The organism is Candidatus Polarisedimenticolaceae bacterium (genome assembly GCA_036275915.1).
Lineage (GTDB): Bacteria > Acidobacteriota > Polarisedimenticolia > Polarisedimenticolales > DASRJG01 > DASRJG01.
Map to the genome: position 1 here is coordinate 1 of DASUCV010000020.1, position 57,671 is coordinate 57,671.

The 57,671-nt window shown below is 65.6% G+C and carries 43 protein-coding genes and 1 pseudogene (1 of these 44 running past the window's edge); 25 read left to right on the forward strand and 19 right to left on the reverse strand.

Features of this window, described 5'->3' with window-relative positions; genetic code table 11:
• On the forward strand, positions 1-923 hold a 923-nt coding region (locus VFV19_16080), incomplete at its 5' end, for a hypothetical protein (GenBank protein ID HEX4825821.1).
• A gap of 106 nt (positions 924-1,029) precedes the next feature.
• On the opposite strand, the gene VFV19_16085 is transcribed toward VFV19_16080, so the two are convergent.
• Positions 1,030-4,248, reverse strand: a complete 3,219-nt coding sequence (locus tag VFV19_16085; protein ID HEX4825822.1) for a CHAT domain-containing tetratricopeptide repeat protein — start codon at positions 4,246-4,248, stop codon at positions 1,030-1,032.
• 452 nt (positions 4,249-4,700) lie between these two features.
• Between VFV19_16085 and VFV19_16090 the strand changes: the two genes are divergently transcribed.
• On the forward strand, positions 4,701-6,407 hold the full coding sequence (locus VFV19_16090) for a hypothetical protein (protein ID HEX4825823.1): 1,707 nt from the start codon (positions 4,701-4,703) through the stop codon (positions 6,405-6,407).
• 73 nt (positions 6,408-6,480) lie between these two features.
• Here the strand turns inward: VFV19_16090 and VFV19_16095 are convergent, their stop codons facing one another.
• Positions 6,481-6,753: a hypothetical protein gene (locus VFV19_16095; GenBank protein ID HEX4825824.1), complete on the reverse strand. Its 273-nt coding sequence runs from the start codon at positions 6,751-6,753 to the stop codon at positions 6,481-6,483.
• An 87-nt stretch (positions 6,754-6,840) separates the two neighbouring features.
• Here VFV19_16095 and VFV19_16100 point away from each other — a divergent pair, with 87 nt between their 5' ends.
• Positions 6,841-7,395: a hypothetical protein gene (locus tag VFV19_16100; GenBank protein HEX4825825.1), complete on the forward strand. Its 555-nt coding sequence runs from the start codon at positions 6,841-6,843 to the stop codon at positions 7,393-7,395.
• Here the strand turns inward: VFV19_16100 and VFV19_16105 are convergent.
• From VFV19_16105 to VFV19_16115, 3 genes are all read right to left on the reverse strand, one after another.
• On the reverse strand, positions 7,392-7,910 hold the full coding sequence (locus VFV19_16105) for a hypothetical protein (protein ID HEX4825826.1): 519 nt from the start codon (positions 7,908-7,910) through the stop codon (positions 7,392-7,394). The genes VFV19_16100 and VFV19_16105 overlap by 4 nt on opposite strands.
• Positions 7,911-8,387: 477 nt before the next feature.
• Positions 8,388-10,607, reverse strand: a complete 2,220-nt coding sequence (locus VFV19_16110) for a caspase family protein (protein HEX4825827.1) — start codon at positions 10,605-10,607, stop codon at positions 8,388-8,390.
• Positions 10,608-10,627: 20 nt separating this feature from the next.
• Complete coding sequence (locus VFV19_16115) at positions 10,628-11,914, reverse strand: serine protease (protein ID HEX4825828.1); 1,287 nt, start codon at positions 11,912-11,914, stop codon at positions 10,628-10,630.
• 846 nt (positions 11,915-12,760) lie between these two features.
• Here VFV19_16115 and VFV19_16120 point away from each other — a divergent pair.
• Positions 12,761-13,117 (forward strand): annotated as a pseudogene (locus tag VFV19_16120) (DUF2268 domain-containing putative Zn-dependent protease).
• 86 nt (positions 13,118-13,203) lie between these two features.
• Here VFV19_16120 and VFV19_16125 read toward each other — a convergent pair.
• Positions 13,204-16,458: a DEAD/DEAH box helicase gene (locus tag VFV19_16125; GenBank protein HEX4825829.1), complete on the reverse strand. Its 3,255-nt coding sequence runs from the start codon at positions 16,456-16,458 to the stop codon at positions 13,204-13,206.
• An 8-nt stretch (positions 16,459-16,466) separates the two neighbouring features.
• Complete coding sequence (locus VFV19_16130; GenBank protein ID HEX4825830.1) at positions 16,467-17,339, reverse strand: radical SAM protein; 873 nt, start codon at positions 17,337-17,339, stop codon at positions 16,467-16,469.
• A 129-nt stretch (positions 17,340-17,468) separates the two neighbouring features.
• On the opposite strand from VFV19_16130, the gene VFV19_16135 reads away from it, so the two are divergent.
• The 3 genes from VFV19_16135 (at position 17,469) to VFV19_16145 (ending at position 23,711) form a co-directional block, all read left to right on the forward strand.
• The gene (locus VFV19_16135) at positions 17,469-19,778 is read left to right on the forward strand and encodes a S41 family peptidase (protein HEX4825831.1); all 2,310 of its coding nucleotides are present in this window, start codon (positions 17,469-17,471) and stop codon (positions 19,776-19,778) included.
• 74 nt (positions 19,779-19,852) lie between these two features.
• Positions 19,853-21,784 (forward strand): DUF2075 domain-containing protein, encoded by a 1,932-nt coding sequence (locus VFV19_16140; GenBank protein HEX4825832.1) that lies wholly within the window; start codon positions 19,853-19,855, stop codon positions 21,782-21,784.
• 4 nt (positions 21,785-21,788) lie between these two features.
• Positions 21,789-23,711 (forward strand): DNA/RNA helicase domain-containing protein, encoded by a 1,923-nt coding sequence (locus tag VFV19_16145; GenBank protein HEX4825833.1) that lies wholly within the window; start codon positions 21,789-21,791, stop codon positions 23,709-23,711.
• Between the two features lie 31 nt (positions 23,712-23,742).
• On the opposite strand, the gene VFV19_16150 is transcribed toward VFV19_16145, so the two are convergent.
• A complete protein-coding gene (locus tag VFV19_16150) occupies positions 23,743-24,690 on the reverse strand; it encodes an HNH endonuclease (GenBank protein HEX4825834.1) in 948 nt (315 codons plus the stop codon).
• 182 nt (positions 24,691-24,872) lie between these two features.
• Here VFV19_16150 and VFV19_16155 point away from each other — a divergent pair, with 182 nt between their 5' ends.
• The 3 genes from VFV19_16155 (at position 24,873) to VFV19_16165 (ending at position 28,900) form a co-directional block, all read left to right on the forward strand.
• The gene (locus VFV19_16155; GenBank protein HEX4825835.1) at positions 24,873-25,595 is read left to right on the forward strand and encodes an endonuclease/exonuclease/phosphatase family protein; all 723 of its coding nucleotides are present in this window, start codon (positions 24,873-24,875) and stop codon (positions 25,593-25,595) included.
• Positions 25,596-25,767: 172 nt separating this feature from the next.
• Complete coding sequence (locus VFV19_16160) at positions 25,768-25,992, forward strand: addiction module protein (protein ID HEX4825836.1); 225 nt, start codon at positions 25,768-25,770, stop codon at positions 25,990-25,992.
• Positions 25,993-26,116: 124 nt separating this feature from the next.
• The gene (locus VFV19_16165) at positions 26,117-28,900 is read left to right on the forward strand and encodes a protein kinase (GenBank protein HEX4825837.1); all 2,784 of its coding nucleotides are present in this window, start codon (positions 26,117-26,119) and stop codon (positions 28,898-28,900) included.
• A gap of 207 nt (positions 28,901-29,107) precedes the next feature.
• On the opposite strand, the gene VFV19_16170 is transcribed toward VFV19_16165, so the two are convergent.
• Both VFV19_16170 and VFV19_16175 read right to left on the reverse strand, forming a co-directional pair.
• Complete coding sequence (locus tag VFV19_16170; protein ID HEX4825838.1) at positions 29,108-31,342, reverse strand: MtrB/PioB family outer membrane beta-barrel protein; 2,235 nt, start codon at positions 31,340-31,342, stop codon at positions 29,108-29,110.
• A 3-nt stretch (positions 31,343-31,345) separates the two neighbouring features.
• Positions 31,346-32,197: a DmsE family decaheme c-type cytochrome gene (locus tag VFV19_16175; GenBank protein HEX4825839.1), complete on the reverse strand. Its 852-nt coding sequence runs from the start codon at positions 32,195-32,197 to the stop codon at positions 31,346-31,348.
• A gap of 350 nt (positions 32,198-32,547) precedes the next feature.
• On the opposite strand from VFV19_16175, the gene VFV19_16180 reads away from it, so the two are divergent.
• From VFV19_16180 to VFV19_16195, 4 genes are all read left to right on the forward strand, one after another.
• The gene (locus VFV19_16180; protein ID HEX4825840.1) at positions 32,548-33,678 is read left to right on the forward strand and encodes an acyl-CoA dehydrogenase family protein; all 1,131 of its coding nucleotides are present in this window, start codon (positions 32,548-32,550) and stop codon (positions 33,676-33,678) included.
• 2 nt (positions 33,679-33,680) lie between these two features.
• The gene (locus tag VFV19_16185) at positions 33,681-34,526 is read left to right on the forward strand and encodes a phosphate/phosphite/phosphonate ABC transporter substrate-binding protein (protein HEX4825841.1); all 846 of its coding nucleotides are present in this window, start codon (positions 33,681-33,683) and stop codon (positions 34,524-34,526) included.
• Positions 34,523-35,719 (forward strand): hypothetical protein, encoded by a 1,197-nt coding sequence (locus VFV19_16190; protein ID HEX4825842.1) that lies wholly within the window; start codon positions 34,523-34,525, stop codon positions 35,717-35,719. The genes VFV19_16185 and VFV19_16190 overlap by 4 nt, the downstream gene beginning before the upstream one ends.
• Before the next feature lie 98 nt (positions 35,720-35,817).
• The gene (locus tag VFV19_16195; GenBank protein ID HEX4825843.1) at positions 35,818-37,359 is read left to right on the forward strand and encodes a glycosyltransferase family 39 protein; all 1,542 of its coding nucleotides are present in this window, start codon (positions 35,818-35,820) and stop codon (positions 37,357-37,359) included.
• 1 nt (position 37,360) lies between these two features.
• On the opposite strand, the gene VFV19_16200 is transcribed toward VFV19_16195, so the two are convergent.
• Positions 37,361-37,624: a hypothetical protein gene (locus VFV19_16200; protein HEX4825844.1), complete on the reverse strand. Its 264-nt coding sequence runs from the start codon at positions 37,622-37,624 to the stop codon at positions 37,361-37,363.
• Positions 37,625-37,764: 140 nt separating this feature from the next.
• Between VFV19_16200 and VFV19_16205 the strand changes: the two genes are divergently transcribed.
• From VFV19_16205 to VFV19_16215, 3 genes are read left to right on the forward strand one after another with little or no spacing between them, the layout of a single operon-like run.
• Positions 37,765-39,348: a lipase maturation factor family protein gene (locus VFV19_16205; protein HEX4825845.1), complete on the forward strand. Its 1,584-nt coding sequence runs from the start codon at positions 37,765-37,767 to the stop codon at positions 39,346-39,348.
• Positions 39,345-39,752: a DCC1-like thiol-disulfide oxidoreductase family protein gene (locus tag VFV19_16210; protein ID HEX4825846.1), complete on the forward strand. Its 408-nt coding sequence runs from the start codon at positions 39,345-39,347 to the stop codon at positions 39,750-39,752. The genes VFV19_16205 and VFV19_16210 overlap by 4 nt, the downstream gene beginning before the upstream one ends.
• 44 nt (positions 39,753-39,796) lie before the next feature.
• On the forward strand, positions 39,797-42,448 hold the full coding sequence (locus tag VFV19_16215; protein ID HEX4825847.1) for a protein kinase: 2,652 nt from the start codon (positions 39,797-39,799) through the stop codon (positions 42,446-42,448).
• On the opposite strand, the gene VFV19_16220 is transcribed toward VFV19_16215, so the two are convergent.
• Both VFV19_16220 and VFV19_16225 read right to left on the reverse strand, forming a co-directional pair.
• The gene (locus tag VFV19_16220; GenBank protein ID HEX4825848.1) at positions 42,445-42,954 is read right to left on the reverse strand and encodes a hypothetical protein; all 510 of its coding nucleotides are present in this window, start codon (positions 42,952-42,954) and stop codon (positions 42,445-42,447) included. The two genes, VFV19_16215 and VFV19_16220, sit on opposite strands and share 4 nt — an antisense overlap.
• Before the next feature lie 2 nt (positions 42,955-42,956).
• Positions 42,957-43,175: a hypothetical protein gene (locus tag VFV19_16225; protein HEX4825849.1), complete on the reverse strand. Its 219-nt coding sequence runs from the start codon at positions 43,173-43,175 to the stop codon at positions 42,957-42,959.
• Positions 43,176-43,222: 47 nt separating this feature from the next.
• On the opposite strand from VFV19_16225, the gene VFV19_16230 reads away from it, so the two are divergent.
• Entirely contained in the window at positions 43,223-45,877 is a 2,655-nt protein-coding gene (locus VFV19_16230) for a protein kinase (GenBank protein ID HEX4825850.1), read from the forward strand.
• Here the strand turns inward: VFV19_16230 and VFV19_16235 are convergent, their stop codons facing one another.
• Positions 45,878-46,375: a cupin domain-containing protein gene (locus tag VFV19_16235; GenBank protein HEX4825851.1), complete on the reverse strand. Its 498-nt coding sequence runs from the start codon at positions 46,373-46,375 to the stop codon at positions 45,878-45,880. It lies immediately after the preceding gene.
• Between the two features lie 134 nt (positions 46,376-46,509).
• Positions 46,510-46,977, reverse strand: a complete 468-nt coding sequence (locus VFV19_16240; GenBank protein ID HEX4825852.1) for a hypothetical protein — start codon at positions 46,975-46,977, stop codon at positions 46,510-46,512.
• 256 nt (positions 46,978-47,233) lie between these two features.
• Between VFV19_16240 and VFV19_16245 the strand changes: the two genes are divergently transcribed.
• Positions 47,234-49,894, forward strand: a complete 2,661-nt coding sequence (locus tag VFV19_16245; protein ID HEX4825853.1) for a protein kinase — start codon at positions 47,234-47,236, stop codon at positions 49,892-49,894.
• A gap of 7 nt (positions 49,895-49,901) precedes the next feature.
• On the opposite strand, the gene VFV19_16250 is transcribed toward VFV19_16245, so the two are convergent.
• On the reverse strand, positions 49,902-50,381 hold the full coding sequence (locus tag VFV19_16250; GenBank protein ID HEX4825854.1) for an RES family NAD+ phosphorylase: 480 nt from the start codon (positions 50,379-50,381) through the stop codon (positions 49,902-49,904).
• Positions 50,382-50,445: 64 nt separating this feature from the next.
• On the reverse strand, positions 50,446-50,850 hold the full coding sequence (locus VFV19_16255; protein HEX4825855.1) for an antitoxin Xre/MbcA/ParS toxin-binding domain-containing protein: 405 nt from the start codon (positions 50,848-50,850) through the stop codon (positions 50,446-50,448).
• A gap of 141 nt (positions 50,851-50,991) precedes the next feature.
• Between VFV19_16255 and VFV19_16260 the strand changes: the two genes are divergently transcribed.
• Genes VFV19_16260 through VFV19_16275 form a run of 4 tightly spaced genes read left to right on the forward strand, consistent with a single transcriptional unit; the run spans position 50,992 to position 53,947 of the window.
• Positions 50,992-51,948 (forward strand): DJ-1/PfpI family protein, encoded by a 957-nt coding sequence (locus VFV19_16260; GenBank protein HEX4825856.1) that lies wholly within the window; start codon positions 50,992-50,994, stop codon positions 51,946-51,948.
• A gap of 11 nt (positions 51,949-51,959) precedes the next feature.
• Positions 51,960-53,060, forward strand: coding sequence for a DJ-1/PfpI family protein (locus VFV19_16265; GenBank protein ID HEX4825857.1), 1,101 nt, complete (start codon positions 51,960-51,962; stop codon positions 53,058-53,060).
• 31 nt (positions 53,061-53,091) lie between these two features.
• On the forward strand, positions 53,092-53,457 hold the full coding sequence (locus tag VFV19_16270; protein ID HEX4825858.1) for a helix-turn-helix transcriptional regulator: 366 nt from the start codon (positions 53,092-53,094) through the stop codon (positions 53,455-53,457).
• A complete protein-coding gene (locus VFV19_16275) occupies positions 53,435-53,947 on the forward strand; it encodes a hypothetical protein (protein HEX4825859.1) in 513 nt (170 codons plus the stop codon). Before VFV19_16270 ends, VFV19_16275 begins: the two co-directional genes overlap by 23 nt.
• Before the next feature lie 57 nt (positions 53,948-54,004).
• Here VFV19_16275 and VFV19_16280 read toward each other — a convergent pair whose 3' ends face one another.
• Positions 54,005-54,487: a hypothetical protein gene (locus tag VFV19_16280; GenBank protein ID HEX4825860.1), complete on the reverse strand. Its 483-nt coding sequence runs from the start codon at positions 54,485-54,487 to the stop codon at positions 54,005-54,007.
• A 10-nt stretch (positions 54,488-54,497) separates the two neighbouring features.
• Positions 54,498-55,790: a protein kinase gene (locus VFV19_16285; protein HEX4825861.1), complete on the reverse strand. Its 1,293-nt coding sequence runs from the start codon at positions 55,788-55,790 to the stop codon at positions 54,498-54,500.
• Between the two features lie 55 nt (positions 55,791-55,845).
• Here VFV19_16285 and VFV19_16290 point away from each other — a divergent pair, with 55 nt between their 5' ends.
• Positions 55,846-57,255 carry an amino acid permease gene (locus VFV19_16290; protein HEX4825862.1) on the forward strand — a complete coding sequence of 470 codons (1,410 nt, stop codon included), beginning with the start codon at positions 55,846-55,848 and terminating at the stop codon, positions 57,253-57,255.
• Positions 57,252-57,671 carry the start of a DUF1028 domain-containing protein gene (locus VFV19_16295; protein HEX4825863.1) on the forward strand. It continues 528 nt past the right edge of the window, so only the first 420 of its 948 coding nucleotides appear in the window; it begins with the start codon at positions 57,252-57,254; its stop codon lies beyond the right edge, outside the window. Before VFV19_16290 ends, VFV19_16295 begins: the two co-directional genes overlap by 4 nt.

Consider the following 57,671-nt stretch of genomic DNA (forward strand, 5'->3'; position numbering starts at 1 on the left):
CCTACATCCAGGATCCGTCGTTCGATCCCTGCACAGACGACACCTACATCCAGGATCCGTCGTTCGAGCCCGGCACCGACGACACCTACATCCATGACCCGTCGTTCGAGCCCGGCACTGAAGACACCTACATCCAGGATCCGTCGTTCGATCCCGGCACCGACGACACCTACATCCAGGACCCGTCGTTCGAGCCCGGTATCGACGACACCTACATCCAGGACCCGTCGCTCGAGCCCGGCACCGAAGACACCTACATCCAGGACCCGTCGCTCGATCCCGGTATCGACGACTCCTACATCCAGGACCCGTCGCTCGATCTCGGCACCGAGGACTCCTACATCCAGGACCCGTCGCTCGATCCCGGCACCGACGACTCCTACATCCAGGACCCGTCGTTCGAGCCAGGTATCGATGACAACTACCACGACGACGCGTATGACCCGACCGCTGAAGGCTCCTACTACGATTCGCATCCCTTTGTTGGAGAGGACCCCAGCGGCAACGAGCCCTCGTTCGATGAGCCGAGCTTCGACAACGGCGGCAACGAGCCTTCGTTCGATGAGCCGAGCTTTGACAGCGGCGGCGACGAGCCCTCGTTCGATGAGCCGAGCTTCGACAACGGCGGCAACGAGCCCTTGTTCGACGAGCCGAGCTTCGACGGCGGCGGCGACGAGCCCTCGTTCGAAGAGCCGAGCTTCGACAGCGGCGGCGACGAGCCCTCGTTCGAAGAGCCGAGCTTCGACAGCGGCGGCGACGAGCCCTCGTTCGAAGAGCCGAGCTTCGACGGCGGAGGTCATGACTCGGGGTCCGAGTTTGACGGTGGCAGCTTTGACAGCGGTGACTCCGGTGCTGGGGATTCCAATCCCGACGGCGCTGAGGCTTTCGACTCTGGGCCTGACTCTGACGGTGGAATCAACTAATCGGAACGAAGGTCCGACGCATGACTTCGTGTTATCGCAATCCAAGGGCGGCGAGTGGCCTTCGCTCGCCGCCCTTCTTTTTCTGCGGTCCGACACAGAACCGAGGTCACGGGCTGCCGATCAATACAAACGCGCCCCAGAATTGTGGAGAATGGTAGTTTGCCGTCGCGCGCACTTTCCGCTTCGCCTCCCACAAAGCATCCGCGAAACCAGTCGAAGTTGTGGGCCGATCTCCTGTCGGAACACTATCGAAGAGCGCCGTAATGACTTGCCGTGCGGCGGAATCGTCCACCGCCCACAGGGTCGAGACAACCCGACGCGCTCCTGCGATCAGGAATCCCCGAGAAAGTGATACAGCGCCCTCCAGGTTGATCTCTTCACCGGTATGAGTGCCGCAGGCGGCGAGAACCACGAGCTCGGCAGGAATACGCAAGGAGTAAACCTCGTGCAGTTCGAGTAGACCATCTGCCTCTGAGGCGACCGTCCCTGCCGGTAGTTTCAATACCAACGCGGCCCGTAGTCCATCGGATCCCGTCGACCCGATCGCGTGGGTAGCGAAGTGAACGAGCCTGGCGCGACCTATGTCGGCTCGCACCTCTTGCTCCGTTGCCGTATCGTCATGGAGTAGCACAAGCCGACATCCGGGCTGTCGCCTCTGGATCGCGGCGGCGATGCTCTCTTGCTCGGGAATCGAGTTGCTCAATGCGGGGAGTCGGAAGGCCTGTTCGAGCGTTCCGTCTCGTTCACCGTCGACCCCACGAGCACCATTGACATCAGTGGGCGGCCCTGGACTTGAACCGCCGACGTTAGCGATCCGATTCACGACGCCCGCGACGGAGAGAAGTTCCAAGTCGGTCGTCCCGTGCGTCTCTTTTCCGTAGAACGAGAACGAGATCGACGGTGCGATCGTGATCACCGGCCCGTCATCAAGCCAGTATTTCGTCGACTCCTCAGTCGAGTCGACGGTGACAACGAGTGCATCCATCGGAACTTGATTCAATTGCGCATCAGGGATAACCGTCACGTGTCCGGCCTTGTGGATACGCGCCCACACCGGCTCGGGAACAAGCGCCCGCCAAAGTGCGTGCAACCACTGGTCGTTTGGAAAACCGTTTCCCTCGCAGCTTGACGCCAGTCTCGCTCCTCGTGGAGACGGCACGTCGTACTTCGCGCGGAACCGGCAATCAAAAAGTCGTCCTAGCGATTTCGACGTCAACGGCCCGGACGATACCCCCAGCAGCTTGGCGGTGGATTCGTCCAGATTCAGACTGAATGCTTGCACTTCAGCACCCTGGGCCGACACAACGAACACCCGGGACGCTTCGACTCCGATTTGGAAGTACAGGATGTCGTTCGCGAACGCCTTCATGGCTTGGCGCAATTCATCCGTATTCGAGGTCAGGTGATCGATGGAGGCCATGACTTCCCGATATCGCGGATCGACCCGCCGGATCTCCCCGTTCGCGCGTCGATATTCCGAAAGTGCGATGGCGACTGCGTGCGCCGCATCATCCGAATCGTGCTCAGCCTGCAAGTCGCCGGCTAGCGCTCGTTCCATCAAGCTGCGCTCGAACGCTTGCGCCTTGCGGAGTGTTGCCTCCGCGACTCGTCGACGGTCGACCAAGTCTTGAGCGACCCCTGTCGAGGGATCGCTCAGTTGCGTCTTAGAAAACGCGACTTCCTCAACCAAAGTCCGTGCTCGTGTGCGCTCTGCCCACCTCAGAGCCTCATTCGGATGTCCGGCAGCGATCTGCCGCGTAACCATGGTGTCGAACCTGGGAGCGTACCGCGCGAGGAAGGTCGCGCGAGTGGTGTCCGCCGCGCTACTCTCCTGCCGCATCGACTCGACGGAGCCGAGCGCTGCGCTGAGCACAACCAAGGATTCCTCGCGCTCATGAGCGGCCCACAGGACGTCCGATTTCTCGAACTGTGCCTTCGCGGCCGCTTCGCGCCACTCGGAGTGAAGGTTCACCTTCGCAAGTGCGTCATCTATTGTTTTCAGCGCTTCTGGAAGCTGTCGGATTGCCAGCTGCGCTCGAGATACTTCGATCAAGCTTTCGGCGACGTCGACGCTCTTCGGCGCAATCGCCGTTCGAATCTCCAAGGCCCGCCGGAGCAACGGAAGCGCGTCCCGCGGCTGGCCCTCGTCGATGAGTACGGTCGCGAGATCGTGGAGTGCTCGAGCAGTCTCAGAATGCTCTTTCCCGAGTCCCGTTTCTCGTATGGAGAGGGCCTCGCGCAGCAGCGTCTCCGCCTCGACATACTGAGAGTCTTCGGCCAAGAAGATGGCGAGCTGCGCGAGATACACAGAGAGCTTCGGATCTGTGCTATCTGGAGCCACATACAATGAGCGGGCCTCTTCCGCACACGCTCGGTATTTCGCTTCGGCGTCTGCCCGTCGCCCTTGGAATCGAGCCAGCTCGGCCAGGTTGAAGGTGGCGGTAAGGATGCCCTCTTGGTCCTTGAGAGCTTGGCGTTCCGAAAACGACTCAATCTCGTACCTCTCGGCGTCTGCATAGCTCCCTTCGTCACGAAACGTTCCCGCCACGGAATTGAGCAACCACGCGTGCACCGGCGTGTGCTTCGGTGCAATGGCCAAGCCCTTGTTGAACTCGGCCCGGGCGGGGACCGAACCATCCGTCAAACGAGTGAGCTCGCCCGACGTCAGATATCCAACCGCCTTGTCGGTGGGACTCGCATCAGACGATTGGAGATATCGCTGCCGATCGGTGACGATTGGGCGAGCTTCATCGTAGCGGCCCATCGCCCCGAGGATCTGTGCGATTCCCTCGAGCGTCGCACCCATCGCTGCGTCACGCTCGGTCTCGGGCTGTAGTTTTCGGTGCTCCAACGAGCGCTGTCCATACTTGAGAGCTTCGTCGAAGCGATTCCAGTTGAAACAGATACTCGAGAGATTGTCGAGACTGTCTGCGACGGAGGCGTGGTCCAATGGGCGCAGCTTTTCCCATTCTTCTAGTCCATGCCTTAGCACCTCAAGAGTCGTCGCCCTGAACTCTGGTTTCTCCGAGTTGTAGAGAAGGAGTCCAAGGTGATCTATGAAACGAGCGATGGACGGCGCATCATCAGGAAAGCATCGGCGGGCGCTTGCCTCGGCATCCTGGAGCATCTGAAGGGCTGTCTCGTTCCCGTCCTTCAGTGCGGATCGGATGCGATCGGTGAGTTGCGCAGCCTCCCAGCACGCTTGATCGCGCGGCGAAGCTGCGTAGGCGCTAGTTGCACCCACCGCCCGTGAAGGTGTGTCGGGCCCATCTTTGATCTCCAGCGTCCAGACGCCGGGAGGATCCGCGAGCCAGGTGAATGTCACCGACTTCGCGAGCCATTCATCGCCTCTCTCTACGTGTCGAATCGCACCGGTTGGGTCTGTGAGTGTGATCGTCGCCGAGCCGTCGATCGTCGTCGCAACCCGGGCAGCTTGCCCGGCTTGGAGGTCACATCGCGGGTCGGAGGTTCGCCCTCCTACTCTCGGGCTTCCGCATCCGACGCACGCCACGACGAGTACTAGTGAATGAGATAAGAATTTCAACTGCGAATCCCAGCCGCGGGAACCTGAAGCACCCACCGACATGCCCGCTTCCAGTCCCGAACTCTGATGGTGACGGTCGTTGACGACTCGACTTGCTGAGAACTATGCGGTTGCCTGTCACCGATGTCAACGGTACTGTTGTTGCAGCTTACGCAATCCGCTACGACGTTGGGGGGTCTATGCGACATCGAATGATTGGGGCGACCATCGTCTTATTCTTGGCGCCATTTGTCTTGACCGCGTTTGCGGCGCCTGTCACCAAAAAACTCGATCGGCTGTTCCCGGTTGCGTCATGCCCGTTTCCAAGGCCCGATTGCGCCGAAACGTCCTTGATTTGTCCGGACTACTGCGCCACTAATCCCGCAACACCCCTTTGTACGGACGCGAACAGCAACGGCGCGTGCTGCGAGCAGCCGTATGGGGAGTCCTCACCGGAGCACTGCGGGCTCAATGTTAGTCATGAGACTTCCGACCTGCAATTCGGGGTGCCCGCTGTAGGGGGCAATTACGGCGGGCCTGTCGCGATTACAATCCGTCGCACCGGGGACACCCAGCCGAGCGCGATCCGCGAGATTTCTTATTTGGCATTTATCGCCCAATCTCCCTACCTTGACAATCAGCCGACCCAATCAAGACTCGACGACTATCTCGGCAATGGAAATTACTGCGCCGCGAGTGATTCGTCCTGCGACGACTGCAAGCGCGAGAGCCCGCAGGACTGCTATCAGGGCGATGGTCGGCCGACGGTCTTCTTTCCGGTCCGTTCGATTACCAGCGGCGAATTTGGATTCGAAGAACCGTTCAATGTGGCCCCGGACAACTCGCGACCCGAATGCTACCGATCTGATTCTGTCGGGAGACGACACGGGACGTGGGTGCTTGGCGGCGGTGCGTCAATCGCGATTGATGAATTCCCGAGTTACCCACTGCGCTTGGGTTCAAGTAGTGACAATACCGGTGCGACGGCAACGCTCGTTGTGCCATTTGTACCAAGCGGGTTGTATGAGCTCTACGGAATCTGGTTCAGCAGTACGAACGGTCAGAATGCAGTCACGTTTGAAGTCGCGACCGGAGACGACGAGCGCGTTTTCGATGAGGACGGGGACGGAGTGCCCAATGAGTGCGACAACTGCCCTTCGGTCCCCAACGGAGACTGCGACGCGTCCACCGCGGCTTGCGATATCAACGGGGACGGGATACTCAGCGCCGACGAGATAAGCAAGGGGAACCAAGCCGACACCGACGGAGATGGGAGAGGAGACGCATGCCCGGATTCGACACCTCCTACCAGTTCGGCAAGCGTGACGCCGGATCCTAATGCCGCCGGTTGGAATAACACCGATGCGGTGGTGACGATCACGGCGGTGGACGAAACCGGCGGCTCAGGAGTCGCCTCGATCTCCGTCGAGACCTCCGGTGCGCAGGTCGTCCCCCTGACGGTAACCCCCGGCGCAAGCGCGATGGTGACGACAAGCGCCGAGGGCACGACCAACGTCAAGTTCTGGGCCACCGACAATGCCGGCAACACTGAGGCACCGCAGACACTGCCGGTAATGGTGGACAAGTCGGCGCCTCAGGTTACGTGCTCCGTGAATCCATCGTTCCTCTGGCCGCCGAACCATCGACTCGTGGACGTCGTTGCAAGCGTGTCGGTCATCGATGCGCTCTCCGGGCCGGACAATTTCGTGCTCGATTCGGTTCTCGGTGACGAACCTGACAAGTCAAAGAACGGAGTGGACATCGCCAATGATATTCAAGGCTTCGTACTGCACACCGGGGACACCACCGGCAAGTTGCGTGCGGAATGCCTCGGGACGGGCGATGGCAGGACATATAAGTTGATTTATCACGGTCTCGACCACGCGGGGAACAGCAGCCAGTGCGAGGCAATCGTCGTGGTCCCCCATGACCAGCGGCGGGGAGCTTCCGGAGTCCACTAGAGGGGCGACATTGTCTCGGGAATCTGACTCGCGAATAGACCCAACTAAGTCGTCGATCCATGACTACGCGCTGTTACGGCTGATCGAGGGGCAGGACGATGCACTGCCTGCGCACTTTCCGGGGCGCAATCGGATCGTCGACAACTTTCGGCGGATCCAGGACACGATCAAGACCGTCGTCGAACGAACCGTCGAACGAAATCGCTACACGCGTTTCGTAGCAAGTCGGCTCGCGGTTCACGCCCCAGATTTTGTTGCGGAACATCCCGCCGAGTTCGAGAACGAGATCGAAGGAAAGCTGAGTGAACACGTCGAGCGCATAGGAGGTCAGGAGCGGAACAAACAAGTACTACGAAATTTTGCTCTCTGGTACCGACTCGCGAGCGTCATGGGTAGCGCGCAGAATCGGGCAATTCCAGGAGCTCTCGCCGTTGTGACGAAGGACTTTGAGGAGGTCTCTCGCTTCCTCAATCCGGAACGTCCGGAGTTTCGTCGCTTGTTGGGGGAACGTCAAGGCGTTGACCCAAGTAGCGTTGCGGAGCGTGTCGAAGACAATCTGTTGGCGCACTGGCAGGCCTATGAGGGCACGGCACCACTCGGAGCTTACATACGCACGATCGTCACAAGACGGAAGCAGGAACTGCTGCGAGGTCTTGGAGAAGGCGTCCTCGATCACGACAGCATCGAAGCTGTATTCGAATTGCCTGCGGAGGGAGAGGACCCCGTCGAGCTCCTCGATCGGCCATCCGCTCGTGAGATGGCGCTTCGGGTGAAGGCCGTGGTCTCCGCCGTCGAGAAGTTCGACGAGGTGGACAAGTTGATCTTCTTCGCGCGGATGGAAGACCCACCGCTGCCCTACAAGTTGATCCTGGACCGTTTAGGAACGATTCCAGCGAACAACATGAAGAGGGAGAGCGCTGTTCGTGCTCGTCACACCCGACTGGTCGCAGAGCTTCGACAGGCTTACGAGTCCACGCTGAGACGCTAGTCGTCGGAGGTTCGCGGAGCCGACGGGCCGATCTGAATTTTAAGGCTGTCGATTGCGGTCCCATCCGAAAGTTTGACATCGAGCGCGACGATTACGCCTTTCGCAACATCACTGGCCGAGATCGTTCCGCGAATCGGTGCGATCTTGACCAATCCGAACTCCAGTGGCGGCCCGAAGAGTGTGTTGCCATCGATCACTGCTCCTGTATCCCTTAGTACAGCTTCGACGTGCGCGCCGGGGGTTGCGAGTGAGGTCAGGAATTGCAACGCGCGGTCACTGCCACCGAGGCCGATCGATATCGTCGTGACGCGCCTGCCGTGGAGTTCGACTTGTGCCCAACCTGCCGGCTCCGTTCCGCCCTTGCCCGAATCGCCGCTGACGGCATTCACAGGCATTAGGACTGACGAAGACGACGAAGCGCCGAATCGGTACATCGTAGGAATCAGAATTGCGATCAAGAGCAAGTAGGCTGCTGCTGTCAGCCAGTTTCGCCGGATTGCCAGCACGTCGAACACAACCCAACTCGACTTGGACGAGGACGCAGGTATGACATCGACCGCAGGGGCCTCGGCGATCCAGGACCGAAGCTGACTAAGGAGCGACGAACACTCGGTACAAGTGTCCGCATGTAACTTCCATGCGTCCAAGCCCTCCGGCGCGAATGATCCCCAATCGCCCGCTAGGGCAACGAGGACTTCGGGTCGAGGATGGGCGGTCACCGCATTCGACGGGCGAGTTCGGAGTTCGTGCTTCACCAGGTCGACACGTCGGGCGAATCGGGCGCAGTTGGCGCAGTTCTCGACATGCGTCGCGGTCTCCCGTGATTGCAGATCCTCGTCGTCATCCGATTGGAGGAGCAGCCGAGCCTGAACTCTCGTACAAGCGATCGGCAAGTTCGCCTCCTTTCGCGAGACTCGGCTCGACCGAGCCGCCGAGCCCCCTCAAACTAGGGACGCGACGTCGGAACGGTCGCTGCGAGAGGATCCCTGAGATTATTCAACTTTGAACGATAGTCTCCGGGCTACCCACTCGCCCAGCTGAGATTCGTGGGCTCCCGGAGGCCGTGAAAACCGTCGGACAGCCTCGGGCTCGCCCCGACGAGGTAATTCGCAGGCTTTCTTGAAGCTCTCTTGCCCGGCCTCCAGCGCGCGCACCTCTTCCATGAGGCTCAGGAGTCGCATGGGGTTGGTGTCCGCCACAACCATGATCGAGTCCGTGCCTCCGGTACGGGAAACCAGGAACGGAATCGACATCGGCGCGGACCATCGGCTAGGGATCCGAACCGTCGCGCCGTCGCTTGACTCCAGCTCGTGAGTCGCCGAAGGATCCCATAGCTCTATTGACGGGCCCCCGCGGGCAGATGCGATATCCAACACATGCACGATGGCGACGTAGCTTCCGCGTTGTGCGTCGATCTGCAGATTCAAGTCAGCACAGTCGTCTGTCTGTCCAGGCTTGCACCGGACTCCAGTAATGACTCTCCTGCGCGAATCCAAGAGTCGGGCGTCGAGATTGAACGAGCCATCACCCCGGAGATCGAGCAGTTGCCGAACTTCCGCGCCGTGCAGCTCGGAGTAGGAAGCGATTGCAATCTTCTGCACGACGTCGCCGATTAGCTCCGGCTTCAAGTCGGAAGCGTTTGGCGGAATCGCGGAATCGAGGAGCTTCCGGCTAGTCGTTCCTCCTACAACTCCGAAGCGAAGTGAGCGCGATGATGAAGCGTCGACACTGAGTCGAAAATACCGCTCGGGATGAGGACCGAACTTCGCCATCTCATCGTCAGCGGGTCGGCCGTCCCTGAATACGATCGCTGGGTGATCTGACACAAGCCGGTTGACGAGCTGCACCGCCATGTTCGAGGGGAATCCGTCCACGTAGACGATCGGACGATCATACTCGAAGGGGATATTGCAGCGGACCGCAACTACGTCGGTCCTGTCAGCAATAGGATCTGTCGCGATACCGGTCACCTTCGTCGAGTCAGGCCATCGATATCGAACCGACTGCTGGTCACGGACGCCGACCAGTGCGAGGCGGGAGGAAAAGGCATCCCGCATTCGAGCCCGCCGTACGAGCACGTATGAGTCGAGCGGACTCACAGGCACCGACGCTGGGACCTCTATCGTCCACTGGTTTCCAATCTCGAGATGGGCGGCCATCGCAAGTCGTGGATCGACATCACGATCCGTGAAAAGGAACGGCTCGTTTTCACGCCCCGCTTGCGCGCTGAACCCGGGTTGCATCTTCCGAAAAGAGCGCTCTGCGACCTCCGATCGAACACGCTCGAAAAGGAGCGAGATCGGGGCGCCTTGATCCAATCGCTCTGCCTCGCTCCAGAGCACGTAAGAAAATAATCCGCGCGGCACGGAGTCGAACAACTGTTCGTAGGCGGTCGATCCACCCTCATCCGTACCGCCTCGATGGACGTTCGACACGGCCGACAGGACGACGTAGCGGGCATCGGAAGGCAGGATTCGCCTGCCCGGCGAGCTCGCGTCGTGTCCCGCGTGGTCCATCGCTTTCTTTTCCGCCAGCACGCGTGCCCGGTCCGGAGTGTCTCGATTGAAAGTCATGTCCGCATGGCTCGTGTAGAGTTGCGTACGCGCATCGAGTTCCGGAACGACTCGCTCCTTGAGATCGACGCCACGGCCGCGAGGAAGCGATGCCGAGTGGCACGCATCGAAGATCAACAGGACATTCCGAGCGTCCGGACTCAGTCGATCGAACCACAAGAACAGCTCGTCATCCACGATGTCCGGGATGTTCTCTGTTCGTGCGTCGTACGGCAGAAGACTTGCGTCGTTGCCACCGCCCTCATCGCCGTTAATATCTGGAGCCTCCCCGCCATGGCCGCTCCAGAAAACGACAAGCGTATCCTCCCGACGAGTCGCTTCGACGGAAGCGAGGATTGCATCACGAATGCGCTTTCGCGTTGGGAGGTGGTCTTCGGAACCGAGCGGATCGCCGCTTACAAGCACCGTGATGTCATCAAAGTGGTACTTCGATCGCAATAAGGTTTCGAGCGACCTGACATCGTGTGGCGGGCCCGCGAGAGGCTCGATGTCTCTACTCAGATATGAGCCGACCCCGATCAGGACGGCCCGCCGTATCCCCTTGTGAAATGCTGGTGTCGGCTCCTTCGGCGCGGGCCGTGATGCGCTCGCCACGATGATGGCGAAGCCGACTAAGACGATCCCCAATGCGGATCGCATGCTCCAGACCACCCCACGATTCATTTCGCGTTTGAGAGCCAATAGTCGATCGTTCCATCGCCATCCACGTCGAGGCCACGCTTGTCGATTACTCCGTCCTCGTCCTCGTCGAAGACGTAGAAATTGGGTGGCCCTGAGCCAGCGAGGTTTATCGCGAGGCCATCGGCGACGCCGTTGTGATTGGAGTCAAGAATCCAAAAGTCGACCTCATCGTCGGAGTCGACGTCAACCGCGTACGCATCGTTGATACCGTCATTATTGATGTCTACTTCTTGGAACCGAGAGTCCGGCGGCAGTTCCTTGCCAAGGAGCTTGGAGGCGTTCTTCGGTAGCGCTGGAGACTTCGGTGCTACATATGTCGGCGGATGTTTGACGATCTCGTCGATCTCGCTCACCGCAATTGCCATGTTGAGTCCTTGAACCACAGCCTGTTTCCCTCCGGACTCGGCGAACGCGACGAGCCCAATCACCTGCCCATCGCCGTTGAAGAGTGGGCCGCCTGAATTGCCCGAGCTGATAGGTGTCTGAGTCTGGATCACGCTTGCCTTCAGGTCGACCGACGGCGATTGGAAGTATCCGGACACCTCGAACTCTGGCCGGATCTGGCTCACAATTCCTTGCGAGAGACTCCATGGGTAACCGAGCGGATGTCCGATCGCAAAGACGTCGTCACCTACTCGCACTGCCTTGAGGCTTCCGAGGGGCACCGGCTGCACGTTGAGCGCAGTCGCCGGCACCCTCAGCAATGCCAAGTCCGCAGAGGGCTTGGCTGCGATGACGTGCGCCACGAATATGTCTGCGTGTTCAGCGGGTTGCATCTCGCTTGAGCGGGTCAGAATGCATGCTGTGGGCTGGTTTTCCACCACGTGATAATTCGTGGCGATGAGCCCTGACTTGTCGATGACAACGCCGGCTCCCTCACCGTCAGGCGTCATGATGCGCACCACGCTGTCTGCACGCTTCTTGTAGACGCTGACCGCACCAGGCGACTTCCCAACGCTCGGGTTCTTCGATCCGCCTTGTTGACCTCCTTGCGACAGGGCCTCCGCGCAACGGCTGTAAGTGATTGCTGAGCGCTCATCCAGGTTCTGGACGAGACGTGGGTAGCTGCTTCTTAGTGTCGGCGAAATTCCATTGATAGGGTGCCAAGTCGGCTTCTGTCCGCCGCGGCTCGCCTTGACGGTCGCAACAAGCGCAGCCGGTACGTTTGTGACCCCATTCCCATTCGAAGGCGTGGCGGCGGGAGATGAAGTGGTCGCTCTGACGAGCAACAGGCATGCGACAAGAGTGGCGACTTTAGGTTCCATGGGACCTCCGTGCGTTGCGTCGCACTAATAGTTGCGGAGAGTATGCCTCAACTGTTCACCAATCCCTCCCCTCCCGTCTTGCCGTCCTAGTGCCCCCGCTCTAGGACCCATTCGAATCGGGTGGCGAAGGGTCAGCAACCGCGCGGACCGAGGTTGAGATGACTGGACCCCCGCTGACGACGATGCCCGCGTCGCGGGGGGACGCAGCGCTCGTGTCGGTCGTTCGCGGCCCTCTGTGCAACTCAAGAGGCCGCCACGTGCCCACTTGCCTAACGAACTCCACCCCGAAACGTATGAGATCGTTGATCGCCGCCTGGGAGGACCCGAATGCGCTTCGCCTTGCCTGCCGCCCTGATCGCCGGCGCCGCGCTGCTCGCCATCGCCACGCCTGCCGAGGCGCGCTCGAAGCCCAGCCACGACCCCGACAAGGCGAAGATCGTCACCTCCGACCTTCCCAACTTCGTGCGCGCGTTCGCGCTCGCCTCGGCCCACGACGCGCCCGCGGAGAAGGAGAAGATCTTCCAGCGCGAGTACCTCGACAAGGGAACGCCCGGTCTCAAGGACTTCGTCAGAGAGCGGATCCAGTCGGCGAAGAACCTCGCCGCCGCGACGGCGAAGAGGCCGAACTACTACGCATCGCTCGAGCAGGCCGTGCCGCAGGTCGCGGCAATGGAGCCGGCAATTCGCAAGAGCCTGCGCAAGCTGAAGGACCTCTACCCCGGCGCCGTCTTCCCCGACGTGTACATCCTCATCGGCGTCATGAACTCCGGCGGCACCGTCTCGGACGCCGGCCTCCTCATCGGGCTCGACATGCACGCGAAGACGGAAGGCACCGACATGTCCGAGATGAGCGATTGGCTGAAGGCTGTCCTCGGCCCGCTCGACGCGCTCCCCGGCATCGTCGCGCACGAGCTGATGCACTACCAGCAGGGGCCGGAGGGCAAAACGCTCCTCGCGAAGGCGTGCAGCGAGGGGTTCGCGGACTTCGTCGGCGAGCTGATCTCAGGCCAGAACATCAACGCCCACCTGCGCGCCTACGGCGACGCCCACGAGGCGGAGCTGTGGCGCGAGTTCCGCGCCGAGATGAACGGCACCGACTTCTCGCACTGGCTCTATCAAGGAAGCAGCGCCACCGGCGACAGGCCTGCGGACCTCGGCTACTACGTCGGCTACCGCATCGCCGCGGCGTACTACGCGAAGTCCTCAGACAAGAAGAAGGCCGTGCGGGAGATCCTCACCGTGACGGATTACGAGAGATTGCTGCGGGAGAGTGGGTACGGGGAAGGGGCTCATCCCAACAGCAGCTCGAGATCTTCGCGCGTGAGCGTGCGCAGCACCGACTCGTCCGCGGCCAGTATCGAGTCGGCGAGCGCGCGCTTGTGTTCCTGCAGCGCGATGATCTTCTCCTCGACGGTGTCGCGAGCGACCAGCCGATACGCGATGACCGGCTTGTCCTGGCCGATGCGGTGCGCGCGGTCGATGGCCTGCGCCTCGACCGCGGGGTTCCACCACGGATCCAGAAGGAAGACGTAACCCGCCGCCGTGAGGTTCAGCCCGTACCCGCCGGCCTTCAGGCTCAGGAGGAACAGACGGCAATCGGGGTCCGTCTGGAAGCGTCGGACGGCCTCCTCGCGTGCCGCCGCCGGAGTGGCGCCGTCGAGGTAGGCCGTGCCGATGTTCAGCGCGTGGAGACGCGGCTTCACGAGCGCGAGCAGGCTCGTGAACTGGGAGAAGACGAGGGCTTTGTGTCCCTCTTCGAGCACCTCGCCGAGACGCTCGACGAGGAGATCGAGCTTCGCGCTGTCCGCGAGGTCGTTGCCGTCGATCAACCCGGGGTGGCACGCGGCCTGCCTCAGTCGCAGAAGCGCCTCGAGGACGTGAATCTTCGACGTCGCGAGCCCTTGGCGGCTGACGCGGCCGAGAATCGCCGCCCGGTAGTGCGTGCGCAGCTCGTCGTACGCCCGCCGCTGGATCGTGCCCAGCTCGCACCACAGGGTCTGCTCGGTGCGGGTGGGAAGCTCGGGCGCCACCCGCTCCTTCGTGCGGCGCAGGATGAACGGCCGCAACGCACGTGCGAGCGTTTGTTGTCCCGCGTCGGCGCCCACGGCCTCGGTCAGCGCCCGAAAAGCCGGAGAGCTGCCGAGCATGCCGGGATTCAGGAACTCGAAGATGCTCCACAGCTCACCGAGATGGTTCTCGATCGGCGTGCCGGTCAAGGCCAAGCGATGACGCCCTCGAAGCAACCGGGCGGCCTTGGCGGCCTGGCTCGACGCGTTCTTGATCGCCTGCGCTTCGTCCAGCACGATGTAGTCGAATTCGATCTTCGAGAGCGCCGCCGCATCCCGCCGCAGCGTGCCGTAGCTGGTCACGATGAGGTCATGCGTTCCGACGTTTCCTGTGTCACGGGAGATTCCCGTGTGGTCGAGCACGCGCAACTTCGGGGTGAAGCGTCTTGCTTCGGCGATCCAGTTGAAGACGACCGAGCGTGGCGCGACCACGAGCGACGTGGGCCGCGCAGCGTCTTTCCCCCTCCCGCGGGAGGCCAGGAGGGCCAGAACCTGCACCGTCTTTCCGAGGCCCATGTCATCGGCCAAGCAGCCGCCGAATCCGAACTCTCGCAGGAAGCGAAACCAGCCGAGCCCCTCGCGTTGGTACGCGCGCAGCGTGCCTTCGAACGACCGCGGCTCCGCGACGGGCCCGACGCCTTCGAAGCGCGCGAGCTTCTTCCTCGCCTTCTCGAAGATCGCGTCGGCGGAGATCTCCGGCATCTCCGCGAGGAGAGCGTCGAGGAATCCGGCCTGATGCGCTCCGAAGCGAACCGACTTCGCGTCGGCGCGCGCCATCGCCGCCAGTGGTGCGACGCGCTCCAGCCACACTTCCGGCAGCACGCCCCACGATCCGTCACCGAGCCTCACGTACCGCTCGCCCTTGCGGGCCGCCGCCAGCAGCGCCGGAAGCGGGACTTCGGTATCTCCGAAGGTCGCTCCTCCCTGAAGCTCGAACCAGTCCTGCCCCGACACGACGCGCAGCCGCTGCGACGTGGACGACCGGTAGACGTTCCCCTCCGCCTCGACCCGCCACCCCGCCTCGATCAGGGGCGCGACTACTTTCGGGAGGAACGAAGGGGGAAGGAGCCACTCGCCGTTACTCCGGGCCGGACCGTCGTCGCGGAATCCCGCACCGAGCAATCTCGTCCGGGCGGCGTCCTCGGCCACGCGATCACGCGTGACGAACACACGGCGGCCGGCCTCGAAGAGCCTCGCCCGCGCATCGTTGGCGTCGACCTCCATGCCGTCGTAGAGGAACGACAGGCGAGCCATGAGCTTTTCCTGCCCGTCGAACCGACGAGGCCTCTCGATCTTCAGCGCCGGCACCGGAGTCCCGCCGACCTCGGCAAAGCGCAAGCGTTCGGGAACGCGCACCTCCGCGCCCCGCGTGCGCTCGAAAACCGAAGCGACGAGCCGCGGCCCATCGTCGGCCCGGACGGCGATCGGACCTTCCTCCTTGATCATCGCGAGCACCGCATGACTGGCGGGATCGGCGAGGCGCGAGACCGCACCCTCGTGAAGGAAGTACCCGGAGGAAAGGACGAAATCGATCGCGTTCGCGCTCAGCTTCTCACCCGGCCGCTCGACCGTTGCGCTCAGCGTGTACCCGCCGCGTTTTCGCGCTTCCGCGACCTCGACGACCGTCCTCCATGGATCGACGAGGTCGGAACGCAGCGGCAGCGCCGCTTCGCTCTGCCCGCGCGAGACGAAGCAGCGCGCCGTCGCCGCAAGCGCCGGGACCAGGAGTTCGATGCCCTCGGCCGACAGCAACGCGGGGTTCCCGACGCGCTCGTGCACGCGCCCGCCGCCGAATCGTGATTCCCTGGTGTCGCTGCCGCGAATCAGCGCGAAGACTCTGCGGTCGGCCGGGTCCGCGAGATGCTCGGCCTCTCCGAAGCGGATGCTGAGCGGGATCTCGCGCCCCCACGTTCCATCTCTCTTCTTGTCTCGGCGTTTCAGCTCGACGACGAGCGCTCCGTACCTCGAGGCGTTGGCAAGATCGATCGTGTACCGCAGCTCGGCCTTCGCCTGGTCGAACGGCGGCGCTTGAGCGTTTCGATCGCGCGCGAGATCGAGCGCGCTCAGGCGCTGGAGCCATGCCGGGTCACGTGACTGTTCGGGCACCCGCTCCGGCCGGGACGGTGCCTCGAGCGCGTCCCGCGACGCGCCGGTCTTGACGAGCGACGGATCGGGCGCGAGGTCGATCGGGCTCGCATTCGCGCCGAACTTCTTCGACCGGTCGGCCTCGAGGATCGCCGCCCACACGTGCTTGCACGGCTCCACGTTCTTGACGAAGTACGGACATGAGCAAGAACAATGGAGGCTGGCGCCTTCCAGGGCCAGCGAGACCGCGTATTCCTCCGTGCCCCGGACGATCGCCAATGCGTGCGGGCCATCGACGAACGCGATTCGGGCCCGCGCCCGCTGAAAATAGTCGAGACCCCGCCGCCGCTGGATCTCCGAAATCCCGTTCTCCAGCCGCAGCGACAGCGACACGATCTCCTCTAGAGCCCCCGCGCCCATTCCGGCCGGATGGGGATGCGGCCGGCCAGCGCGTCATCGAGGAGCTCGAGCATCCGTGCGCCGTCACGGGGAAGTCGTCCGCCGAGCGGCAGGTAGTTCGAGGCGTGATTCGTCCGGAAGATGGCGTCGCTGGGCTGCGCCTCGGCGATGAACGTCCGTGCCTCACGGAGCAACCCTTCGATAGAAGGAAGCGCGAACTTCCCGGCGGCCTCGAGCTTCGCGATCGGCGTGCCCGGAATCACGGTGAGGGTGAGGAGCGACAGGAAGCGCGGGTCCATCGCGGTGGCGAGTCTGGCGGAGGCGGTCGCGTGCTCCTCGCTGCGCTCGGTCCCACCGGCGCCGAGGAGGAAGATCGCGGAGAGCTTCATGCCGGCCTCGCGCGCGCGGCGGGCGGCCTCGACGTGGTCGTCGAAGCCGGCCCCTTTGGCGATGCGCTTCATCGTGACGTCGTCCCCCGATTCGGGTCCGATGTAGAGCAGGCTCAAGCCGGCCTCGCGAAGGCGGGCGAGCTCCGCGGGCGACTTCTCGTTGAGGTTGATCGCCGTGGCGTACGCGCTCACGCGCCGGAGACGCGGAAAGGCGTCGCGGCACGCCGCGAGGATCGTCTCCCATGTGGCGACGTCCATCCCGAGCGCGTCGCCGTCAGCGACGAAGACCCTGTCGACCGACTCGCCGTGAACCGAGCGCGCGGCGCTGATGTCCTCGAGCGTCTCCCTCAGCTCGCGCACGCGGTACCGCTTGTCGCGGTACATGGCGCAGTAGGTGCAAGCGTTCCACGAACAGCCGATCGTGGCCTGGAGAATGAGCGAGTCCGCCTCGCTGGGCGGGCGGAAGACCGGTTCCTCGTAGCGCATGGGCGTCGAACCAGAGGGTAGCGCATCGGCCCTGAGGATCCCGTCAGATGCCGCGCCGGCTCCTCGCCTCCACGACTATCATCCCGCTCACCACGACCCCGCTACGGATCTGCGCAAGGAGCCGTGCCCATGAGCCTGATCTCCCGCACCACGCTGCTCGCTGCCACGCTCACCGCCGTCTTCACCCTCGCAACTGGGACGTCGGCAGCCGAGCCTGCCAAGGCCGCCGACTTCCCCGCCCTCGACTTCGAGCACGGCGCAGCAGGCAAGCTCCCGCCCGGCTGGCGAACGGGAGTCAACGCCCCCACCGGCGACAAGGACGCATCCGCCTTCACCGACGACAAGGTCTTCCACGGCGGCGCCCAATCGATCCGGCTCGAAAGGGACGACAAGAGCGCCGGCGACTTCAGCGCGATCAACGCCTCGGTCCCGATGAACTTCGCCGGCACGACGATCGTGCTCCGCGGCTGGCTGCGCACCGACGGCGTGGACGGCCGCGCGGGGCTCTGGATGCGCGAGGACGGCGACACCACCGCGATCGCCTTCGACAACATGCAAGCGACGCCGCTCAGCGGCACGACCCAGTGGACCGAGTACTCGATCCAGCTTCCGGTCGACGCGAGCGGCCGCACGCTCGTCTTCGGCGCGCTCCTCATCGGCAAAGGCAAGGTGTGGGTCGACGACTTCCAGCTCCTCGTCGACGGCAAGCCGGTGCAGACCGTCCCCAAGATCGAGCGCCCCAAGACGCCGCTCGAGACCGACCACGAGTTCGACGCCGGCTCGAAGATCGTGATCGACAAGCTGACGCCGCTCCAGACTGCGAGCCTGACGACGCTCGGCAAGGTGTGGGGGTTCCTGAAGTACCACCACCCCAAGGTCACCGGCGGCCAGGTGCACTGGGACTACGAGCTGTTCCGCGTGATGCCGCGCGTGCTCGTCGCCGCCGACACCGCCGCCGCGCGCCAGGCGATCGTCGACTGGATCAAGACCCTCGGCGAGATCGCGCCGTGCGACCCGTGCGCCACCGTCCCCGACGGCCTCGCCCTCCGCCCCGACATCGACTGGATCCACGACAAGGCCGCGCTCGGCGAGCCGCTGTCGGCGCTGCTCGAGCAGGTCTACCGCAGCCGGCCGGCGAACGGCGATCAGGCCTACGTCAAGATGAAACCCGAGGTCAACAATCCCGAGCTCCTCCGCGAACCGCGCTACGACACCCCCGAGCTTCCCGACGTGGGCTACCGGATCCTCGCGCTCTACCGGTGGTGGAACGTCGTCCTCTACTGGTCGCCTTACCGCGACGTCATCGGCGCCGACTGGAACGCCGTGCTCCGCGAGTTCCTCCCGCGCCTCGTCGCCGCGAACGACGTCGCCCGCTACCGCCTGGAGATGTTCGCCCTCATCGCGCGCCTGAACGACGGCCACGCCAACCTGTGGGGCCAGCTCGACGCGCGCCCGCCGGTGGGAAGCTGCTCCCTCCCCGTGCGCGTCCGCGCGATCGAAGGGAAGGCGATCGTCTCTGCCTACGCAAACGACGAGACCGGCCACGCCTCCGGCCTGAAGATCGGCGACGAGATCGTCGGCGTCGACGGCACGCCCGTCCCGCGCCTCACCGCATCATGGACGCCGTACTACTGCGCCTCGAACGACGCCGCGCGCGCCGCCGCGATGATGAACAGCCTGACCCAGGGCGCGTGTGGCCCCGTGAAGCTCACCGTCGAGCGCTCCGGCAAGACGGAGCCGATCACCGCCCAGCGCGGCAAGCCGACAAACGCCGAGCAACAGACCGGCTTCACCCACGACCTCGCCGGCCCCGCGTTCCGCAAGCTGTCGAACGACGTGGCCTACCTCAAGCTGTCGTCGTTCAAGATCGCCGACGTCCCGACCTACCTCCACGACGCCGAGGGAACCAAGGGCTGGATCATCGACATCCGCAATTACCCTTCCGAGTTCGCCGTGTTCGCCCTCGGCGGCCACTTCGTCGCGCGGCCCACCCCATTCGTCCGCTTCACGAACGGCGATCTCTCCAACCCCGGCGCCTTCGTGTGGACGAAGAACGAGGAGATCCCTCCGCTGGCGCCGCTCTACTCCGGCAAGGTCGTCATCCTCGTCGACGAGGCGTCGATCAGCCAGGCCGAGTACACCGCGATGGCGCTGCGCAGCGGCCCCAACGCCACGGTGGTCGGCAGCACGACCGACGGCGCCGACGGCAACGTCTCTCCCGTGCCTCTCCCGGGCGGATTGCAGACGCTCATCAGCGGCATCGGCGTCTTCTACCCCGACAAGAAGCCGACGCAGCGCATCGGCATCGTTTCCGACGTCATCGTGCGCCCCACCGTCGCCGGCTTCCGCGCCGGCCGCGACGAGGTCCTCGAGGCGGCGATCAAGCAGATCGTGCCGGGGATGGAGGAGAAGAAGGTGAGGGAGATGGGGAGGAGGTAGAGGCCGGTTCTCCGACCCGATGGTTATCCCGGTGCAACCGCTTGATGCTCGCTCTCGATTAGACTCTGCCCCTCATGCGCCTTTACTCCGGGCTCTCCACCGACTTCATACGTGACGCCGCGCACAATCGAATCGCCGCGAAGCTGAAGGACGCATACTTCCGGGAATTCCGTCACAACCCGCCTCCGTCCGAGGTCAACTCCTGGCAGAACTCTCTTCGGGCAATGTCACAGGTCGTCGACCTTGCGGGTTTGCATGACCACGGCGTCCTCCTCGAGTACCAGTTGCCCATGACGAGCAAGCGATTGGACTGCATGGTCTGCGGCCAGAATGGTGAGCGCCGCGATCAAGCGGTCATCGTTGAGCTCAAGCAGTGGCAGGCCTGCGGAGACGCCGGTGTCGAAAACCTCGTTACCGCGTTTGTGGGTGGGCGCGAGCGTGACGTACTGCATCCGGCAGCCCAAGTAAATCAATACGAGCGCTACCTCGAGGACAGTCATACCGCGTTCTATGAGGGGACAGCGCCGGTAGGCCTGGCGTCGTGCGCCTACCTGCACAACTACTACGCTACCGATGGTGACACGCTGTTTACCGATCGATTCGCGTCGATTCTGTCGCGCTCGCCGGTATTCACGGCCGACGACGTCGATCCGCTGCAGGAGTTCCTTCGAGTCCGCCTCTCCTCCGGCCACGGTGAGCCGGTGCTGCGACGGGTCGAACAGAGCAAGTACCGCCCAAGCAAGAAGCTTCTGGAGCATGTCGGAAAGCTCGTCAAGGGGCATCCGACCTACGTCTTGATCGATGAGCAGTTGGTGGCGTACGAACGTGTGCTGGCCACCGCGCGTGCTGGGTTCGACGCTCGAAAGAAAGAGGTCATCATCATCCGGGGCGGCCCCGGCACGGGAAAGTCGGTAATAGCGATGAACCTCCTCGGAGACCTTTCAGCGGCGGGATTGAACGCTCACTACGCCACCGGGTCGAAGGCGTTTACCGAAACACTTCGCAAGGTGATCGGTAGTCGCGGCAGTGAGCAGTTCAAGTATTTCAACAGTTACGCTAACGCCGATGTGAACGCAATCGACGTACTAATCTGCGACGAAGCGCACCGCGTTCGGGAGACGAGCAACAGCCGTTACACGAAGAAGACCGAGCGCTCGACGAAGCCACAAGTGCGCGAGCTGTTCGACGCCGCTAAGGTCAGCGTGTTCTTCGTAGATGACAAACAGAGCGTGAGGCCCGGCGAAATCGGCACGACCGATTACTTGCGAAAACAGGCGTCCGACTGCGGATGCGAAGTTCGCGAGTACACACTGGAAGCGCAGTTCCGTTGTGCCGGGTCGGATGCTTTCGTGAACTGGATCAACAATACGCTTGGAATCGAGCGGACCGCGAACGTCATCTGGGAGGGAGATGAACGGTTCGACTTTCGCCTCTTCGAGTCTCCGGGATCCCTCGACGAAGAGATCCGCCGAAAAGCAGCAACGGGAGTAACGGCGCGTTTGACCGCTGGGTTTTGCTGGCCATGGTCCACTCCCAACACCGACGGTACACTCGTAGAAGATGTTGTGATCGGAAATTTCCGGCGGCCGTGGAATGCACGACCGGATGCTGGCAAGCTCGCCCGCGGGATTCCGAACGCAAACTTGTGGGCTTACGATTCGGGGGGGATCGATCAAGTCGGCTGCGTGTACACGGCGCAGGGCTTTGAGTTCGACTTCGTCGGTGTGATCGTTGGGAACGATCTACGCTACGACCCCGACACTGGCGATTGGATCGCCGATCGCACCCAGTCGCACGACCGAAAGGTCAAAGCAGGCAAGCATCGATTCGCGGAATTCATTAAGAACACCTACCGGGTATTGCTGTCACGTGGGCTGCGCGGATGCTACGTCCACTTCATGGACAAGGAAACCGAACGATTCGTGCGGAGTCGAGTGGAATGGAAGAGTGGACCTGCTCTCAACGTCGCCGCCGAGTCAAAGAATAGCTCAGACCCGGGGACTTGATTCGATGGCATCCGATGACTCACTTTCACCACATGGGTGGCATTCTAATTTCCCGGAATTCGAGAAAGCCTCCCCACGTGTCATCAGAGCGCGGCTGAGCGAATTCATCATCGATGCCAACCCCCAGCAGGTGGGCGCTTGGGACGATTCCATCCCAAAGCTTCAGACCGAAGTCCGCGAGGTGATGACCGATGAGCCCGATGCGGACCTCTATACCGCCATCCTGGAGTACCAGTTGCCGTTGGAGTCTCGCCGGGCAGATGTCATCCTGCTCGTTCGGGGCGCGGTCGTAGTTCTTGAGTTGAAAGGCAAGACGAGCGCTAGTCAAGCGGATATTGATCAAGCGGCGGCGTACTCACGAGATCTCAGCAATTATCACCGCGCGTGCTCGGGACGCGCTGTTCACGCTGTTGTCGTACCCACGGCAGCACGCGGCGAACTCGGCGTTCGTTCAGGCGTGCACATTGTCGGACCTGATGCTCTTGACAGGCTCGTCCGCAGACTCCAGCCACCGTGGCCGCGCGACATTGTGGAGGCTCAGGCATTTCTGGGCTATGACGCATATCGGCCGCTTCCGACGCTCGTGCGAGCGGCGCGAGAACTGTTTGCCTCCGGCGCACTTCGTCGCATCGAGCGAGCAAGCGCGAACACTGCGCCGGCCATTGACGAGGTGACTCGGATCATCCGCGAGGCTGCGGCGACACGCAGCAGACGCCTTGTCTTGGTAACTGGCGTACCGGGTTCCGGGAAAACGCTCGTGGGACTGCGAATTGTCCATGCGCATTTCCTCGATGATCTCGCGATCGCGCGCGCGGGTGAACGACCCTCGGCACCGGCGGTATTCCTTTCCGGAAACGGGCCACTGGTCGAGGTATTGCAATACGAGCTTCGCGGCGCCGGTGGCGGTGGGAAAACATTCGTGCGAGGCGTGAAGGACTACGTGAAGCAGTACTCTCGTGGAACGAGCAGGATTCCACCAGAACACGTCCTTGTTTTTGACGAAGCCCAACGAGCTTGGGATCGAGAGCGCGTAGAGGAAAAGCATGAGCAGGGAGGCGCGGCCGGCAGGTCCGAGCCAGAGCATTTCATTGAGTTCGCCTCACGTATTCCGGATTGGTGTGTTGTTGTCGGGCTCATTGGAAGCGGTCAGGAAATCAATGTGGGTGAGGAAGGCGGATTGATTCAGTGGAGACAGGCTATCGAAGGTGCGCCAAACCCGTGCGAATGGCAGGTTCACGGCCCCGGCGACGCATTGAACGACTTTGGTGGCTCAGCCATTCGCAGTGAGACGAACTCCGGACTCCGGCTTAATGTTGGAGTTCGCTATCACCTCGCCAAAGACGTCGACGCGCTAGTCGAGTGTGTCCTTGCGGGCGATTCCGCTGGTGCAAACGCGTTGGCGCTGAGGCTTGACGGCACTTACAGCCCAAGAATTACCCGGAACTTGAGTATCGCGCGAAAGTACCTCCGAGATCGATATGCGAACGATTCCGAAGCGCGATTCGGACTTGTTGCGTCGGCTCGCGACAAGGATCTCGTCGGATTCGGTATCCCTAATGATTTCGCGTCGACAAGAATCCGTTACGGTCCTTGGTACTCGGATGGCGATGACGGTCCGTATTCTTGCCGTCACTTTCGTGAGCTCGTTACGGAGTTCGGAGCGCAGGGATTGGAGCTCGACGCCACATTACTTGCTTGGGGAACAGACCTCATTCGCGTCGACGGAGAGTGGTCGACGAAGAGAGCACGAGGTTACAAACGGGGCGTGCACGTCCGCAACCCGCATCAGCTTCGTCTGAACGCCTACCGAGTCCTTCTCACTCGCGGGCGTGACGGTACGGTCATTTTTGTCCCACCTCTTCTCGAGTTGGACGACACCGCGGATTTCCTCTCCGCGTGCGGATTCGTCTCGCTCGAAAATCGGTAAGGACACAAGTGAGCTGCAAAGAAGCTTGCACTCATCCCAGGTACCGTTCCCGATTGTGCCAGTGTAGGTATTGCGAGTTCGGCCTCTCCGCCAGCGCCATCGGCAGCCACAGCTCCCGCCCTTGCAGCGCGTAGTAGTCGCGCCCGTTCTCGAAGTCTTCCTTGAGCCGACGGCTGACCTCGAACTTGTACTCGGGCGTCACCGTTACGTACCCGCGATCGAAGAGCGCGTGGAGGTCGCGACGCAAGAGCAGCCCGTTGTCGACGCGATGCTCGCCGCCTTGCCCGTATGGACGAATGTGTGCCGCCTCGAGCGCGGGTAACGTGCGCTCCTTCGTCACGGCGCAGCGTCGCTCGAACGCATCGGTGACGATGACGCGGAAGGAGCCCTGGCCGAGGCGCGGCGTCATGATCGTGGGCTTGCCGAACCTCGCCGCCGGTTCGGCGATCGACGCAGCCGGCGCGGCGGCCGTTCCTGTCATCCGCGCGGTGCGCCGCGCGAGCCGCTGCTGCACGTCATCCCACAGGCGGCGGCCGACGACGTCCGACGTGTCGTATCCCTTCCCTTGGACGATGTTGGGGTGCCAGTCGGCCGGCTGCGGGATCCAGTCCTCGCGGTCGAAGAAGAACGGCTCTTCGAGGATGATGCAGCCGATTTTGTAGTCGTCGTGCGGCTGCGGCTTCTGCTTGCGGTACTTCTCGATGCGCCGCCGCATCTCCTCGAGCGTCGTGGCTCCGTTCTTCTCGCCGAAGGCGTCCCATGCCAGGCTGACGGGGTAGAGGCTCGCGTGTGCGAAGAAGCCGCCGCCCACGATGACGTTGCGCGGCGCGTGGAGCTTGAAGAGGAAGAGCCCGCCGGGTTGGAGGGCGCGGAACACCGTGTTGCCGCCCGGCTGCCAGAAGTTCGCCTCGTCGAGCCCGGGCGTGCTCGACAGCAACTCGTGCCAGTCTCCGTCGGTGACGGCGACGAAGAGATCCATTGGGATCGGCTACCCCCCGCCTTGAGTACGGCGGAGTTTAGCAGGGGTTGTGGGTAGGAAACCTGTGGAATTGTAGGCGTGGCGCGCGTTAGGGGCCTGCTTAGGTCGCCTTCTGAAGTCTCCAAGTTGAGGTGTATATAGCGACCATGCTGAGCGGCCTCTACCCACCTCGGGCATAGCTGATGCGGTTGCTCCTCTGGAACCTCAACCATCGAGTCTCCAAGAAGGTCATCCCGCCTCTGACGGTTTCGGCGATCACAGCCGCGAGACCGGATGTCCTCGTGTTGACCGAGTATGTCGAAGGCCCGTCGCACGAGTGGTTCGTCCGCGAGCTCGACGATGCGGGGCTGTCGCACGTTCTGATTTCGGCGGAGTTCGAGGGCAACAACCGCGTGCTCATCGCCGCACGGCGACCCCTGTTTCCGGGGCCGCTCCAAGCGCCTCCGCTGGACTCGTCTTCGCCCCCGAACTCGCTCCACGTCGTGGTGCCGGAGCTGGAGCTGAATGTCCTCGGCATTCGGATGCCGGCGTTCGAAGGCCGGGGCGCGGGGCGCCTCCGGAACGCGTGGTGGGACTGGATGGCCGAGGCAGCGGCGACGATCCGCGAGGGCCAAGCCGTACTGGCGGGCGACCTCAACACGGACCCTGAGCGGCGCGGGCCTTCCGGTGGCATTCGCTTGCAGCGCCTGGTAGCAAGCGGATGGCGACGCGCACTTCCTCTCGACGGGCACAGCTGGTGGGACCTCCGCGGTCGCGGCTATCGGTTGGACCACGTCTTCGTTACCCCGACTCTCGAGCTGATCGGTGCCGAATACGTCACCCGATTCGGGGATCACCAGCTCGTCGGGAGGAAGAACGGGTTCTCGTCAGACCATGCTGCGCTCCTTGTCGACGTTCAGAGTTGATCGCGGTCGTTGGGCGATCCCTGGATTCGGTTGCCGATAGTTAACCCACTCGAGTGCGTCAGGACAACCCTCCACCGCATGGAGGCGGTAGCTTCTCCTCGAGGTCCCAAGCCTCAGGGGTCCGGGAATGCAAACCAAGCGACACGCAGAGAGGCGCAGATACAATTTGTCCATGAGTCGCGAATTCGATGAGCTGCTTCGGGAGGCGCTGAGTCTTCCAGCGGACGAGCGGTCTGCTCTTGCCGGCGCGCTCATCGACAGCCTTGATACGACAACCGATCCGGATGCCGAGGTCGCGTGGATCATGGAGATCGCGCGTCGCAACCGGGAGATCGATGAGGGCACAGTCCTACCGATTCCGTGGGCCGAGGCCAGGCGGCGCCTCGTCGGTCAGTAATGCAGCGCCGAGCGGTTCGGATTGCTCCAGCGGCGCTGGAGGATGCCGGGGCTGCGTTTGCGTGGTGGGCGGCGACGCGCGGAATTCGGTAGCTGTCCCCTTATTCCGGTAAACTCCGTCCGCTTTGACCCTCTCTCCTGGTAAGGACCTCTCCCACTACCGCCTCGTCGAGCGAATCGGCGAGGGCGGGATGGGCGTCGTCTGGCGAGCGACTGACACGACGCTCGGGCGCGACGTCGCGATCAAGGTGCTGCCGGCGGAGTTCGCGAGCGATCCCGAGCGCATGGCGCGGTTCGAGCGCGAGGCGCGCCTGCTCGCGTCGCTCAACCATCCGGGGATCGCGGCGGTGTACGGCGTGGGCTCGGCGGAGGGCGTGCGCTTCCTCGCGATGGAGCTGGTTGAGGGAGAGGACCTCGCCGAGCGCCTGTCGCAGGGGCCGATGCCGGTGGTCGAGGCGCTCGAGACGGCGCGGCAGATCGCCGAGGCGCTCGAGGTCGCGCACGAGAAGGGGATCATCCACCGCGACCTCAAGCCGGCGAACGTGAAGCTCACGCCGGACGGCCAGGTCAAGGTGCTCGACTTCGGCTTGGCGAAGGCGACGGTGGCGGAGGGGCGCGGGTCGGGCCCGACTTCGACGCCGACGATCCTCCCGACGATGACGAGCGCCGGCACGGCGATGGGGATGATCCTCGGCACCGCGGCGTACATGAGCCCGGAGCAGGCGCGCGGGAAGGCGGTGGATCGGCGCGCCGACATCTGGGCGCTGGGTTGCGTGCTTTACGAATGCCTGACGGGCAAGCGCGCGTTCGACGGCGAGACCGCCTCGGACACGATCGCGAAGGTGCTCGAGCGCGAGCCGTCGTTTGCGGCGCTACCGGCGGCGACGCCGGCGCGCGTGCGCGAGCTGCTCCAGCGCTGCCTCACCAAGGATCCGAAGCTGCGCCTGCGCGACATGGGCGACGCTCGGATCGTGCTCGACGAGGCGCTGGCGTCACGCACGCCGTCGGGAAGCTTGCCGGTCGCGGTCGATGCGCCGGTCGCCGCGACGGCCGGCGGGCGACGCGCGTCGCCCGTCATCCTCGCGGTGGTCGGCGTCGCGGGGCTGGTGATCGGTGCGGTGGCATGGGCGCTGGTGGCGGCGCGTCCGGCGGTTGCTCCCGCGCGCGGGACCGAGTGCGTCACGGTCACGATGCCGCCGGAGCTGTCGGTGCCCGGCCTTGGCGCGTTCTCCATCACGCCCGACGGCAAGACGATCGTCGTACGCGCGCAGCCGAAGAACGCCGACGGGTCGAGCGCGGGTCCGCCGCGCATTTACGCGCGCCGCCTCGATCAATATGAGTTCAAGGAGCTTCCGGGCACCGAAGGCGCGCAGGGGTTCCTGACCCCGCGGAGCGGCTCTTTCTTGTTTTTCGCGCCGGTCTCGGCGGGAGCCCCGCAGTTCCGGGGGTTCCGAGCGCCGGTGGATGGAAGCGCACCGCCCACCTCGTTCGTCGACAACGACACGTCGTGGACCTGGACGGTGGAGAGCCGCGACGGCGATCTCCTCGCCGTGAAGCAGTTCACCGATTTCGTGCGATGCCCACCCGGCGGACCGCCTTCCTCGCCGATCAAGATCGATTCGGGGCGGCAAGGGGTCGTCCGGTACGAGCTGTGGAACACGCTTCCCGGAAATGGGGGCGTCCTGACGAACATCGTGGTGTATGACGCCAAGGGTTGGCATTACAGCTTCGGCGTCCTCGACCCGAAGACCGGCAAGCTCACGACGCTCGAAGAGGACGGCGGCAACCCCGTCTATTCCACCGCCGGATATCTGGTCTTCTCGCGCGGCAGCACGCTCATGGCGATGCCGTTCGACGCGCAGTCCGCGAAGCCGCGTGGACCGGCGGTCGCCGTCTGGAGCGGCGTGAGCACGTCGTTCACGTTCCAGCCGGGGTATTTCGAGATTTCGGACGATGGGACTTTGGTTTACCGCCCGGGGCAAACCGGCGGCATCCGGCAGATGGCCTATGTCGACGCTTCCGGCCGGGTCGACCGGTGGCACGGCGAGCCGCGCGGGATCGACATCGGTCCCGAGCCATCGCCGGACGGCCGTCGCTTCGCCTGCTCGATCGTGAACGGCCGGGGCATCGACGAGATCTTCGTCTCGGATCTCGATCGCCCGGGGTTCCGGCGGGTCAGCGACGATCCGAACGCCGATTGCTCGTCGGCGCAATGGTCTCCCGACGGCCGGCGTCTCGCGTACGCGCGCGGTGGCAAGGACGGAAAGGACGGCGTCTACGTCGTGAGTGCTGACGGCGGCGACGCGCGCCGCGTGTATGCGACCGTGAACCAGGCGGAAAGAGCAGTGGCGTACTCGTGGCTCCCCGACGGCTCGGCGCTCTTCATCGCGAGAAACTCGCCGGGCAAGGGGGAGCTGATCCTGGTGCCGGTCGCCGGCGACGAAAAGGACGCGGCGCGCGTCAAGGTGCTTGCGACGAACGAGCTCTTCATCGATCAGCCCCGCGTCTCACCTGAGGGCCGGCGTCTGGCGTACATGAGCGCCGAGTCGGGGATGCGCCAGGTCTACGTCGCCGAGCTGCGGCCGGATCGGACGCTGGGACACGCCTTGCCGCTACAGACGTCGGGCGGCCGCGAGCCCCGCTGGTCGAGGGACGGCAAGTGGCTGTTCGTCCGCGACGAGCGCGACCGCGTGATGAAGGTCGCCGTCGGGCCGGCACCGGACATCACCGTCTCATCCCCCGAGATCGCGGTCGACCTGGTGGCCGCGGGCGTGACGCTATGGTCGGTCCTCCCCGACGGCCGCTTCTTCGTCGGCCTCAAGAGCGATGACGAGGGCGACCTGACGAAGCTGAGCGTGGTCCTCAATTGGACCGACGAGATGAAGCGGAAGCTGGGCGCGGCGCACTGATCCCAGAGGGGACAGCTTCCGAAACTCTTTTGCGCGGCGAGTGATTCCGGAAAAGCACGACGAGGTGGCTGGCGCTTTTCTGTGTGGCCAGCCTCGCGTTCCACCGATGGTACGAAACGTACCGTGGGTGGTACGCGGGACCGCGTTTCTGAAAAAAGGACCTGCTCCGCCGGCGCCGTTGTCTTCGACTGTCGACTGTTAACTTTCTTAGAACCAGTAATGCATCACGACGCGCGCCCACGTGAAGTCGTAGGCGGGGACGCGCGCGCCGAGGTAGACGCTCTCGGTAGCGCCGCCGTCGACCGCGCCCATCCAGGGCTGCATGATGTCGCGCTGGAAATTCGCCTCGTCCCAGTTCTCGTAGGTGACGAGGAACGAGAGGTCGAGGTGCTTGCGCAGCTTCCATGTCGCGTCGGCGGTGAACGTCTCGAGCTTCGATGACGTGTTTGGGAACGGGGTGCCGTTGCCGTTCGCGTTGCCGCCGGGGGCGAAGAACGCGGGCTGCTTGCCGACGGCGTCGTTCACCGCCGCGTGCGCGCTGAGGCGCCACTTCGCGCCGACGTTCGCGAGCACGCCGAGGCTGTAGTTCCTCGTCTTGTCGTCGGGCGTGGTCGACCAATCGTCGGCCGGGGCGGCGGCAGCGTACCGCGCGTCGAGATTCCACTTGTAGCGGTCCTCGCCGTAGTCGCCGGTCACCGTGACGCCCTTCCCGCAATCGACGGCGAAGTCGAGGGTCCAGCTGTCGCTCTGGGCCGACGTCACGCCGAAGGTCGAGTCGGGGTACGCATCTTCGAGGGAGAAGAGCTGCAACCCGAGCTGAAGCCGGTCGATCGGCGTGATGCTCGCCATGATCTGGAACTTGTCGCGGTCGCGGTTGGCCTGGTCGAAGGTGCGCGTGCCGACCGGATCGTTGGTCGAGAGGTTGTAGCTGTCGTACCGGCGCTCGCCGTGCGAGTAGCTCAGGCGGATGTCGCCGATCGCGCCCGGCGTCCACGCCGCGAAGATGTCGAAGATGTCCTCGTTGGTGTGGTCGGCGTCGCGGAAGGTGTAGTCCCAGCTCTCGCGCCGCCCGCCGACCCCGACCGACAGTCGCGGGTTCGGCTTGAACGTCGCGTCGGCACCGTAGGTCCTCTGCTCGTAGCCGAACGGCTCGGAGACTGCGTCCGTGTCCAGGCCGACGTCGGCGCTGACCCAGTTGGGGAGGACGTACGTCGGCGTGTTGTTGTCGTACTTGTAGTCGTGCGCGAACGCCTCGAACGAGAACCATCGGAGCGGGTGTCCGGTGACGCGCGCGTCCCAGCGCGTGAGGTCGATCTTTCCGTCGTACGCCGAGGCCGCGGTCGTGCCGTCCTTGAGGACGACGAACGGCGCGGGCGGGACGATCGCGCTGTTGAGCGTGAACGGCAGGAAGTCCGAGTCGTTCTTGTTCTCGCCGACCGCGAACTCGAGGCTCGCGCGCCCCCAGTCGGCGAAGCGCCAGCCGGCGTGGAGGTTCACCCACGCCTGCCGCGAGTCGGGCGGCGCCGACAGCAGGAACCGCGACGACGCCAGGTTGTTCGGCGCCGCCGGGTTCGGGACCGTCGGCGTGCCGTCGGTCGCGCGCAGCGGGTTGTCGACGATGTACGCGTCGTAAACCGTCGTGCCGAGCGACGCGCTCGACAGGTCGTTCGTGAACTGGGACCACTCGACCGAGCCCCCGACGTCGAATCGCTTCTTCGCGTAGTCGACGCCGAGGCTCGCGACGCGGCTCGTGAAGTCGGTCGGCGCGGCGAATTCGGTGACGTCGGTGCCGACGCTGAAGTTCGTCGCAAGGGTCTGGTCGTGCGTGCCGTTGCGCTGCTCCTGGCTGAAGGCGGCGGTCGTGGTGAGGCCGGCGACCGGCGTGTTCCACGTGACGTCGGCGAAAGCGCGATCGCGGCGGTACCGGATGTCGATCGGCTGCGCTGCGGCGAGGCTGTTCTGGAGATTCGTCCCGATGCCCGCCACCGGGTTCGCCGTCTCGTTGGCCTGACGGATCGTGACGGGGAAGAGCATCGTCCCGCCGCCGCCGTTCGCGAAGAGCGTGGCGGCGGTGTTCGAGTACCAGACCGGGATCTGGTCGTAGCCGACGTGGATCCGGAGACTCTTCGCGTTGCTCGCCGAGAAGAGCACGCGCTGATCTTGCTGGAGAAGGTCCGTCGCGAAGAGGTCGAAGCGCCAGTCATGCGTGGTCGCGAAGAAGTTGAACTGGTCGAGGAAGAAGCCGTTCGGGATCTCGCGGTACTGCTGCGCCTTCGACGAATCGTCGAGGCCGTCGGCCGTGCCGAGACCGATCGCCACGTCGCCGGAGGTTGTCCCCTCGGCCGGCGGCGGAGGCGCCGGCGGAGGTGTGTCGGCGCTCCACGAGCGACCGATCGCCGCCAGGACGACCGCGATGCCGGCGAGCCACGAGGTGCGTCGCATCCGCTACCTCATGAGCGCGGAGCCGTTGGGGCTCTGCGACCCGTGGATCTGCGTGTGGCAGTTGACGCACGACTTGTTGAAGACGAAGCGCGACTTCCCGTCGCGCGGCTGGCCGGGATGGCTCGTGCCCAGGTGGCAGCTCTGGCAGAGGCGCGGCGGCGTCGCGACCAGGAGGTTGTCGTGGAGCGAGCCGTGCGGGTCGTGGCAGTTGAGGCAGTCCTCGCGCACCGGCGGGTGCTCGAAGAGGACCGGGCCGCGCTTCTCCATGTGGCAGCGGTAACAATTGTCGTTGACCGACGCGTCGACGAGCAGCGCCTTCGTCGTCGTTCCGTGCGGGTTGTGGCAGTCGCTGCACTGCATCTTGCTTTCTCGCAGCGGCATGTGGCTCGACATCATCGTCTGGATGCGCTGCATCTTGTGGCAGGCGAAGCAGACGTCGGCTTGCACCGGGAACTTCAGGAGCGACGCGTTCTTGCCGTCCTTGTTATGGATCGCGTGGCACGAGAGGCACGAGAGATCGTTCTGCTGGTGGATCGAGCCCGGCCAGTCGCGGACGTGTTGTTGATCGTGGCAGCCGAGGCACGTTTTCGCCGCGGCGGCCGGGGCGAGCTTCGCAGGGTTGACGATCTTCGTCGCGTCGCCGCCGGCTTCGACGTGCGCGCTCCCCGGACCGTGACATCCCTCGCAATCGGCGACGCCGGGATGATCGGCGTAGTGGCGGAGCGACGCGCCCTCGGCCTCGTGGCAGCTCACGCAGACGTCGGCGCCGACCGCGTGGGGCGCTGAGGTCTCGGCGGCGCGTACGGCGGCCGCGGTGAAGAGCAGGCTCGCGAACAAGAAGGCGCTTCGACGCACGGGGACGTCCTCGGCGCCGGATCATAAGTGGTTCCGTCGGTTGGGATTGAGAAATTCTTTGTCAATTAAGAAGGATGTGTTCGGTGCGGTTGTATGTCCGGCCGTAGATTGGCCAGGTTGAACAATCAGAATCTTCCTACCGGCCTGCCGGTCCCGCGCGTCACCAAGGTGCGGGTAGCCGTCCCCCTCCACTCCCCTTATGATGGCCGGCATGGTCACGCACTTCAGCACCTGACGGACGACAAGGCCTGAGGGACTCAGGCCCCATCGCCCAGCGGCCGGCCGCAGACGCTGATCGCCCGATCCGGGTGAGCGCCTGAAGCTGGGCGCTCGGCATCGGAGCTGGCGACATGTTCAAGCTCGATTCGGCAATCCAGGACAAGCTCGAGACGATCGCGACGGGTGTGGCCGCCGCGCAGGCGGAGGCGGTCGACCGCGAAGGCGCGTTTCCGAAGGCCACGATGGACGCGCTGGCGTCGGCGGGCCTCTATGGACTGATCAGCGATCGCGAAGTCGGCGGGCTGGGACAAGGCCCGGGCGCCGCGGCGGCCGCGGTCTCGCGCATGGCGCGCACGTGCGGGTCGACGGGGATGGTCCTGGCGATGCACTACGCCGGAAGTGCGGTGATCGAGAAGCATGGGCCGCAGGACGTCCGGCGCGACATCGCGAAGGGGAAGCACCTCAGCACGCTCGCGTTCTCGGAGGCAGGTTCCCGCAGCCACTTCTGGGCGCCGGTCTCCACCGCGAAGCCTAACGGCAAGGGCGTGATCCTCGATGCCGAGAAGAGCTGGGTGACCTCTGCGGGTGCGGCGACCGCGTACGTCTGGTCGAGCAAGCCGGTCGCGGCGGAGGGCGCCAGCACGATCTGGCTCGTCCCGTCGGGGAGCGCGGGCCTCGAGACGCCGGCACGGTTCGACGGGCTCGGCCTGCGCGGCAACGACTCGCGCCCCGTGAGCGCGTCGCACGTCGCGATCCCGGAGTCGCATAGGCTCGGCGACGACGGCGCGGGGTTCGGGATCATGATGGGCGTCGTCCTCCCCTACTTCAATCTCATGAACGCCGCGTTCTCGGTCGGCCTCATGGAGGCGGCGACCGAGCGGACGGCGGCGCACGCGGCGGGCGCGAGGTACGCCCACATGGACGCGTCGCTCGCGGACCTGCCGACGATCCGCGCGTTCATCGCGAGGATGCGCGTGAAGACCGACATGGCGAAGGCGCTCGTCGCCGATGCGATCGACGCCGCGGAGAGCGGGCGCGACGACGCGATGCTGCGCGTCCTCGAGTGCAAGGCCGCCGCGGGCGAGACCGCGCTCGAGGTGGCGCAGCTCGGCATGCGCGTCTGCGGCGGTGCCGCGTACCGCAAGGACGTGGGCGTCGAGCGCGTCTTCCGCGACGCGCAGGCGGCGAGCGTGATGGCGCCGACGACCGACCAGCTCTACGACTTCATCGGGAAGGCCTGCTGCGGCCTTCCGCTGTTCTGATCGTGCGCACGCTCACGCTCGGCGCGGTGGCGTACGACCCGAAGGTCGTCACGATCTGGGAAGGCTTCAAGGACTACTTCATCGCCAACGGCCTGAAGTTCGACTTCGTCCTCTACTCGAACTACGAGCGGATGGTCGACGGACAGTTCGACGGCGAGATCCAGGTCGCGTGGAATTCGCCGCTCGCGTGGATCGAGGCCGAGCGCTTGGCTACGGCCGTGGGCCGTGAGGCTTCCGCGATCGCGATGCGCGACACCGATCGCGATCTCACGTCCGTGATCGTCGTGAAGACCGGCTCCCCGGTGCGCACGCTTGCGGACCTCCGAGGGAAGACGGTCGCGGTCGGCGCTTCGGATTCGCCGCAGGCCACGCTGATTCCGCTTCTCCTGATCGCCGAGTCGGGCCTCACGCCCGGCGTCGACTTCACGCTGATACGGCACGATCTTCTGGTCGGGAAGCACGGCGATCACATCGGAGGCGAGCGCGAGGCGGCGCGCGCCCTCATCGCGGAGCGCGCCGATGCGGCGTGCATGATCGATGCGAACCACCTCGGGTTCTCGCGCGACGGCACGCTGCCCGCGGGCTCGACGCGCGTCCTCGCTCAGACGCCGCCGTACGACCATTGCAACTTCACGGTGCTGGGCGACGCACCGAAGGCGGAGATCGCGAAGTTCACGGACCTCCTGCTCCGCATGTCGTACGACGACCCGGCAGTGCGAGGCCTTCTCGACCTCGAGGGCCTCAAGAAGTGGATGCCGGGGCGAACCGAGGGCTACACGCAGCTGGGCCGCGCGGTCGATGCGTTCGACACGCTCGGGGCGTGGCTCGCGGGCGTGGGACAGCGATGACGATGCTCGATCTCGGCGACCTCGGGCTCGACCGCGGCGGCCACCTGCTGATCAAGCGCGCCCTGCGCGACGTTCCCGCCGGTGGCACGCTCGACCTCTCGGGAACGGGCGAGGAGCTGCGCGTTCACCTGCGTGCCTGGTGTCGCGCGCACGGGCACGATCTGACGATTCTCCCGCCGCGGCCCGGGGGACCGGTCGCGCGGATCACGCGCGGGTCGGCCGACCGCTTCAGCGGCGCGACACCCGCGGGCGCCCCCGATCGCCGCGAAACCGGTGCGGTCGTCGACCACCCGCCGGCGCGCTGGGGACTCGCGGCACGCGGTGCCGTGGTCGAGGCGGGAAGCCCCGTATTCGACTTTCCGATCTCGGCGAAGGAGGTCGTATGGGCCGACGAGGCGGCGGCGCTGTATGCGCAGGCCGCGGCGGCGCAATGGGACCCGGCGACCGCGGTCGATTGGGGCGCGCCGATCACGCACCCCGCCGAGATCGAGGATGCCGTCGTCCAGGTCATGACCTTCCTCATCGAGAACGAGACGGCGGCGCTCATCGTCCCGGCGAGCTTCCTCGCGCGCATCCATCCGCACTTCCGCGAGGTCCTCCAGCTCCTGGCGATCCAGGCGAGCGACGAGGCGCGGCACATCGAGTGCTTCACGCGCCGCGCGCTCCTCCTCAGGAAGGGTCTCGGCTTCTCGACGGCGGGCGGGCAGGAGTCTCTCAAGACGCTGCTCGAGGAGCCCGACTTCGCGCTCGCGTTCTTCCTGCTCTCGGTCCTGGGCGAGGGATCGTTCCTGTCGCTCCTGTGGTTCCTGCACGAGAGCGCTCCCGACCCGGTGACGCGCCGTGTGTCCCAGCTCGCCGCGGTCGACGAAGCGCGGCACGTCGCGTTCGGCCTGGCGCACCTCCGCCGGCACATGAGCCTCGACCCGGGTCTGCGCCCGCGCCTGGCGGCTTCGGTCGAGAGGCGCCACGAGGCGCTCCGGAACACCGACGGCCTGAACGAGGAAGTCTTCGACGCGCTCGTCCTCCTGGCCGCCGGATCGTGGGATCCCGCCGACATCGCGAAGGGCTACGACCGCGTAACGGCCCTCCAGCGCGACATGGATCGCGGGCGCCGCCAGCGCCTCGAGAAGCTCGGCTTCCCCACGGACGAAGCGGCGGCGCTGTCCGCGCTGCACACGCGGAACTTCATGTAATCATCTGGGCCGTGGGCTCGAGAGGGGACAGCTTCCGAAACTCCTCCTTTCGCGTTGCGTCCGAGCGCCTCGAAGGCGAGTTTCGGAAGCTGCCCCCTTTGATCCTCGCCGTGATCATGCTGGCGTCGGCCACGCTCTGCACCCTCGCGACGCGCGACAGCAGCGCGACCGACGACGAGCCCGCGCACATCGCCGCGGGCTACCTGAAGGTCGCGAAGGGCCGCTTCGACTTCTACAACGAGCAGCCGCCGCTCGTGAACACGGTCTCGGCGTTGCCGCTGATGCTCGGAAAGTACTCGCTTCCGCCGGATTGGAACGAGCCGAACGTGAACCCGTGGCATTTCGGTAAGGCGTTCCTCTACCGCTCGGGGAACGACGCCGACGGGATCCTGTGGCGCACGCGCTTGCCCATCGTCGGTCTCTTCGTGATCCTCCAGCTCGTCGTTTACGCCTTCGCCTTCGAGCTGACGCAGCGCGCGTGGGCAGCGCTCCTCGCGACGACGCTCACGGCGTTCTGCCCGAACCTCCTCGCACACGCCGGGCTTGCGACCGTCGATCTCGGCGCGGCGCTCTTCGCCTTGCTCGCGGCGTTCCTGTTCCTCCGGTTCCTGCGCGAGCCGTCGACCCCGCGCGCGATCGCTTCGGGATTCGGCTTTGCCTGCGCCGTGCTGACGAAGGTGTCGCTGATGCTGCTCGTCCCGTGGGCGATCGTCGTCGCGACGTTCTTTTTCTTCGGCGAGCGCGATCGTTGGGCGGCGCGCGCGACCTACGTGCTGCCTCGCCTCCTGCTGATCGCGGTCGTCGCGCTCGCCGCGATCGACGTGTTCTACCTCGTCGAGATGCGCGGCGGCTCGCCGATGGCGCCGTTCACCGAGTATGGGACGAGCATCTCGACGGTGTTCCGTTGGGTCTCCGACGCCTACGCAAAGCCACAGTTCCTGCTCGGCCGGTTCTCACCGACCGGCTGGTGGTACTACTACCCGGTCGCGATCGCCCTCAAGACGCCGCTGACGACGCTCGTCCTCATGCTCGCGGCGTTCGGCGCCGCGCTCGCGCGACCCTGGCGCTGGGGATTCGACGCGGCGACGATCGTCCTCTTCGTGCTCATGCTCCTGGGCGTCTCGTGCGCGTCGAGCATGAACATCGGCCTCCGCCACGTGCTGCCGCTCTACCCGTTCCTCTACGTGCTCACGGCACCGGTCGCGCTCGCTGCGGTGCGACGCTGGAAACGATTCGCGATCGTCGCGGTCGTTCTCCTGTGCGCGGGCACCGTCGTCAGCGCCGCCCTCGCCTTCCCCAACTACATCGGCTACTTCAACGCGCTCGTTCCTGCGCGAAATGCCGACCGCTACCTCATCGACTCGAATCTCGATTGGGGCCAAGACCTGCGCCGCCTCGGCCGCTTCATGGACGAAAAGAAGATCGCCAAGATTCACGTCTGGTACTTCGGCGGCGGCGACCCGACCTACACGCTCGGCGAGAAGGCGATCGCGCTCACGAGCTGCGACGCCGCGGAGCCGGGCTACTACGCGATCAGCCGCCAGTACTTTCGCGGGAACGAGAAGGAGTGCGAGTCCGCGTTCCGAGACGCGCGCTACGTCGCGACCGTGGGCAGCTCGATCCTCGTCTTCGAGAAGTAGCTCAGACCTCGGGATCGGGAGTCCACATCACGCGTTCGCCGGCGCGCGTCGGCTTCCCCGGTTCGGCGGGCTCGACCTTGCAGCTCACGAGCTGGCGCGCCCAGCCCACTTGCGATTGGAGCTGCGAGCTGCCGAAGTACCGGACCGCCCTGACGTGGGCGTCGGACTCGTCGCGCGCTTCGATCAGCGTCTCGTGATTGAACCTGCGCTGCTCTCCTCGGACGGTCTCGATGTAATCGTACGTGACGACGAATCGTCGAAGCATCGCAACCTCCCGTGGCCGAAGGGTTGCGATGAGTCTACGTGATGCGCCATGCGACCGCACTCCGCTCGTGGGAAAATGCCCGCAATGACAAAGGACGTGATCTCTCTCGGTGGACAGGTGTGGAAGCTAACCCCGGTGCGATGAGCTGGCGCCGGCCGGCGTACTGGCTGGGGCAGGACGCGGCGCCCGTCGGCGCCGAGCGGCGCTTCCATCTCGCGCGCTTCCTGATCCTGCGCCTACTCGGCCTCGTCTATTTCACCGGGTTCATGGTCCTCGTGAACCAGGGCCGGCAGCTCATCGGCTCGCACGGGCTCCTCCCCGTCGCGGAGTTCATTCCGCGCGCGACACAGCAGCTCGGCTCCGTCGCGGACGGGTTTCTGCGCCTGCCGAGCGTGTTCTGGTTCGCCCACTCCGATGCGTGGCTCACGGGTCTTGCGTGGGCCGGCGCCATCCTCTCGTTCCTCGTCATGATCGGCCTCACGAACGCCGGCGCGATGCTCGTGCTGTGGGCGCTCTACATGTCGTTCGTCCATGTCGGGCAGGACTGGTACAGCTACGGCTGGGAGATCCAGCTCCTCGAGACCGGCTTCCTCGCCGTCTTCCTCTGTCCGTGGAATTCCTGGCGGCCGTTTCCCCGGAACCGCCCCGCGCCGATCGTGATCTGGCTGTTCCGCTGGCTCATCCTCCGCATCATGGTCGGTGCCGGCATGATCAAGATGCGCGGTGACTCGTGCTGGCGCGATCTCACGTGCCTCGACTACCACTACGAGACGCAGCCGAACCCGAACCCGCTGTCGCGCTTCTTCCACTTCGAGCCCAAGTGGCTGTCGCGCGTCGGGTGCGCGTTCAATCATCTCATCGAGCTCGTGTTCCCGTGGCTCATGTTCCTCGGCCGGTGGCCGACCCGCGTGGCGGGGATCGGCTTCGTCGTCTTCCAGTGCACGCTCATCGTGAGCGGCAACCTCTCGTTCCTGAACTGGCTCACGATCGTGCCCGCGCTCGCGTGCTTCGACGACGCGTTCCTGGCACGCGTCCTTCCCCGCGCGTTCGGCCGGTGGGCCGAGGAGGCCGAATTGGGGCGTCCCACCGCCGTGCCGTGGCGTGAGCGCCTGCGATTCGTCACACTGATCGTGCTGACGGTCGCGATCGGTTGGCTGTCGATTCCCGTGGTGACGAACCTGCTGTCGGTGTCGGGACGCCAGATCATGAACACGTCGTTCGACCCCCTCGATCTCGTCAACACCTACGGCGCCTTCGGCTCGGTCGGGCGCGAGCGGCGCGAGATCGTCTTCGAGGGCACATCGGACGCGAACCCCGACGATCCGAGCGTGACGTGGCGCGAGTACCAGTTCAAGTGCGCGCCGTGCGAGGTGACGCGCCGGCCGTGCTTCATCAGCCCTTACCACTACCGGCTCGACTGGCAGATCTGGTTCGCCGCGATGGCACGGCCCGAGCAGTACCCCTGGACGCTGCGCTTCACGTGGAATCTCCTGCACAACGATCCGGTGACGCTGTCGCTCCTCGCCGGGAATCCGTTCCCCGCGGCACCGCCGCGGTTCATCCGTGCGCGGCTCTACGTCTACCGGTTCGCGCCGATCGGGTCGGACGCGTGGTGGAAGCGCGACCTCATGGGCGATTGGCTGCCTCCGCTCTCGACGGAGGATCCACGCCTCATCCAGTTCTTGAAGACGTATGGATGGCTGCCGGGATCGTCGGGATCATGAGCGAGAGCGGACCGATCCTCTTCTACGACGGCGTGTGCGCGCTGTGCAACGGTGCGGTGACGTTCGTCTTGAAGCGCGATCGATCGCGCGCCGTCCGTTTCGCCGCGCTCCAGGGCGACACGGCGAAGGCGTATCGCGCGTCGCACCCCGGCCTCGACGGCGTCGATTCGATGATCTGGGCCGGCGACGGTGGCGCGCCGCTGATCCGCTCCGATGCGGCGATCGCGATCGGCCGCCACGTCGGCGGCGTGTGGGGTGTGATGGCGTCGATCGCTCGCGTCGTGCCTCGATTCCTCCGCGACACGGTTTACGACTTCATCGCGCGGATCCGGTATCGCACGTTCGGCAAGTACGACGCGTGTCCGATCCCTCCGCCCGAGCATCGCGGACGGTTTCTGCCTTGAGGAATTGGGAAGCAAAAGGGGACTCTCCCCATTAAGATGGCCGGATGGGCGTCGCTTCCGGCCAGATGCTGCTGCACTACCGTCTCGTCGAGACGATCGGCGAAGGCGGGATGGGTGTCGTGTGGAAGGCGATCGACACCAATCTCGACCGTGAGGTCGCGGTCAAGATCCTTCCCGCGGCGCTGGCCGGCGACCCGGAGCGCCTGGCGCGCTTCGATCGCGAAGCGAAGGTCCTCGCGTCGCTCAACCACCCCAACGTTGCGACGGTCCACGGCTTCCACGACGTCGACGGCGTCCGCTTCCTCGTCATGGAGCTGGTCTCCGGCGAGACGCTCGAAGAGAAGCTGAAGCGCGGCCCGATCCCGGTTGACGAGGCGATCCCGATCGGGCGGAAGATCATCGACGGCGTCGAGTACGCGCACGAGCGCGGGATCGTCCACCGCGACCTCAAGCCGGCGAACGTCATCCTGACGGCCGACGGCGGCGTGAAGGTGCTCGACTTCGGCCTGGCGAAGGCGATCGCCGGCGACGCCGGCGCGTCGCCGACCTCGACACCGACGGTGATCCCGACGTTGACGAGCATGGGAACGGTCGCGGGGATGATCCTCGGCACCGCGGCGTACATGAGCCCCGAGCAGGCGCGCGGCGTGAGCCTCGACCGGCGCTCCGACATCTGGGCGTTCGGCGCCGTCTTCTACGAGATGCTCACCGGCCGGCGCGCGTTCGAGGGAGAGACGATCTCCGACACGCTCGCGTCGGTCCTCCGCGCGCCACTCGAGTGGGACGCGCTGCCGGCGTCGACGCCACCCGCGGTCGTACGCCTCCTGAAGCGTTGCCTCGAGCGCGACCCCAAGAGGCGCCTGCGCGACATCGGAGAGGCGCGCATCGCGCTGGACACGATGTCGGCGGAACCCGAGACCGCAACCGCCGTGGTGACGACGAAGCGCTCACCTCTTCCCTGGGTTCTTTTCGCTGCCGCGTCGATCGCCGCCATCGTTCTCGGCGGCGCGTCGATGCTTCGCAAGCCGCCCGAGGCTCGCGTCGTGCGGTTCACGGTTCCGGCGGACCCGAAGGTAACGAGAATGGACTGGCCGCGCCTCTCCCCCGACGGAAGAATCCTCGCCTTCCAGGGACTCGACGCCGGCGGAAAGGTCTCGATCTGGGTCCGCCCGATCGATTCGCTGACGGCGTACCCGCTGGCGGGGACCGAGGGCGCCACGGGCCGGCCGTTCTGGTCCCCCGATTCGAAGTACCTCGCGTACTTCGACGGCAACCAGCTCAAGAAGATCCAGGTCGCCGGTGGGCCGCCGCAGACGATCGGGGAGGCCGAATTCGGCTCCGATGGGTCGTGGGGCGCGACAGGAACGATCATCTTCGACGGGCGGAACGCCCAGGACTCGATTCGCCAGATCCCGGCCGCCGGCGGTAAGGCCAGCCCCGTGTTCTCTCCCGCGGGACTGAAGAAGCTCCCGAACAACGCGTGGCCGTTCTTCCTGCCCGATGGGAAGCACTTCCTTTTCACGAGCAGCGAGACGAACGACGTGAGCAGTTTGACGGTGTTTGCCAGCAGCGTCGGCGGGGACGACGCGAAGAAACTGGTGCCGACCGGATCGCGCGTGGAGTACGCGGACGGCCACCTCGTCTACGTCCTCCGCGGCACGCTCGTCGCGCAGAAGTTCGACCCCGATCGGCTCGAGGTCTCGGGAGATCCGGTGCCTCTCGCGGATCGCGTCAACGAGAACAACACGCGCGCGCTCTTCTCGGTCTCGACCACGGGCGCGATCGCTTTTCAGAGCGGTGCGGCGGCCGACAACAGCGAGCTGGTCTGGATCGATCGCAGCGGCAAGGAATTGGGCAAGGTGGGTCCGCCCGCGCCGTACGTCGACGTGATGGTCGCGCCCGACGGCGCGAGGGTCGCGTACTCGCTGCGCGACGAGCGTGACGGCAGCCTCGATGTCTGGGTGCGCGACCTCGCCCGGGACACGGCGTCGCGATTGACGTTCGACCCCGCCGATGACGCACGGCCGGTCTGGACTCCCGACGGGCAGCGCATCGCGTTCATGTCGACGCGCGGCGACGGCAAGCGGCGGTGCTACGTGAAGGCCGCGAACGGGATCGGCACCGAGACGCTCCTCTACGAGGGCGACCGGCCGGTCACCCCGGAATCGTTCTCCCCCGATGGCAAGCTGCTCGCGTACGACGTCTTGTTCACCGGCGCACCGACGACGATCGGCGTGGTCTCGCCGGAGGCGAAGGGGACGCCGGTCGAGATTGCCGGGACGACGAACTTCTTGAACCCGAAGTTCTCGCCGGACGGCAGGTTCATCGCCTACACCTCCGCCGAGACTCGAACTAACGAGGTCTACGTCCAGACGTGGCCGCTCGGCGGCGGGAAGTGGCAAGTCTCGAACGGCGGAGGCACCGGTCCGCGCTGGCGCTCAGACGGCAAGGAGCTGTTCTATCGGACACCGGATTTTGACTTCGTCGCTGTGCCGGTCACGCTGGGTGCGCAGTTCTCGGCGGGGATTCCGAAGACGCTCTTCAGGCGGCGGATCGTGACCGGTCCGATCGGCATCATGAGTTGGTCGGTGGCGGCGGACGGGCAGAAGTTCCTCTTGAACGCGACGACCGGTGGTGCGTCGATCCCCGAGTTCTCGGTCATCCTCAACTGGCCCGAGACGCTGCGCGCGGATTAGGCCGTCGCGATCCGACTCCACGCGTCGCGCGCTTCGCGGGGCAGTTTCGACAGGCGTTCCTCGACCTTCGAGCGCCAGCCATCGGGATCAGCCTGGAGCAGGAGCCTCACGTCGAGGAGGTCCTGTGGTCCACCGGCGACGAGCTTCAAGAGAATGAGGTCGGCGGCTTCGACGAGCGGAAGCTTGGCCCCATCGGACTCGATCCACTGCCTTCGGGCGACGATCTCAGCTGCGAGGGAACCGCGGCCGACGATGAGATCGACCGGCTCGGTCGCATTCCATCGGACGACGCCCGCGAGAGGATCTAGGGCATCGCCGCGACGAATCTCGGGCGGATCGAACGCCGCCCAGAACGATGGGTCGAGCACGCGCGCGTCCGCGGTGTAGAGATCCACGTCGACGGTCGATCGCGCGATGCCGTGTGCGGCGAGGGCGGCGCCGCCGATCAACGCTGCGGGAACGCCTTGGGCTTCGAGGTGGACCAGGACGCCTGCGACTCGCGTCACGCTCAATCGCCGTCCATGACCCGCGACGGACGCCGCCCGGCATTCTTCTGGCGCGAGAGGATCTTGCGCGCGGTGGCCTCGGAGACGCCCGGATGGTTGGCGAGGAAGAGCGCCATCGCCGCCCTGCCCAGTTTCAGCGCGAGCTGAACACGCTCTCCGGGCGTTCCTTGGAAGTGCTTGGCAGCCTCCGATTCCAGATCGCGCTTGGGGAGAGGAGCCATGCGCGAATCGTAGCACTCGGCCATCGCGCCTTGATACGATCGCTGCCATGCAGCCGGGAACGATTCTCCAGCAGTACCGCCTCGTCGAGAAGATCGGCGAGGGCGGCATGGGCGAGGTATGGAAGGCGACCGACACGACGCTCGCGCGCGACGTCGCCGTCAAATTCCTTCCGGCCTCGCTCGCCGCCGACCCCGAGCGGCTCGCGCGGTTCGAGCGCGAGGCGAAGGTGCTGGCCTCGCTCAACCATCCGGGGATCGCCGGGATCTACGGACTCCACGAGGCGAACGGCCTCCGCTTCCTCGCGATGGAGCTGGTGCCGGGCGAGGATCTCGCGCAGCGGCTCGAGCGTGGAGCGATTCCGGCCACTGAAGCGGCGGACATCGCACGGCAGATCGCTGAGGCGCTCGAGGTCGCGCACGATCAGGGGATCGTCCACCGCGACCTCAAGCCTGCGAACGTCAAGCTCACCCCGGACGGCAAGGTCAAGGTGCTCGACTTCGGGCTCGCGAAGGCGCTCGACCCGAACGCGTCGGGCGGCAAGTCGGGAGTGGACTCGCGCTTCTCACCGACGATCACGTCGCTCGGCACGGTGGCCGGCGTGATCCTGGGCACCGCTTCCTACATGAGCCCCGAGCAGGCGAAGGGGAAGCCGGTCGACCGCCGCACCGACATCTGGGCGTTCGGCTGCATCGTCTACGAGATGCTCGCCGGCAAGCGCCCGTTCGACGGCGAGGGAATCTCGGAAGTGCTCGCCGCGGTGATCATGGCGCCGATCGCCTTCGACGCGCTGCCGGCATCGACTCCTTCTCCGTTGAAGGCGCTCGTGCAGCGTTGCCTCGAGCGAGATCCGCGGCGACGCCTTCGAGACATCGGCGAGGCGCGTCTCATCCTCGAAGATTTCCAGGCCGGCAAGCTCGTGGACGCTCCGGCGGCCGCCGTCGCGACGGCGGCTCCCGCTCGGTCTCGCGGCAAGCTTGCGCTGATCCTCGCGGTGGGGGTGGCCCTCGCGATCGTCGGGCTCGGCGTCGGTCGCATGCTCGCGCCGCGGCCGGCCGATCTTCCCGTGCGCCGTTTCGAGATCGCCGCGAAGGGTCCCTTCCGCTCGGTCGACCAGAGCCGGCTGATCGGGATCTCCCCCGACGGCAAGACGCTCGCGTACGTGCAGGCGGAGAAGCTCGAGCTGCGACCGATCGCGCGTCTCGAGCCGACGACCGTCACGACCGCGGCGACGCCCCTCATCGTCTTCTGGTCTCCGGACAGCTCCACGCTCGGCTACGTCGCCGGCCAGAAGATCTACAAGGTGGCGGCGGCCGGGGGCGAGAGCACGCTCATCGCCGACATTCGCGTTCCGCTCACCGGCGGCGCCTCCGCGTCGTGGTCGCCCAACGGCAAGATCTACCTGACGACCGGCGACAGCGGCCTCCAGGAAGTCGCCGCGACCGGCGGTGACTTTCGCGAGGTCCTGCCGCTCCAGAAGGAGAAGGAAGCCGACCTCCACGACGCGAGCTGCAACCCGGACGGGAGCGTGCTCTTCGTCTCCCACCTGGCCGGCGCGCGGCCGTGCGTCCTGAGCATCTTCGCCGACGGCAAGCGCAAGGAGCTCTTGAAGATCGACGAAGACCAGGACATCTGGTTCCCGGTCTACTCGCCCGCGGGCTACATCCTCTATCACCGTCATCCCGCCAACGCGGGCGTCTGGGCGCTGCCGTTCTCGTTGTCGCGGCGCGAGGTCACCGGTGAGCCGTTCATGGTGGTGCCGGACGCCGATGTGCCGAGCGTCTCGAACGACGGAACGCTCGTCACGGTACAGGGCGTCAGCTCACGCCTGTCGCGTCTCGCCTGGGTCGATCGCACCGGCAAAGTCGGAAACATGGTCGGTCCCGTGCAGGAGCAGTGGCCGTTTCCCGAGCTCTCGCGTGACGGCCGCGTCGTCGCGATCGCGGCGAAGGAGAACGAAGTCAACGACGTCTGGATCGAGGACGTCGAGCGCGGGACGCGCACCCGGATGAACGCGAAGCTATCCACCTACAGCTGTCAGGCCTGGGCCCCCAACGGCAAGCAGATCCTCTACTCCGACGGGAACGCGCCTCCGATGTCGCTGAAATCGAGGGCGGTCGACGGCTCGGGGGAAGCAAAGGAGCTTCACAGCGGCTGGTATCCGACGTACTCGCCGGACGGACGCTACCTTCTGTTCACGGATTACGACCGCGGCGCCACGAACTGGGACCTCTTCGTCAGCGATCTGACGGCCGGAACGCCCGCCGTTCCGCTCGTGCGGACGAAGGCGAACGAAGTCGCCGCGCGGGTGTCGCCGGACGGGCACTACGTCGCCTACCTCTCCGACGAGAGCGGTCCCGACGAGATCTATCTGCGCCGGTTCCCGACGGGCGAAGGTCGGTGGCAGGTTTCGACGAACGGCGGCGAGTGGCCGCGGTTCAGCGCGAAGGGCGATAAGCTCTGGTACGTCAACGCCGACGCGATGATGGAGGTCGACATCACGCTCGGCGCCGAGCCGAAGCTCGGCGCACCTCGGCTGCTGTTCAAGCGCACCTCGCTCGGCCGCGGCCTTCCCTTCGGTTGGGCTCCGGGTTTCGACGTCGCCCCCGACGGCAGCAAGTTCCTCATCGTCGTCCCCGAGGACAAGCCCGAGGAGCACGGCGGCATCGTCGTCGAGGAGAACTGGACCAAGGCCGTCAAGTAATCACTCGCCTTCCCAGTAGTCCACGCCGTCCTTCTTGAACGCCACGATGCCGAATTCGGCGTCGGCACGCTTGCCGCCGGGTGGGCGGCCGGCGACCGCCACGTACTTGCCGGAGTCGGGGTACTCGACGACCTCGGGATCGAGTAGGGTGCTGACGGCGAGATAGCGCAGCTCGGCCGATCCTGTGTTGACGAACTGATGCGCGCTCTCTTCACCGGGCGGGCAGCACACGACGTCCATCGGCTTCAGCGGATGAGCACCGCCGGGCCAGCGAAACTCTCCAGTCCCCGAGAGGATCAGGAACATCTCTTCGTTGGTGTGGTGGAAGTGGTAAGGGAACGCTTTCTTTCCGGGCGGGATCGAGGTGACGTTGTATCCGAGCTTCTGCGCGCCGAGAGGTCCGGCGACGGGGAAGACGCGACAGGTGAACCGGCCGTCGTGCTCGTACGACTCGCCCTCGGGAAGCTCGTTCAAGTTCATGACCCGCGCCTTGTCCATGACGATCCCCTTTAGAATTCGCGCATGGTACCGGGCGAGCTCCTCCTGCACTACCGCCTCTCCGTGCCGATCGGTGAGGGCGGCATGGGACAGGTCTGGCGCGCTTGTCTACGTCAGCGACTGGCGCGCCGCGCTCAACGGACCTTGAACGCCGATTGCCCCGCCGCGAGCGTCGAGCCGCTCTTGGCCTGCGCGACGACCGTCCACACGTAGGACTTGCCCTTCGGCATCTTCGCGCGCTCTTCCGGGGTCAGCTCGAACGACGTCGTCGTCGACGCGCGCTCGAACAGCGTCGTCGTCGCTCCCTTCTCGTAGACCCTCACGATGTATTGCATCCGCCCGTTCACGGCGTCCCAGGTGAAACGCACGGGTGCTTCTGCGAGCGTGCCGCCCAGCGGCTCGCTCGTCTCGATCGCGGGGGCGCCCGCGGGGATGTAGAACGCTCTCGACGCGGTGCTCGTCGTGCCCGAGAACGTCCACATCAGCCAACCGCACACCGCCACGAGTCCGATGCCGAGAGACCAGCGGATGACGCGGGCCCACGGATTGACGTGCTCCATGCGTTCGATCTCTTCGGCAAGGTGGTCGATTGCGTAGGACATATGAGCCTCCCGGGAGACGCTCCCAACGTCATTGTTGCGATCGCCAACGCGCGCGTCGCGCCCCGCAGCGGACCAAGAAGGTCCACTCGGTCCGGAGCGATTCCGCGGGAGCGCCTAGAGTGGCTGGTGCCCGAGAGACCGAGCCCGGCGATGGGGGTGGCGCCGGGCTCTTTTTTTGAAGGCACAGAGGGGACAGCTTCCGAAACTCGGCACTTCGAGTTTCGGAAGCTGTCCCCTCTTCCCCTATGATCCGCAGATGCCGATCACCGTGGGGTCCCGTCTCGGAGTCTATGAAGTCATCGCGGCGCTCGGCGCCGGCGCCATGGGCGAGGTCTGGCGCGCGCGCGACACACGCCTCTCGCGCGAGGTCGCGCTGAAGGTCCTGCCCGCGTCACTCTCGATGGACGCGGAGAGGCGCCAGCGCTTCGAGCGCGAGGCGCAGGTCCTGGCGTCGCTCAACCATCCGAACATCGCGGCGATCTACGGTGTCGAGGAGGCCGAAGGGTCGACGGCGCTCGTCCTCGAGCTGGTCGAGGGGCCGACGCTGGCCGAGCGGATCGCAGAGGGCCCAATCCCGAACGAGGAGGCGGTCGCCATCGCGAAACAGATCGCGGAGGCGCTCGAATACGCGCACGAGCGGGGCGTCGTCCACCGCGATCTGAAGCCGGCAAACGTCAAGCTTTCGCCCGACGGCCGGGTCAAGGTGCTCGACTTCGGGCTCGCGAAGGCGATCGCGGCCGACGCGACCGGACGCTCCGACTCCGCGATCTCGCCGACGATCACCTCGCTCGGCACCGTCGCCGGCGTCATCCTCGGCACCGCGGCCTACATGGCGCCCGAGCAGGCGCGCGGCTCGAACATCGACCGCCGCGCCGACATCTGGTCGTTCGGGGCCGTCCTATGGGAAATCCTCACCGGCAAGCGCCTCTTCGACGACGCGACGGTGTCGGACACGCTCGCCGCCGTGCTCCGCGCGCCGATCGAGTGGGATCAACTGCCCAAGTCCACTCCTCCTGCGATCGTGCGTCTCTTGAAGCGCTGTCTCGAGCGCGACACGAAGAAGCGCCTGCGCGACATCGGCGAAGCCCGGATCGCCCTCGAGTCGCCGATCGACGAGCCGGTGGCGGTCGCGAGCTCCGTGGTGATGCCACCGAAGCGCTCCCCTCTCGCGACGGTCGCGTGGGCGGCGGCGGTCATCGTCGTCGCGCTCACCGGCCTCGCCGCAGTCGGCTTTCTGAGGAAGCCGTCTGCGGAGTCGCGGGTCCTGCGATTCCAGATCCCGCTTGAAAACAAGATGGCAGCGATCACGTGGTCCCGCGTGTCGCCCGACGGTACGATGCTCGCGTTCCTGGCACGCGGCGAGTCCGGCCGCGCTTCGATCTGGATCCGGCGCCTCGACGCATTCGAGAGTCAAGAGCTCTCGGGAACTGAAGGCGCCGGGCGCTTCTGGTGGTCGCCCGACAGCCGGTTCCTGGCCTTCTTCCTCGGGAACCAGCTCAAGAAGGTGCCGGCGGCCAGCGGTCCCGTGCAGCTCATCGGTGAGGCCGACGGAGGCTCCGACGGAACGTGGGGCGCCGGCGGCGCGATTCTCTTCGACGGACGCGCGATCGATCCGTTGCGACGCATCGACGCCGCCGGAGGCGGCGTCACGCAGGAGAACAAGCCCGACACGGCGAACGGCGAAGCCGGTCAGACCTGGCCGTGCTTCCTTCCCGACGGGAAGCACTTCCTCTTCGTCGCCCAGTCGAACGTCCCTGGGGAGAAGACGACCATCAAGGTCGCCGAGCTCGGGAAGCCCGGCTCGAAATCGCTCGCGCGCACGAGCTCCCGCGTCGAGTACGCGAGCGGCTATCTGGTCTACGTCCTGGACGGCAATCTCGTCGCGCACCGGTTCGACGTCGACAAGCTCGCCTTGTCGGGGGAGCCGATTCCCCTCGCCGAGCACATCGCCACCGACGCCAACGGCGCTGCGACCTTCTCCGTGTCCACGAACGGTGACCTCACCTATCTCCCGGGCGCCGTCGGCGTCGACAGCGAGCTCATGTGGGTGGATCGTGCCGGCAAGGAGCTGGACAAGCTGGGTCCTCCGGCCGGGTATCGCGAGCCGGCGCTGTCGCCCGACGGCACGCGGGTCGCCTACGGCCTCGCCGACCCGCGCGGCAACGGCGAGGACATCTGGGTGATGGACCTGAAGCGCGCTGTCGCTTCCCGGTTCACCTTCGACCCCGGTGTCGAGATCTGGCCGGTCTGGTCACGCGACGGGCGCCAGCTCACGTATACCTCGGACAAGACCGGATCGTTCAACATCTACGTGAAAGACGCGAGCGGAACCGGGACGGAGCGAGACCTGACGCCCGACAAGAATTTCCAGTCGGGACCGCTCGACTACTCGCCGGACGGCAAGTGGCTGGCGGTCGATTTCCTTCCGCCGTCGCGGCGCTGGCAGATCAAGATGATTCCCACGCAGGGCGAGCTCAAAGCGACCGACTACCTCACCGACAACGTGGTCCAGGTCATGGGCCGGTTCTCCCCCAACGGCCGGTTCGTCGCGTACGCCTCGAACGAGAGCGGCACCCGCGAGGTATATGTGCAGTCATTCCCGATCGGGAGCGGCAAGTGGCAGGTGTCGAGCGGCGGCGGCGAGATGCCGCTCTGGCGCTCCGACGGCAAGGAGCTCTTCTACAAGACACTCGTCGACGAGTTCGTCGCCGTGCCGGTGACGACCGAGCCGCGCTTCGAGCTGGGCGCCCCCAAGAACCTGTTCAAGCGCGCCGTCGACCGAAGCGCCGCCGCGTCCGTCGGGACCCGATTTGCCGTTACCCCGGACGGGCAGAAATTCCTGATCAACTCCGCGCGAGAGGGCCGCGGGCTGCCGGTCTCGGTCATCGTCGGCTGGCCTCAGACACTTGCCAGGTGAGCGGCGCCTAGGTTTCAGCCCTCCACGGACGCGAGAGGGTGGAGGCCGCTTCGAGGAGCGCCGGATCGTCCGGCGTCAACGCCCGAACGCGTCGAACTCGCAGGCGATCGATGCGCCAAAGGCCGAACGATCCCCAACGGGAATCGTAGTAGCTCCACCATCGGACACCGGACGATCGCTTCTCTTCGAAGACCGCGAGAGCCCAACGTTGGGTGACCGTCCGGTCCCTCGTCACGACCGCGGAGGGGCGCAGCTGGCGCCGCACCAGCTCGTGAGCGTCGTCGAGGTCGACGATGTGATCCCCTTTCGACTCGATTTCCGCGAGGGCGCGCACGCTTCCCGGCGTGCGGCCCCGCAGGAGAAGCGGCGTCCAGATCGCGTGGTTACCGAACGCTTCGGCGACGGCACCCGCGGCCGAATCCGAGCAATACAACGTGCGGTAGCGGCCCGGGTTGTCGACGCGGCCGGCACCCTGGACCGTCGACATATGGAGCGCGTGTCCCGGATCTCCGTCAGCCGCGCTCGAATCCCAGGGAAAGACGCGAAAGAAACTACGCGTAGGCACCCTGCTCCTCGGCGTCGATCGCCTGCACCACCGCCGCGGCGCCGGAGAGCCGCAAGATGTCGATGGGACGCGCACGCAAGTGGGCGTTGTGCGACGTCAGCCAGATTTCCGCCTGCTCGCGGGGAAAGAGGTGCAGCAGCCGTGCCATGACGTACTCGAGGTCGATCACGTCGCGCTGCCGCTCGGCGCTGATGCGCTCTTCACCGCGGCGCCACCGCGACGGCTGGGATGGGTTCACGCCGAGCAGCTCCGCGAGGCGATTGTTTCCGAAGGTCGCGATGAGGCGGCCGAGACGCTCCTCCAGCAAGAGACCTGCGGCCGCGGGCTCGGCGATCTTCAGCGCCCCCGCGTGAGGCTTGGCCTTGTACGCCACTTTTCGAGGCGGGCTCATACCCAATAATTTACGTTGGGCAGATGCAGCGGTCAAGTCGACGATTGTCCGTCTCGATACGTCCGCTCCTTGTCCACTCATTCCCTGTTTCGTTGCCATGACGCCGGGTACATTCATTGCCGGAAACGACCGGAGGCACCCATGAGCCAGCGGATCTTCGTCGCCGTCGCTCCCGACGTTCATCTCTTGGACCTGGCCGGACCCGTGCAGGTCTTCTACGAGGCCAACGGATTCGGCGCAGACTACGAGATCGTTCACTGCGCAGCGACGACCAAGGTCACGTCGGCGCAGGGGTTGGTTCTCTCCGAGCTGGCTCCCCTCCCGAAGCTCGAGGCCGGTGACACCGTCCTCGTTCCGGGCCTCGACTCGAGGGTGCTCCACAAGGCGCGTGCGATCCCGGGCAAGTGGCTTCGCGACGGCGCTGCGGCCGGCGCCCGGATCGCATCGATCTGCAGCGGCGCGTTCTCGCTGGCGGCCGCGGGCCTCTTGGACGGCCGCGAGTGCACGACGCACTGGAAGATCACGGAGCGCCTTCAGCGCGAGTTCCCCGAGGCACACGTCGCCGAGAACCGCCTCTTCGTGAAGGACGGCAATGTCGTGACGAGCGCCGGCGTCGCTTCCGGCATCGACATGGCGCTCTCGCTCGTCATGGACGACCACGGTCCGGCGGTCGTCGCCAAGGTCGCCCGCGAGATGGTCGTCTACCTGCGCCGCTCCGGCGAGCGCGAGCAGGTCAGCCCCTACCTCGACTACCGGACGCACCTCCACGATGGCGTGCACCGCGTGCAGGATTTCGTCGTCACGTACCCGCACAAAAACCCGAGCCTGAGCGAGCTGGCGCGCGTCGCGGCGATGAGCCCGCGCAACCTCACGCGTCACTTTCGCGAGGCGACCGGGATCACGATCAAGACGTACAGCGGCCGCGTGAAGGTCCAGCTCGCGCAGGACCTGCTGCGGAATCCGCGCCTCACGCTCGAGAGCGTGTCGGAGAGCTGCGGGTTCAAGGACCCGCGGCAGTTCCGGCGGCTCTGGAAGCAGACGATGGGCGGCAATCCGTCCCAGTGGAGACACGACACCTCGCGCCTCGACGCGCGCTGAGAGGAGACTCGATGACCGCAGTTCAGGCCTCCGCCCTCGCGATCGCCCTCACCGCCGTCGCTCCTGCCGCCGCGAAGGAGCCGCCGAAGTACACGCGGAACGTCGCGGTCGTGCTCTACGACGGCGTCGAGATCCTCGACTTCGCGGGCCCGCTCGAGGTCTTCGGCGCGGCGGCGCGCTTCGGCAGCGCGCGCCAGCAGCCGGCGTTCAACACCTACACCGTCGCAGCGACGAAGGACATGCTCAAGAGCTATCGCGTGAAGATCCAGCCCGAGTACTCGATCGACGACGCGCCGAAACCGGACATCATCGTGATCCCCGGCGGGAACACGGGGAACCTCCTCGACGACCCGAAGTTCATGGCGTGGCTCAAGGCTTCGCAGCCGAAGGCCGAGATCACGCTGACTGTCTGCACCGGCGCCTTCACCGTGGCCAAGCTCGGCCTCTTGGACGGGAAGCAGGTGACGACGTTCTACGGCGCGATCGACGATCTGCGCCGGGATACGCCGAAGGCCGAGGTCATCGATGGCCGCCGGTTCGTCGACAACGGCACCATCGTCACGACCGCCGGCGTTTCCGCCGGGATCGACGGCGCGCTCCACACCGTCGCGCGCCTTCTCGGACGCAACATCGCCGACCAGACGGCGCGCTACATGGAGTACCACTGGACTCCCGAGCCCTACCTCGCCAAGGACTACGTCACCCTGAACCCGAGCCTCGACGAGGCCGGCCGCAAGCTGCAACAGGCGCAGATCTTCGAGAACGAGAAGCAGTACGCCGAGGCCGAGAACGCCTACCGCTCGCTCACGACCGCGGACCCGCAGGACGGCTTCGCGTGGTATCGCCTCGGCTCGACCCTTCAGGCGGCGGGAAAGCTCGACGATGCGATCGCCGCTTCACAACACGCCTCCGAGTTCTCCGACGTGCGCGCGAACGCGCTCTACAACCTCGCCTGCGCCTACGCGCTGAAAGGGAACACCGACGAGGCCATCGGCCAGCTCGAGAAGGCGGTCGCCGCAGGATTCAAGGCGATGGGAGCGCTCGATCAGGATCCGGACCTCGCGAACATCCGCTCGGATGCCAGGTTCAAGAAGATCGTGGATGCCCTGTGACAGGTGTGCCAGAAAATAGTACACTCTTGGTGTGAAGCTCGATCCTGAAGCGATCCGCGGGCGGTGCGAGGCTTTGGGGCTGCCGCTGGCGCAGGTGCTCCGTCGATCCGGCATCAGCCGGACGGCCTACTACTCGCTGGCCCGGAAGGAGTCGGTGCTGCCGAAGTCGGTCGTGAAGCTCGCGAAGGCGCTCGACGCCACCCCGGCGGAGATTCTCGACGGGCGGCCCTTCGAGGAGCGGCGAGCCGAGCGGCGATTGCGACGTGCGAAGGAGATCGTGCGACGGCACCCCAAGCTCGACTTTCACGACATCTGGCAATCGCTCGTGCTTCTCGAGCTTCCTCCCGGCGAGAGATTGAGAAGGGCGCTCAGGCGTGGACGAGCACGGACCGTTTAGCGGCGAGGAGGGAGAGTTTCTTCGCGCGCTCCTCGATGAGGGGGTGGAGTTCCTGGTCGTCGGTCTCGCGGCGGCCGCCCTTCAGGGCGCGCAGGCGGTGACGCAAGACGTCGACCTTTGGTTCCGAGACCTCGCCGACCCCGGCATCCAGAGAGCGCTTCGAAGGGTGGGAGGGATCTACGTCCCGCCGACGGGATCGACTCCACCGCTCCTCTCCGGCCGCGCCGTCGCTCCGTTCGACATCGTCTTGACGATGCACGGCCTCCGTCCGTTCGAGGACGAGGCGGCAGGCGCGAGGCGCATGCTCGTCGACGGCATTCCGCTGAGATTGCTTCCGCTGGATCGCATCATCGCCAGCAAGAAAGCGGCGCGGCGCCCGAAGGACTTTGCCATTCTGCCCGCGCTCGAGGCGGCGGCACATGCGGAAAGTATTAAGAAACCGCCACGGGCTGCAACACGCCGAAGTGCGCGCCCGAAGGGTCGGCGATGAAGGCGAAGGTGCCGGCGCCGGGGACGATCTACGGCACCAGCGTGAGCCGGCGGCCTCTCATTTCACCTTTTCCCAGCGATCGGTGTAGCGCTTCGTCGTCAGACGGATCCCGTCGCGGGTGACCTGGAGCCGCAGGTGCTCGCCCGGGATCTCGAAGGAGAAGCCGGTGGCGTCGGAGATCGCGGCGGTGCACTGCGGGGCGGTCGCAGCCGTGTCGTATTCCACGCCGGGCGCGCCGAGGTTGCTCTGCATGCCGTACAGCTCGGTCTCGCAGTACTTGCCGCCCGAGAGCGTGTACGTCGCGATCACCGCGACGGAAACCTGGGAGCCGTCCGCGTTCGGCCATTTCAGGATGACCGTCCGCGTCGTCTTCGTGAACGTCATCGAGCCGAGGACCTCGGGAGGATGGAGCTTGGCGCCGCCCTCGGTCATGGCACGCTCGGCGAGACGGTACGTGCCGACGATCTTCCTTTCGTCGCCGGCGGCGACCGGGCCGATTCCGAGGCAGACGACGACCGCGGCCACGCCGAGCGTTCTCATCGGGACTCCTTCAACGTCGGAAGAGCTTGTCGAGGAACGCGCCGCCCGGCACACCGACCCAGAGGGCGGCCTCCTTGAGGCTGCCGAGGCGCTTGGTCGGATCCTTCTCGAGGCCCGCGACGAGGAGCCGGTGCATCTCGGGTGAGATCCCGGGACCGATCTCGTACGGCGGCGGCACGACCAAGGCCTGCTTGTCCTTGAGGAGCTGGGCCATCGAGCGGACCTCGAAGAGCCTCCTACCCGCGAGCAGCTCGTACGCGACGCAGGCGAAGGCGTACACGTCCATGACGACCCCGCTGTCGTCCCCGATGATCTGCTCGGGCGCCATGTAGAGCGGTGTCCCGAGGACCGACGCCTCCGTGGTCGTGGTGTCGTCCTCGCTGATCGTCTGCTGCTCCTTGGCGAGTCCGAAGTCGGTGAGCTTGACCTGTCCCTGCGGTGTGAGGATGACGTTGCCCGGCTTGAGGTCGCGGTGCACGACGCCGCGATCGTGGACGAACGCCAGCGCGGTCGCGAGCTGGCCGAGGATCCGCCGCGCTTCGAGCTCGGGGAAGGCGCCGAAGCGAGTCAGGAGGTCGCCGAGGTTCGCGCCCTCGCAGAACTCCATGACGATGAACTCGGTGCGAAACGCGGGGAAGTGACCGATGAGGCGCGCGATGTTCGGGTGCTCGAGAGGCTCGACGATCCGCGCCTCGCGCTCGAAGCGCGAGATCGCGCCGGGCTGGAAGACGAGGCGGTGGCTCATCATCTTGAGCGCGACGCGCCGGCCGCTCGCGAGCTCGAGCGCCTCGTAAACGACCGCCATGCCTCCGCGAGCGACACAGCTCAGGATGCGGAACCCGTTCAGCTCCTTGCCGCCGAGCCCGTCGTGGAGCGCGCGGCCGAGACGCTCGGCGACGAGGTTCGTGAGGACGATCGTCAGCTCGGGGTTGCGGCCGGCGAGCGCCTCGAAGTCGGACGCGGTGATGACGAGGGTCCGGAGCGGGACTTCCGCCACGACGACGTCCGCGGTCGCCGGCTCCTCGGTGATGAGCGACATCTCGCCGATGACCGAGCCCGGGATCACGCTCCCGATCTTTCGCGCGAAGCCGTGGTCGTGGAGGATCACGTCCGCGGTTCCCTCCGCGACGACGTGCAGCGCCTCCGCATCCTGCCCCTGCCGGATGACGACCTCTCCGGGCGCGTAGATGCGCTCTCGCGCCGCCAGGAAGAACTGGTCGACGAGCCTGCGTCGGAGCGGCCGAAACGGCTCGCTATCCTGGAGAACGCTGCGTGATGCCGGGTCGGCCGGCCGCTCGATCATCGTGCGATGATGCGCCAAGCCCCCGCGCGGTCACAAGGGGGAACCGGAAGGCACCATGATCGAGAGCTTGCTCCGGACGAAGCCTCTCACCCGCCTGCTCGCCGAGGCCGCGGACGAACGATCCGCGCTCAAGCGGACCCTCCGCGCGTGGGATCTCATCGCGATCGGCATCGGCTGCATCATCGGCGTCGGAATCTTCGTCCTCCCCGGAGTCGAAGCCGCCAAGCACGCGGGGCCGGGGATCATCCTCGCCTTCGCCGTCGCCGCCGCCGCATGTGCCTGCTCCGCCCTGTCGTATGCCGAGCTGGCCGCGATGATCCCCGTCGCGGGATCGGCGTACACGTACGGCTATGCGACCCTGGGGGAAATCTTCGCCTGGATCATCGGGTGGGACCTGATCCTCGAGTACATGGTCGCCGCGATCCTCGTCTCGATCGGATGGTCGGCGTACTTCGTCAACATGCTCGCGCAGGTCGGCGTGCATCTGCCGACGGCGATCGTCGCGGGGCCGTTCGCCGACCCGCCGGGGATCGTGAACGTCCCCGCGGTGGCGATCGTGCTCGCGCTCACGCTCCTCCTCGTGCGTGGCATCCGCGAGAGCGCGGGGTTCAACCTCGCGATCGTCGTCCTGAAGCTCGCGGTGATCGTCCTCTTCCTCGTGCTCGCGTCGCCGCACGTCGAGCCTTCGAACTGGAAACCGTTCCTCCCGTTCGGCTTCGGCGGCGTGATGACCTCCGCCGCGATCGTCTTCCTCGCGTACGTCGGCTTCGACGCCGTGTCGACGACCGCCGAGGAAGCGGTCAACCCGCAGCGCGACATGCCGATCGGGATCGTCGGATCGCTCATCATCGCGACGGTGGCGTACATGGCGGTCTCGGCGGTGATGACCGGGGTCGTTCCCAGCTCGGAGCTGGGCGTCGCCGATCCGGTCGCGCTCGTCCTCAACCGCCTGCACATGCCGTGGGCCTCGGCGATCATCAGCGTCGGCGCGATTGCCGGGATCACGAGCGTGCTGCTCGTCCTCCTGCTCGGCCAGCCGCGCATCCTCTTCGCGATGTCGCGCGACGGCCTGCTTCCCCCGGCGCTCGCCGTCGTCCACCCACGCTTTCGCACGCCGCACCGTACGACCATCCTCACCGGCACGATCGTGTGCGTCGCGGCGGGGCTCATGCGTCTCGACGTCGCTGCGGAGCTGGCCTCGATCGGGACGCTGCTCGCGTTCATCATCGTCTCGGCGGGCGTCATCGTTCTACGCGTGACGCGGAAGGACCTGCACCGTCCGTTCAAGGTGCCGCTCTTCCCGTTCGTCCCCGCGCTCGGCATCGTGCTGTGCGGCTACCTCATGGTGAGCCTCCCGTGGCAGACGTGGGTGCGGCTCGTCGTGTGGCTCGCCGTCGGCCTCGTGATCTACGCGCTCTACGGCCGGAGGTCGAGCCTCCTTGCCAGGAAAGGAACGACGTCATGAGGCGATCCGCGGTGCTCTTGTCCCTTCTCGCCGCGACCGTGTCCGCGGCGGCGCCACCCCAACCTGCCACCTTCTCGATCGTCGCCGCCGATCCCGAGGCCGGCGAGGTCGGCGTCGCGGTCGCGAGCCGCTTCTTCGCCGTCGGCACGGTGGTGCCGTTCGCCGAGGCGGGCGTCGGCGCCGTCGCGACACAAGCGTTCGCGAACACGACGTTCGGGCCGCGCGGCCTCGAGCTCCTGGCGCGCGGCCTGAAGGCCGACGAGGTCGTCCGCGTCCTCACACGCGACGACGACGGCCGCGAGCAGCGCCAGCTCGGCGTCGTCACCGCTGCGGGCGATGCGGCCACCTACACCGGAACGAAGTGCAACGCCTGGGCGGGAGGCCGGAGCGGCCCGAGCTACGCCGTTCAGGGGAAC

Coding starts and splice junctions, on each gene's coding strand:
- VFV19_16255 (HEX4825855.1), bottom strand. CDS start 50,850: ATGAGCCCGCCTCGAAAAGTGGCGTACAAGGCCAAGCCTCACGCGGGG.
- VFV19_16180 (HEX4825840.1), top strand. CDS start 32,548: ATGTTCAAGCTCGATTCGGCAATCCAGGACAAGCTCGAGACGATCGCG.
- VFV19_16115 (HEX4825828.1), bottom strand. CDS start 11,914: ATGGAACCTAAAGTCGCCACTCTTGTCGCATGCCTGTTGCTCGTCAGA.
- VFV19_16155 (HEX4825835.1), top strand. CDS start 24,873: ATGCGGTTGCTCCTCTGGAACCTCAACCATCGAGTCTCCAAGAAGGTC.
- VFV19_16210 (HEX4825846.1), top strand. CDS start 39,345: ATGAGCGAGAGCGGACCGATCCTCTTCTACGACGGCGTGTGCGCGCTG.
- VFV19_16235 (HEX4825851.1), bottom strand. CDS start 46,375: ATGGACAAGGCGCGGGTCATGAACTTGAACGAGCTTCCCGAGGGCGAG.
- VFV19_16230 (HEX4825850.1), top strand. CDS start 43,223: ATGCAGCCGGGAACGATTCTCCAGCAGTACCGCCTCGTCGAGAAGATC.
- VFV19_16250 (HEX4825854.1), bottom strand. CDS start 50,381: ATGTCGACGGTCCAGGGTGCCGGCCGCGTCGACAACCCGGGCCGCTAC.
- VFV19_16160 (HEX4825836.1), top strand. CDS start 25,768: ATGAGTCGCGAATTCGATGAGCTGCTTCGGGAGGCGCTGAGTCTTCCA.
- VFV19_16245 (HEX4825853.1), top strand. CDS start 47,234: ATGCCGATCACCGTGGGGTCCCGTCTCGGAGTCTATGAAGTCATCGCG.
- VFV19_16280 (HEX4825860.1), bottom strand. CDS start 54,487: ATGAGAACGCTCGGCGTGGCCGCGGTCGTCGTCTGCCTCGGAATCGGC.
- VFV19_16265 (HEX4825857.1), top strand. CDS start 51,960: ATGACCGCAGTTCAGGCCTCCGCCCTCGCGATCGCCCTCACCGCCGTC.
- VFV19_16190 (HEX4825842.1), top strand. CDS start 34,523: ATGACGATGCTCGATCTCGGCGACCTCGGGCTCGACCGCGGCGGCCAC.
- VFV19_16150 (HEX4825834.1), bottom strand. CDS start 24,690: ATGGATCTCTTCGTCGCCGTCACCGACGGAGACTGGCACGAGTTGCTG.
- VFV19_16110 (HEX4825827.1), bottom strand. CDS start 10,607: ATGCGATCCGCATTGGGGATCGTCTTAGTCGGCTTCGCCATCATCGTG.
- VFV19_16285 (HEX4825861.1), bottom strand. CDS start 55,790: ATGATCGAGCGGCCGGCCGACCCGGCATCACGCAGCGTTCTCCAGGAT.
- VFV19_16290 (HEX4825862.1), top strand. CDS start 55,846: ATGATCGAGAGCTTGCTCCGGACGAAGCCTCTCACCCGCCTGCTCGCC.
- VFV19_16140 (HEX4825832.1), top strand. CDS start 19,853: ATGCGCCTTTACTCCGGGCTCTCCACCGACTTCATACGTGACGCCGCG.
- VFV19_16260 (HEX4825856.1), top strand. CDS start 50,992: ATGAGCCAGCGGATCTTCGTCGCCGTCGCTCCCGACGTTCATCTCTTG.
- VFV19_16130 (HEX4825830.1), bottom strand. CDS start 17,339: ATGCGCTACGAGGAACCGGTCTTCCGCCCGCCCAGCGAGGCGGACTCG.
- VFV19_16135 (HEX4825831.1), top strand. CDS start 17,469: ATGAGCCTGATCTCCCGCACCACGCTGCTCGCTGCCACGCTCACCGCC.
- VFV19_16145 (HEX4825833.1), top strand. CDS start 21,789: ATGGCATCCGATGACTCACTTTCACCACATGGGTGGCATTCTAATTTC.
- VFV19_16205 (HEX4825845.1), top strand. CDS start 37,765: ATGAGCTGGCGCCGGCCGGCGTACTGGCTGGGGCAGGACGCGGCGCCC.
- VFV19_16240 (HEX4825852.1), bottom strand. CDS start 46,977: ATGTCCTACGCAATCGACCACCTTGCCGAAGAGATCGAACGCATGGAG.
- VFV19_16170 (HEX4825838.1), bottom strand. CDS start 31,342: ATGCGACGCACCTCGTGGCTCGCCGGCATCGCGGTCGTCCTGGCGGCG.
- VFV19_16225 (HEX4825849.1), bottom strand. CDS start 43,175: ATGGCTCCTCTCCCCAAGCGCGATCTGGAATCGGAGGCTGCCAAGCAC.
- VFV19_16200 (HEX4825844.1), bottom strand. CDS start 37,624: ATGCTTCGACGATTCGTCGTCACGTACGATTACATCGAGACCGTCCGA.
- VFV19_16215 (HEX4825847.1), top strand. CDS start 39,797: ATGGGCGTCGCTTCCGGCCAGATGCTGCTGCACTACCGTCTCGTCGAG.